Below are 54,613 nucleotides of genomic sequence, written 5' to 3'. Positions count from 1 at the left end.
ACCGCACTGATCACCGCCTACGCCCGCGCCCAGGAGACCCGCCGCCCCGATCGGCTGTTCACCGACAGCAAGGCCGCCGCATTCGTCGAGGCCGCTGCCGGTGCCGCCATCACCGGCAGCGGCCGGCTTCCCCGGCTCGGACCGGCCCGCGACGACGGCTCATCAGCGCTGTGGACCTCCTTGGGCACCTACTTCACGGTGCGGACCCCGTTCTACGACAACGCGCTGATCGCCGCCGCGGCGGCGGGATGCCGGCAAGCGGTGATCCTCGGCGCCGGAATGGACGCCCGCGCCTACCGGTTCACCCTCGGGCCGTCGATGACCATCTTCGAGATCGACACCGCACCGGTGCTGCAGTTCAAACAGGCCGTCCTCGATGCCACCGGCGACCCACCTTCGACCCGGCGGGTGGGCGTTGCTGCCGATCTGCGCGACGACTGGGCATCGGCCCTTCAAGCTTGTGGCTTCATGGCGACGGCGCCCACCGTGTGGCTCGCCGAAGGGCTGCTCATATATCTGAACGCCCAGCAGGCCGATGAGCTGCTGACCACGATCACCGCACAGTCCGCGCCCGGCAGCCGGTTCGCCGGCGAATACCTCAACCGGCCACCCCGCATGTCCGACGTCGCCCTCGACGATCCCGGCGACATCGCTGTCGCGCGGGTCTTCGTCAACGCCGCCAACACCGGCCCCGTCGACGATCCAGAACCCTGGCTGCACCGGCACGAGTGGACCGGCAAAGGCCGCAACTTCCTGACCGAGATCACCAGCCACTCTCGCCCCGTCCCGCAACTGTTCGACCCGGCCAAATCCGACCCCCTCACGCTCTGGCTCGTCTCAGCGGCACTGACCGCGAACCATGCCGCCCACGGTGCCGATTGACAGCGGCCTGAGCCGATGCGGGTAGGAACCTGACCGAAAGCTGCACAGCAGACCGGGCTGGGCGGAGTCGGCACTGCACAGTCCGATCTACTCACTTCAACCCTCGTCACCGATACGAAAGAACGTCCCGGGTTGCTCGGTAGAGAGTGCCGAATTCCGCGAGCTGTTGATGGCGAGCTGCCGTTGGTCGGCGATCGCCCGGGCAGTACTACACACCGCCGGGCCGGGCGGATGTCGGCAGACGCTCGTTGATCACTGTGAAGATCACATCTGATGACTCAGACCGTTGCCGACGCGACCGCAGCTGGGCTCGACCTGTCCCAGGTCGTCGACGCGCTGGAGGCGCAGGCCGGTATCCATGCCGGGTTCCGTCGCGCCCACGCCCGGGGCGTGCTGTAAACGGCGATCTTCGCACCGTCGGGTGCTGCTGTCCTACTGACGACCGCGGCTCATCTTTGAGGTGACCCGTTACCGGCCGTGGTCCGCTTCTCCGGCTCTGAGGGCCACCCGCGGGTGCCGGACACCAGCTGTGTAAATCGCGGCCTCACCGTCCGGTTCCGGCCGCCCGACCGCACCCACACCGACCTGATCGCCGCGAGCATGCCGGCATTCTTCGCCGCTACGCCGGCCGACTTTGTCCTCACAGCCGAGACGATGACACCGGCCCGCTGATAGGGATGATCGATCCCCCGGCTGCGCGACTACCTCACGGCGCGACCCCAAACCGCCGCCGCATTCGAGGCCGTCACACCGCTTCCGCCGGTCAGTTACGCCACCGTGCGCTACAGCGCGCCTTGCAAACCTACTTCTGGATCGACCCGTCCAGGCATCGGCACCCCGTTCGCCACCGGTGGGAACCGGCCGCCGATATCCACCAGCTGCACCAAGAGCAACTATCCGAACTGCCCGTCGGCTACCTGCGCACCGAACTCGACGAGCGCCTGACCCGCGGGCCGGCCCAGTTCGACCTGCAGGTGCAACTGGCCGACCCAGTCGATCCGATCAACGACCCGACAGTCAGCTGGCCCAGCCAACGGCTAAATCTTCACCGGCCGGCTATCTGTCTTGAGCCCCAGTGATGACGCCACGACATGGGACGCAGAGACGTTCAACCCAGGCACAGTGACAGCCAGCATCGAACTGTCCGCCGACCCCGTCCTCGCGCTCCGCGCTGCCACTTATGCCAAATCGCACGCTCGCCGCCGCAACTAACAGTGACACCGCAGCACACCTACATCGTTTGAGCCCGGCGCAGGACGCGGGTCGCCGGGCGATGGCCTGCACGGAACAGCATTCATCAACGTCCTGCCAATACCTTGTCCAGCCGCGCCTGATGTGCTTAGACCATGACTGCACCAAGCCAATCCCTGGACGCGCCCGAGCACGTCGACTACACGGCGATCTCCGACACCCTGTACCGATATGCCGCAGGACTCGACCTGGGCGACGCCGACCTGCTCACCTCCGCGTTGACTGAGGACGCCACCGTGGACCTGGGGCCGGCCATGCGGCGCATCGGCTACGACTTTCCTCCCCTGACCCCTCGCGAGTCGGTGGTGACGACACTGGTCGGCGCGGTCGGCCCGCTCGACACCAGTCACTCGATCAGCAACATCCGCACTACGGTGGACGGCGACACGGCGCAGGCCTGGGCCTACGCCCAAGCCCAGCACTACCTTCCCGGCCTCGGCTCCCAGCCGGATCAGACCCGCCACGCGCTGATGATGAACCGGTACCACGCTCAGCTGGTCCGCGACGGCAACCGGTGGCGGATCCGCAGCCTAACAATCGCCAACGCCTGGTTCGACGGGGACCCTGGAGTGCTGCTGGGTGCACCCTGACACCAGTCACCGAGATCGACCGAGCGCGGTCGGCGGCCAGATGAGCGCAATGTTGCCGTCTCCCCGTCATCCTTGTGCCGGATCCTGTCGGACTTAGCGAGCGTAGTTCCCACGCTTGCTATCAAGGCGCAGATCGAGGCAAATATTTGAACTGTTCGACCGAGCCGCCCTGGACACCGAGACTTCGGCGAGCGGCAACATAGAAACCGTCGCGGGCTTCATTCATGCGGTCCAGGCGCTCCTGCCAGGCAGGTGCATCTATGGTTTCCGCGCGCGAGAATCGCTCGAACTCTCGGACGGCGTCCCGCCACTCGCGCGCAGCCGTTACGCAGGGCTCATCGGCGAGCAAAAGGAGCGCCTCCCAATCCTTGGCCTTGCGGGCGTTGGCGGCGGCCAAGTCCTGCAGTCCGACCGTTCGCTCGATGGGAATGGAATGGGACCCGGGTCTTAGTTCTGCGGTGAGCCGGAAGCCGAGCGTGGTGATGTCTTTAAGTGTGGCGGCGAAGGTCGTGTACGCGTCGAGCCGTCGTTGATCCCAGCGTGCGGCTAGCTCCCTCCGCCAACGGAGCCTGTCGGTCAACAAGCTGGAGGTCATCGCCCCAGTGGCCCCGAGAGCTACTCCAACGAGCGCAGGCAACGACTCAGCAAATGTGGGCATCATCCCAGCGTGACTCGTCTTCGCAAACGCACATGATCATGTGCATTTCCATCGGCAGTTTCGTACGCCGCTGGTTCGGCCAATGAGGCTGACCGTAATCGCCTGTTATCGTGCCAGCTCGGCCGCGAGGCCTGGCTGCATCCGCAGACTTCGAAGTTTGCTGCACGCGACTCTGCGCTCGATGCTGTGTTCCGGCAAGAGGCCGCTGGCTGCGCGGCGGCCATGAGACACACCCTCAGCCCGTACCGAATGCGGACGCGTCCAGACGCTGGTGTCGGGCAGGATGTGCACCACGACGTTTCTTCCCACCTTATAGAGGCGGCCATGCCGATCGACCTCGCCAGCGGCGTTCTCACCCGGGCCAGCCGGTTTTGCGAGGAGCAAGCCGCCGACCTGCAAGCGCTTATGCGAAGCGTGATGGGGACGCCCGCACCCCCGGGCTCGGTAGCTGACCTAGACCATAAGGAACTGCTGGCCTCGCCGCGCACCGGCGCCCGACAGCAGTTGTGGCAGCAGATCGGTACGGCCCAGATGTGCCTGGCCGTACACGTCATCGACCATGCCCGCGCGCTCGGCACGCTGCTAGCCGACCCTCAGTCGCGGGTATCGGTCTACGCGCATGCCGGACCCGTCCGGGGTGCAGTCGAGTCGGCGGCCCTACTGCTGCATCTACTCAGCGCCGGCCGGTCCTACAGAGTGCGACTGGCCCGCGGCGTGGCGTTGCTGCTTTGGACGCCGGTGAGTCGGTAAAGGCTGCCAAGCGGGTGCCTGGCAACGCGTACATGCCCCGGCCGGGCCCAGCCGTCGAAGCGGAACGCGACCGGTTGCTCGCCACGGTCGACCGGGCGCTGATTGAGCGTGTGGCCAACCGCGCGGGAACGTTTACCAAAGGCATCCGGATCTCCGGCGGCCCTGAGGAGCCGGTCATCGTCCGGGCCCGCGACGTGGTCGAGAACTCGTTCGGCGAATTGCCCGGCATCTACAATTTGCTCTCCGGCGTGGTGCACGGGCTGCCGTGGCGGCTGGCCGACAGCACCTCGGTCGTCGGCCGTGACATGCGGCGGGAACCCGACCCTGCCGACATCGGCGGTTTGGTACTTGCCGCAGTGACCGCAGCCCACCGTGCCGGGGCCGGGTTCGCAGCCTACCGCGGCTTCCGCGGCGACCCGCGTGTCGGTGCGCTGGCCGAGCGGAGGAACAGCGCCGACAAGACCTTGGCCACGTTCAGCAGGAAGTGGGGGTCCTCGACGGCCACCGCCCGACGATCGAACGCCTGCTGCAAACTTGACCAGTCGCCGGTGAGGAAACGGGCACCATCTCCACGGAACCTGGAGATGATCAACTGATTGAAAGCTGCCGCTGCTCGGTAGGGAGCGACCACTCCGCGGCAGATCCGGATGCGCTCCTGCTACGCCGGTTCCCGTACGCCGCCCTCCTCGCCATCATCCGGCAGCGGCTCGACCGGGGCATCCAGCAGCTCATCCGGGGTATCCGGCAGCAATTCGCCGGCGTCGTCCGGCACAGGCTCGTTCGGATCGATCGGCGGATACTCATCAGGGTCCAGACCCGGCATCGACATGCCCTTCATCATCGACCACCAAGCGTTCGAGCGCCCTCGACGCACCGGCCGCCGTTTACCGATCGGGCCGCCGCGCTCCGAACAAGCGGATCGCGGCAGATCAGTGTGATCCAGAAGATGTAAGGGTGTTCAGCGGCCCGATCTCCGGTCTAGGCCGAGAAGGCAAGGGCGTATTCGTAGGTCGGTTCTAACGATCAACTTACCAAGGCATGCCTCAGCACATGTCGAAACATGCGTCCATTGAATGGCGGACAAGAGATTCAGCCGTCTATTCAGATACACTGTCGGCATGGAGACGTTTCGGGCGGGCAGCGTCGGATATTTCTCGCATTTGGGTGGACTTCCCCACGACTTTACACAAGACAGGCCGGCTCACATTAAATGGGTTGAGGAAGAGGGTCTTTTCCGCATTGAAGTACTTCTCGAAAATCGAGAGGCTGTCAGAGATTTTGAGGAGACTGCAGTACCTCACACTGTAGTGGGACGGACTTTTAGTTCCGGCGTCGTGGTCACTGGGGTGGTGCGACGGAGTGTGTCGCACAATAGCGCTAGGCAACGCGTATCCACCGCAACATATCGAGCCACAACTCTGATGCACGGACTGGATCCAGGGCGATTGACCAAACCTGGCGTGACTGAGGTTAGCGTTCGGATCCCAGGAATCACCAACTGGGCGGGGGTTTCTGCCCTGAAAGAAGGCAATACTACTGACGACGATGGTCGAAACTTATCGTATACAATCGAAGCCCGTGCGCCGGAAGACGTTGTCCTTAAGCTCAGCAAGGGTCGTCAATTGGTGCTCTCTGCACATTGGGAGGCGACCGGCTCCGACGACAAACGCGTGGTTTTCGCGCCAGTCGAGATCTCTTGCAGGTCTAAATCGCCAAGGGACTACTATGAGATGCGTGAGCCGCTGCTTAGAATCCAAGAACTAGTGGGGCTCGCCTATGATGGGATGGTATCTGCTGAGGGTGGCGTCGTAAACCTCGTGGCGGAACCGCCGTTCGGGCGTAAGGCGGAGCTATGGGACTCGCCCTTAATGTGGCAGCGACCGGGAATCATTTCGCCAAGATCCATGACTGAGTTCCCCCTATTTTCGCTGGCCCATCTGGGCGATGCGGCAGGATTCGGCAGATGGCTAAGAATTTGGAACACCTATGGACCAGCCGTGAGGCCGCTCGTGGATAGGCTTAGGGTCGGAGAATCTTCTGCCCCGGTTCGGCTCATGGACGTTGCCGCTGGGATTGAACATTGGGTGGCTCGCCATAAGCGAAATACAAAGTGGGCTAACGACGGCTTCGCGCCGGCCCACGCGCTCGCAAAGCATGTAGGCCATCATTTTAGTGATTTTGTTGGCGATGCGCATATCTGGGCTGACGCATTCTGGGAAATGTACCTGGACACCAAGCACTATAGATCAGAATCGGCTTCGTCGTACGGCGGCGACCATGCGGCTTCCCTGCTGGCAGAATCAGGAAGAATTCTTCTCATGTGCGCAATCCTCGATCGCGTTGGCAATTCGAAGCACCCGTCGAGGTCCATCCTGACGTCCCACCGCACCTATCCGATTTCTCGTCGCATACAAGAATTAGTCTCGTCGAGCACGCCACGGAAGAGGAGGCGGCGAGGACGTAGCTAGTCGCCGTACGACGGATCCAACCAAGAAAGTCGGCTTTCCTGAGCGCACACTCTCATCGGCATGACCGTGCGTCGGCGTACCAGATGTCGCATCTCTGTGCATCGGTGGCTTGCTGTTTCGCTAGGGTAGAGGCTCTTGACGAGCGATGGCCCGTTGAGGCGGATAATCGCCCGCCGTCCGAGGTGGAACGTGCTCGCTTCGGCGGCCGGCAGCATCACTCGCGTAGGTGGGTCTTGGTCAACGCGCTGAGCGTCGAATGCAGCTTGTCGGGTATCGTTCCAGCACTGAACGTTCGTTATAGTGCCAGCCGATTTCCGGAGGCGATACCTCGATGTCCAGGCAAGTTATTACGGTACTCACCGACGACTTAGACGGTGGCGATGCCGATCGCACTGTCGAGTTCGGGTTCGACGGAGTCAACTACACCATCGATCTGTCAGAAAAGAATATCGGTAAGCTCCGCAAGGCCCTCGACCCTTACCTGGCGGCCGCCTCCAGGGTGGGCCGTACCGGAGCAAGCGGGCGCATCGCGTCTCGCCCGGCCCCGCCGGCTCGCGCGAACCGTGACCAGAATCAGGCCATCCGGGAGTGGGCTGCGAACAACGGTCATGAAGTTTCGGATCGAGGGCGCATCCCCATCTCGATCGTCGAAGCCTTCCACGCGAGGCGCTGACCTGCCGGCTCGTAAATCTTTCCCTCCGGCCCCGCCGGATAGCGGCTTTGCGGCCTGCTAAGGGGTCCGGGCTATCAACCAAGCGTGCGCTGTGGATAACGCGCCTGGGACTTCGTCAGTCAGAAAGATTTACGAAACGCGACTACCTCGGGAAACACAAGATGGCGGCCTGCTGAACCATTCAGGCCGCCATTCACTATGGTCGTATCAGAGCGGGTGGATGTTCTCGGCCTGCGGGCCTTTCTGGCCCTGGGTGATGTCGAACTCCACCTTCTGGTTCTCGTTGAGGCTTCGGTAGCCGCTCGCCGAGATCGCTGAGAAATGCGCAAACACGTCGGCACCGCCGTCGTCTGGAGTGATGAAGCCGAAACCCTTGTCAGCGTTGAACCATTTCACGATGCCGGTAGCCATGTCCGCTCCTTCGCAGGCTGTCAGAGACCGCATTGTGCTGCCTCTGACGCCGCGGCGTGGTGACCCGCGCCGAAACGACAGGGGAAGAAAGCACGCCGAGGTGAACGTATCGTACCCCGCTACGAGCCAGGAGAACGTCGCGGCGGCGGGACGACTGTGGAGGAGGGCCTGGTCCCGCACAATCCGCATCACGTGAATGGATGCCGTGCCCGCTGAGCCCGGTGGCTGGGTAGCGCATGTCAACGGCGCTTACACCGGCTGCCCTGCTTGCATCGAGTACATCGAACTATCTATTCATAGAAGGTGTCGAGGTAGCTGCTCACGGAGACGCATATCGCCGACGTATGTCGAGCAGGGCCGAATGTTATGACGACGTTTATGCACAGGCCTGTCCACAGGGTGTGCATAACCGGCCGTTACACCCATTCGGTATCTCGTCGCTCCGCGGCGGCCGGGGCGCCGGTGGCTGCCTCGCCGCGACGTTTCGCGGAGCGAAGTACGGCCAGTTCCACGACACACCATCGCGCGGACGGGACTGCTCCTCATCGCGGCGTGAGACGGCGCTGCGACCCGGCCGCCGTCTAGCTGTCGAGGTACCCGCGACGAAGTAGCGACGGCGTGCCTTCATCAGCATCACATCGCGAGCCGCCGAACGAGATGTACTGGTCCGCCGCTAGGGGATGGGCCAACGAAGGCAATGAACGGACTTTCCGGACCGAGTACTGGGAATACGGCGCCAACCTGCTTGACGGGTTCGACTACGACATCGGTCGACGCTGCTGCGCACCTGCCGACGCAGCTGACGAGCTGGAGCTTTTGCGTGTTCGGCGTGGGTGGCGGCTCGACACGTACGGGTCCAGAACGCCTGGAACACCGCCACCCCTTGAAAGTTCGACTGATATCTGCCCAGATCGCCTCATGCGGATCGCAGATGAGTATGCCGCCAATGGCGGATGATCGGCGCCCGTTCGGCGTGCCCGACAACGAGGTGTCGCACCCATATCCGTGCGACGAGTACGTCGCTGCGCCCGCTGCGGTGCCCCACGGAGCTCATTCCGAACGCAGACGGCTGCTCGGGCGATTGCGATTTGCTTCCGCCGGGAAGAGGGACGTCATGAGTGACGGCAGTGAGTACGGGCGGGTCCGTCGAGGGCGTAACTGGAGCTACTGGTGGCTACAGCGTCCCTGGTGGGCGCGCGGGGTGCTCGCTGGTCTGCTCTTCGGGATGGTCATGTTCCTCTTCTGGTGGGCACGCGACGATGACAATAATCCGGCGGGCCAGATCATCGGTGCCACGGTTTCAGCAGTGCTGTTCGCGATCGGGATGGGCCTTTTCATCAGGTCTCAGGAACGACGGATTTTCCAAGCCCACGGCCAGGTCCTCACCCGGGAGGAGCGGATCACGGTCGTGCGCAGCGCTGATGCTGGACGATGGCCGCATGATCCGCGACTGCATCCCTTCGTCTCGCGGCTGGTGGAGCAGAGGCTGAGCCGCAAGCTGACGCCGGCAGTGGAGATCGCGGTGTTCGGTCTGCTGCTCGCTGTGGCGGTGCTGAACGTCTTTCTCAATGGTCCGTGGTGGTGGCTCGCCGTGGCTTTCTGGGCCATCGTGGGGCCATCGTCCATGCGGAGCACCAGGCGCAGCCGTACCGCGGCGCGGGCCCTGCGCGAAGTGGGTGAGCCGGGTCAAGTAACCGGCTGAGGTAAGGGCTGACAGGACGACCTCAGCGCTCGAGCAATGTCTTGATGTCGTGACGTCGCAGTAGTTCAGGCATAGGGTCAGCACGATCTCTGCGTCTCGGCCGCCAGATACGACCTACGTCGACGGACGAGTTGGGGCCGGGCACGTCGTAAGGACCGCCTCGGGGACAGACCTGCAGCGTACTTCCCCATATTCCGGCATCCCGCCAACCCATGCGCTCGATCTCGCTTTAGGCGTAGGAACGCCTCCAGCGTCCGCGTGCCCGGACGAGCAGCCCGAGGTCGTCGCCGAGCACGGCATTAGGCCTGCGCGCGAACGCGACGATGAGAAAGGCAGCAGCAGCGACTACCGCGAACCAAGAGACGTATCGGAAGACCACCGCGACGATGATCATCGCGATCGCGGCCGTGCCGGGTATCGCGATGGCCAGCCAGATCTAGGATTGCCCAAGAGTGTGTACATTCCCGACCGGCTCCGCAGCGTCCCGCATCAACCGTCACGACAGAGGGCGAGAGCAATGGACGGACCGGGAGGAGACCGGTTGCTTCCGCGCGACGACCGTGAGCTCAGGACCACCGCGAGCCGACACTTTGCCTACGAAGTCGTAGCAGAAGGCCGATCAGGCTGACGAAGGCGAGGGACGTGACGCCGAAGCACACGGCCAGAAACCAGTCCTGGTCGATGACGTTTCCCACCATGGCCCAGACCTGTATCGCCACCACCAAGGCGAACACCACCAGGATCCACGGCCGGCACAAGAACGGCATCGAACTCCGCAGCTCTCGAGGGCTCATGACTCGGCGTTTCGCCTGATCGGCGGATCGGTAAACGGCTGCCCGGGCTTCAACCGCCCGCTCCGACCATCGCCGCGAACGCCGACGACGCTGGGCCCCGCCATCCATGCCGCTCGGCCCAACGCCTCAAATACTCGTGTCTCGGCTAGCCCAGCTGGGAGTTCACGTAGTCCCACAGCTTCTGTTGGGTCCAGATGCGGTTGTAGTGGTACGCGAGGCGACACGGCAGGTGATTGCGGACTCACGAACGCGCACGATCGGCGGCAGATCCGGATGTCTCCCTACTACGTCGGTTCCCGCACGCCGCCCTCTTCACCATCGTCCGGCAGCGGCTCGACCGGAGCGTCCGGCAGCTCATCCGGAGTATCCGGCAGCAATTCGCCGGCGTCGTCCGGCACAGGCTCGTTCGGATCGATCGGCGGATACTCATCAGGGTCCAGACCCGGCAACGACATACCCTCCATCATCGACCACCACGCGTTCAAATGCGTCCTCGACGCACCGGCCAAGGCCGTTGGCGACCACAGGTTCCACTACCCAGACCCCGCGCACGTCCTGCGGCCATGAGCGGGTGTCCAAGGAGCGGTCGTCGACTACAGTTCGGCCGGGCCCGGTCGTACACCTCATATGATCCCGCTGTGACTTCTGCGTTCGACGACCTCTCTCCGCAACAGCAGGCACTAGTGGACCAGTGGCTTCCGTCCGCGATCGTCGAGAAGAATCACAGCTGGGGCCTGGTGTCAACCACTGTCCTCGAAGTGACCCACGCCGGGTCACGATTCATCGTCAAAGCCGGCGGCGAGGATGACCATCACCTCCAGCGGGAGCTTCACGCCCATCACCACTGGTTGGAGCCATGGACCAGCAGGGGCCGCGCACCGACTTTGGTGCATGCCAGCGCGGACGCGAAGCTCCTCGTCACCCGCTACCTGCCCGGTGACCTGGTGCTCGGCAGCGCGCACGCAGACGAACCCTCCACCTATCGGCAAGCAGGCGACCTGCTGGCCTTGCTACACGCCCAGACTGTCGTCACCGATGATGACTACGAAAGGCGTGAGAACGAGAAGTCACTGGGCTGGCTGGGCCAACCACACCGGATCGCCGCGACCACCGTGCAGCGACTACAAGCCGAGATCGCCGCATGGCCGACGCCGCCTGCGACCCTCGTACCCACCCACGGGGATTGGCAGCCGCGGAACTGGCTCAGTTGCGACGACGTCGTGAGCGTCATCGACTTCGGCCGTGCGGCGATGCGTCCCGCATTCACGGACTTTGCCCGGCTGGCCGCCCAAGACTTCCGCCGCGACCCGAAGCTCGAGGCAGCCTTTCTCGACGGGTACGGCACCGATCCCCGCGAGAAAGCCGCGTGGTACCGCAATCGAGTCCGCGAGGCGATCGGCACTACAGCGTGGGCCTACCGAGTCGGCGACGAGCCGTTCGAAGACCAGGGACATCGAATGATCGCTGAGGCGTTCTCGTCGAAATCGAGATGAGACCGCAAAGGGATCGCCGCCGCCGAGCCGTGGCTGACACCTGGCCCTGACGCACGCTCATCGGCATGTCCGCGTATATGCGCGATCCCGTCGATGAAGCGGACGTTCGTCCGCCGGCGATAAGTAATCGGTGACCAGACGAGGCCTGCCAGCCTGGGTTGCCCGGGCTGGCAGGCCTTGAGGTTCAGGTGCCGGAGGCCATGTAGGCGGCGAGGACGTAGTTGGGGTGCCGGTCGAGGTTCTTGCGGGCCCGGTCGTAGCGCATTGTGGTTTTGGGGTCGGCGTGCCGGGCGGCGATCTGCACGTCTCGGAGGCTGACTCCCGCGTCCAGCTTTGTGGTGACGAACGTATGTGCGCAGCATGTGCGGGTGCATCCGCGGCATCCGGATGCCTGCTGCCTCGGACAGGGACTGGAGCCGGCGGGTCGCGGCGTGCCGATCCATCCGCCGACCAAGCATGTTGCGCAGGATCGGCCCGTGCTCCCGGCCGTCGGTGGCATGCTCGATGGCCCGAGCGACCGCGGGAGGCAGCGGAACCAGCACCGTCTTGTCGCCCTTGCCGCGAACCTTTAGGACACGATGGCCGTGCTCCTCGCCGAGGTCGGCGATATTCGCGCCGGAGGCTTCGAATATCCGAGGCCCGAGCAGGCCGAGCATCGCGATCAACGCGTTGTCGTTGCGGTTGGCCGACAGTCGTGCGGTCGTGATCAGGGCCTCGAACTGCAGGTGGCCGAGCCCGAGCGTCGGTGAGTCGGTCGGCATCTGCGGGCGCCGGACATAGTCGGCCGGCGAGTGGGCCAAGAGCTGGTCGATGACGCACACGCGATAGAAGCCGACCACGACCGACAAGCGGCGAGACACGGTCGAGGGCTGGTATCAACGGACTTCCTGCAACCAGCGCACATACCGTTCGATCTCAGCCCGGCCCAGGCACAGCGGATCAAGATCCTGACCTGAGCACCAGGTCAGGAACACCTTGAGGTCGGAGCCGGTATGGACGCGGGACTCACCGAGGTACCGGCCCAGGTACGCGGCCACCGCCGCGCGCAGCATACGCTCGTCGATCGCGACCGCAGGGTGATCGGAAACAGAAGAAGTAGCCATAACCTACGGTGCGTCACCGTCGGCAAGACCACCAACGCCCTCGACGCGGCATGAGAGTTCGCCCCCGCGCTCCTATCGACGAGCAATAGCCTCTATTTCTCGCGTGGCCGAGCAGAGTGACAACGACAAAACGCCAGACTCCGCGGAGGCACGCATGATGATGATGTCCCCAGGCGGCAGAGGATGGCGAGGCGACTGTCCGCTCGACGTGTACGCCGCCGCTGACAAGCCGCGCGATCCAAGATCGCGACGGCCACCATTGCCGACGTTCGACCGCGGTGCCCTGCGACGAAAACAGCATGGGTAGCGCGGTCAGCGGCCATTTGAGTACGCCAGACAAGGTGCGTGAAAGTTCGTTGGTCACCACCCACGGGTCACACTTAGGATGTTTGAGGCTAGTGTGTTTGGCGGAAGTTCGAGCACGCCACCACCGGGCACCGTATTGACGCCGAATTGTGCAGCGTTCTGAGGTGTCGTTCGGATGATATAGATGCGCCGTACCGATCCTACTTTTGCAGACGACAGATCATGACCATTCTGATACACGTCACCCGGCTTGACATCACCGTAAGTGCTCTTGCGAAAAAATACGGAATGCTTCACGGGAGCCCCCACGTCAAGGAGCTCGAAGACCAAGTAGTAGCTTTCGCCTGGCGGCGGCAGGCACTGAAAAGTCACCGTGTACTCGAACCGTGGTCCTACCAGTGCGGGCGAGCTCACTGTAGCTCGCTGCGGATCTCCCGGGCAGGAGCGCTGAGGGTTGACCGTGAAGTCGATCAGGTCTCGCCCAAACGCTAGGACTCCAACTAGCGTCGCGACAATGCCGATGATGAAGGTCCAAAGAACGAGCCTGGACCCCTTTTTGGTAGGACGTGCTGCACTAGTCTGTCGATCGAGGACTTTTGGATCACCTTGCGCCATCGCTACTCCACCCTTCAGCGAAACTCTTTTATGGATCATTTAAGTTACGCACCAGAAGTGCTTGCGTCGTGTGAGCTGACACTGCTCTCCTGATGCTTAGGAGAGCCTTACCTATCTGCTTCTTCGCCATCGCGATGTTCGAGCTATCGAAGTCTGCGACAGGCAGGTCGACCGGGTTGGCCGAATATCTATAGTTTCAGCCGTTGGTGACCTGGCATGCGATGTTAGAGCGAATGAATGAGAGTGAAGGTTCTCGCCCGTCCATGCCGAGAAGGTCCGCATGATTGGCAGATATTAAACAATTAGCCGGAGCCGGCAGCGGACGCATGCTCACACACTGAGTGCACTGTTCTCGGCATGAGCGTGTGTCCGGGCGACGCAGGCTGCATCACAGCGTGTGACGGCTTCCCATCGTCCATCATGCATGCTTGGCGGCAGATCCGGATGCTCGCTCGGTGGCCAAGGACGATGGCATAGGTCCAGCGCGACGCTGTGTCAGGGACGGACGAAGACTGACATGCGTGCCGCTGGCCTAAGGCTGTTTCTGCCGTAGAAGTATGAGGCCTCGCTGTCTCGGGCGGTCAGCAGCCTCGGCCGGGATGGTGGCCGACGGCGTTACGTGCCCGCCAGTCCTTGTCGTGTCGCAGGACCAGGAGCAAGGTCGACTACTGGATTGCACTCGTCGACTACATTGGACTTATGAGTGTCTACATTAGTGCCGCGTCTTTTACTCTAAGTGCAATAGCGTTAGCCTGGAGTCGGTACCAGTGGAAGGGGTCCGCGGGGAACGCGAAGGCAACTCTTCACTACGGCGTTCTGAGGAACAAAGGTAGGTTTTTTCGCGCTCCGTGGCCACACGGACAACGCGACGGCGACGACGACTCCTTGGGCCTTCCGGTACTGATGGTTACCGTGATGAACACGGGCAGAGGAGCCCTATTCGTCGAGCATGTCGAGATCGACGATACGATTTGCGGCGCGTGTGGGCCTTACAAGCTTGAATTCCCTCAGACCGTAGAACCGAATCGACGCATTAAGATTTACTACCTTCCTGTTTCTATGGGTTTCATATTTCCCGAGCAGATGTACGGAAAGCGCATACAAGCAACGGTCTATTATGACATCGACAAGACGGCACGGAGCAATCCTCTCATCTTGGGCCAGCGCCGAAAGCATGCAGCACGCGCAATGTTGAATGACCTAGGTCCCTCACTCCCCCCATCCACAGCAAAATTTTGAGATACCGGTTAGAGTCCTACTTCTTCGATGTTCGATGCGCTGATCTCGGCAGATCAGTAAACAGGTTATACCCTCTCTTGGCTATTCTTCGGCTGCGTTCGGTGACGGAGCAGACGGACGCCTGTCGAGGCGGCAGTGCTACAGGGGAGCGGATCCGGCCGGGGTTTGTTCGCAGGGTCCGCGCCTGGGGTTTGCGGCTCCTGTTGGTCCAGGAGCCCTCATCGGCCCTGCAGGTGCCGCTTCGGGTGCTGGGAGCAGCCCTCTTGCTCCTGGCACTGTGAAGATCTATTCGGGCCGGCTGCGGCACTCGTGTGGATCGCTTGGTCAAGAGCGGGACCGGTGCGGCAGGATTTCCAGCACGATCACGACGGCCCGGACATGATCCGGCGGCAACCACTCGCCGCCGGTTCCGGCGCACGCTTTCCCGGAGAGCCCCGTGAGGCGGATGGCCCTTAAAGCCGGACGGGTTTCCCGCTGCCGGCCGCGGCCATCGACTACACCTCGGTGTCGCCGGCTGCCTCGTATCCGGATCCGCGGCGCCGGCAGTCGCCGCCGGACCCACCCGCCGCGATGGCGGCGGCACGACACGACCCCGGCATCCTCGGACGACTCGCCCGCCTACCCGCCATACCTACGCCTACCTACCGGCCTCGGCGTCAGACGTTGGCCTGGACGGCCTCGTGGCAGCCCTGATGCGGATGACGAATACCTCAAGGTCATCACGCACAGTAGTCGAGGAGGGCTGCGGGTCGGGCCGCGGTTCGAGGGGGAAAGTCCTGCTCAACATCGGAATCCACTATGGACGGACCACGTTTGCGACACGCGATCACCATCCGAACACCACGCTCCCACCAGGTGGGATTTTCAGGGCCGGAAATGGGAAAGAAAAAGGCCGTGACCCTTGTTTCCGCAGGTCACGGCCTTGATCACTTGTGCGCCCGAAGGGACTCGAACCCCTAACCTTCTGATCCGTAGTCAGATGCTCTATCCATTGAGCTACGGGCGCTCAGTGCTTTGCCAGCATACACACCGGCTCTGCACGCGGAGACTCCGGGATTCGAACCCGGGAGGGGCTATAAAACCCCAACCGCATTAGCAGTGCGGCGCCATAGACCAGACTAGGCGAAGTCTCCCCGACGGCCCGTGAAGGCCGCCGACGGTTGAGGATACCGGACCCGCTCAGCGCCGCACAAAGAGGTTGCCATCCTCGCGCGCGGCGGGTGGGTCGGAGGTGTCTCCAACAGGTGAAATGGCGCTGCTGCGGCTAGGCTGCTGCGGCATGGAGGAGATCCCGCCCACTGATCCTCGCAAGGCTCCGCGCGCCCGGCCGTCGCGGGCGTCGTTCAACGCGCCGAGTGAGACGCCGCCGGGCGGGACCCCCGAGCCGAAGGCCCCACGCCGTCCCGCGAAGGCCGCGCCGCCGGTCACCTTCCAGCCGCCAAGTGCCGAAAGTCACCCCCAAGGGGGTACGGACTCTCCGGCACCGCCGCGCAAGGCCCCACCCCGCAAGCAGCGCACCCCTGAGCCCTCACCGGCCGAGGCCGGCGACAGCACCCCGCCCGCGAAGAGGCCCACCCGACCACCCAAGAAGGCAGCGCCCGCCAAGAACACGCCGGCCTCAGCCCCGCGCAAGCCGTCCGCACCGAGACCGTCCCCAACAAAGGCCGCGCCCACACCGACCCAAGCTGCGGCCACTGTCACACCGACGGCCCACACTTCGCGGCCCGAAAACTCCCCAGCTCCGGCCGAGCGCTCATCGGATGAGCCCACCTCGACGACAGAAACCACCGACAGCACGCCGGCCGAGGCCCCCACGCAAGGCGCACCGGCAGAAGCGGCGACCCAGAGCACCCTGGCCGGCACGGCATCCGGGTCGAAAGCAGCGGCGAAGGCCGCGCCGGCGAAGAGGGCGGGTCGGGTTTCCGAGCCGTCCAGCCCCGCTCGGCCGACCAAGAAGGCGCCGGCCAGTAAGAAGGCGGCGGGGAAGCAACCGGCAGAGATCGCCGCAACGGAAGACGCGGGCTCGCTGGCCGATCGGCAGCCAGCCACGCCGACCCGGGTGACGGGGGCACAAGAAACGGCGGAAGCAAGCGCGGTCGCAACGCCCTCGGTCGCGGCTACGGCGGCTCGGCCGGAAGACAATGACAACGCCGGCTCCGGTCCCGCAGCGCCCGAGGTTGCGGAAAGCACCCAGCCGGAAGACTCCGAAAAGTCGACCGGCAGCGCCTCTACGCCGACGGTGCAAGAAGAGAACGCGACGTCATCTGCGCCGCAGGTGAAGAAGGCCGCCCCAGCGGAAGAGGCGGGACGACGGCCCGGCTCGACGGTCGCGGCCAGGGGCGAGACGGTGTCTACCTCAAGCCTTAGCTCCGCAAACAAGACGGATGCCCGACCGGCCGAAGCGAGATCGCGAGCCAACTCCGAGGCAACCGCCGACGACGCAGCCGCGCGCGCGACGGTAACTACGAGCCCGAGCTCTCCCAGCGAGTCGGTCGCGGGCGAGAAAGTGACGGCCTCGAGCCCCAACCCCGCCAGCGAGCCGGCCGCGGATGAGACCGTGGCTGCCTCGAGCCCCAGCGAGCCGGCCGCGCGCGAGACCGCGACTGCCTCGCGCCCGAACTCCCCCAGCGACTCGGCCGTGGAGGAGAGCTTGGCCCCCGTCCGCGGGGCGGAGGTGGACCGGGCGGCCGGTGACCGCTGGGCTCGGCTGATCTCGGACCCCGCGCACGCGCCGGAGCATTTGGCCTTGGCTGCGGTTGACGTCATTGGGCCGCGGGCTCGGGAGTGGGCCGCGTCCACCAGCGCGGCCTATCCGACGGCGGGGCCGGCCGCGCTGGCGCGGCTGGCGGGGCGGCAGTTCACCCGCTTCGGCGCGTTGACCAGCGTTTTCGGTGCGGTCTCAGGGTCGTACGCGGCAATCGCTCTTCTGGCCGGGCGGGCGCTCACCGACGCCGAGCTGGTCCTGCACCTGGCCGCCGCCCACGGGCTTGACCCGACGGACCCGCGGCGTGCGGTCGACCTGTTGGTGATCACCGGCGTGCACGAGACGGCCGAGGAAGCGGAAGCCGCCGTCTCAGCCGCCGCGCAGGAGACCCATGCCACGCCGAACGGTGATGCCGTGTGGCGCCTGAGCCGGCTGGTCGTTCCGCAGGCCGCCGCCTGGACGGCGCTGCGGTCGATCAACCGCGCCTACCCCGGCACGAGTCTGCTGGCCGCCCTGCTCACCAGCACCACCGCCGCTCAGGCGACCACGGCCCGGGCCACCTCTTACTACCGGCGTCAGACCCAGCTGAGCCACGACTCGGGCAGGGCGGTGTAGCCGACGAACGCGACCACATCCAGCAGCGTATGCGCCACGATCAGCGGCATCACGCGCTTGAAGCGCAGGAAGAACAGCGCGAACACCACACCCATCACGGCGTTGCCGACGAAGGCGCCGAAGCCCTGGTAGAGGTGGTACGAGCCGCGCAGCACGGCCGAGCAGGCGATGATCGCGACGGTGGACATGCCCCACTGACGCAGGCGCGTCATGAGGTAGCCGACGACGATCACCTCTTCCAGCACGGCGTTCTTCACCGCGGCCAGGATCAGCACCGGCACCGCCCACCACACCGGCTGGAGCGCGGCCGGCACGATGTCCGCATTGATGCCGAGCAGCTTGGCCACGTACACCAGAAGCAGCCCGGGAATGCCGATGCCGGCGGCCAGCAACGCGCCCCAGCCCCAGTCGAAACCTTGCCGATCGGCCGACAGGCCGAGTTCGCGCCGAGGCGAGATGTGGTCGCGGAGCAGCAGGTAAAGCACCAGAACGACGGGCATCAGGTCGAACGCGATGCCCAGCAGTTGGTAGGTGAGGTCGAGGTACGGGCGCGCCGAGCGGGACGCATTGAGCACCGCGGCCTGCTGCGAGAGCGGCTGGTCGGCGGTCAGCTTCGCGATGATCGAGACGATCGAATAGATCGCGCTCTGACCGAGCGACAGCAACAGCACGATGATGATCTCGGCGGTGAGGATCGGCCGGGTGGCCTGCTGGCGCTCAAGGGTCACCCGACAACTCTAGGAGCAGGTCACCCGAAGGTGAATTGAGATGAGTCGCACGAGCCGTGCGTCGCTTATCCGACTCTTCTGACCACCCTGAGTGCATGGGAGACCTCGGACGCTTGCTCAAAGAGAGCTGGAGCCTCGTCGAGGAGCATCAGGACAAGGTCGCCGGATACTTCTACGCGCGTCTGTTCCTGTCGTACCCCGACCTGCGGGATCTCTTCCCGGTACACATGGACGTGCAGCGTTCGCGGTTGCTGAACGCGATCGTCACCGCGGTGCAGTCGATCGACGACGCTGACAAGTTCACCGACTACCTGCGGGCGCTCGGACGGGATCATCGCAAGTTCCACGTGGAACCAGAACACTACGAGGTGGTCGGCGGCGCGCTGATCGAGGCGATGCGGGTGCACGCCGGCGAGCAGTGGAGCGTCGAGTACGACGAGGCGTGGGCCGAGGCGTACGCGAAGATCGCTTCGGTCATGCTGCAGGGCGCGGAGACCGATACCAACCCCCCTTTCTGGTACGCCGAGGTAGTGGCACATGAGCGCCGGGCCACCGACGTCTCGGTCTTCACCGTCCTGCCGATGCAGCCCTTCGAGTTTCGGGCCGGCCAGTACGTCAGCATCGAGTGCCCGCGAATACAACCGCGGCTGTGGCGCCCGTACTCGATAGCGAACGCGCCCCGCCGGGACAACACCCTCGAGTTCCATGTCCGTGCGGTCGGCGCCGGCTGGGTTTCCAGTGCCCTCGTACGCCGTCTCGAGGTCGGCGACATGATCCGGCTGGCCGCCCCGATGGGCACCATGAACCTGGATCGGCGCTCGACCCGCGACACCGTCTTCGTGGCCGGCGGCACCGGCCTGGCCCCGGTGAAATCGCTGCTGGAGGAGCTGACCCGGTACAACCGCACGCGCTGGGTGCACGTCTTCTTCGGGGCGAGAAACCGCGAGGACCTGTACGACCTGGCCGAACTCAATCGGCTGGCCGCCCGCTATCCGTGGCTGTCAGTCGTGACGGCCTGCAGCGACGACCCCACGTACCCCGGCGAGCAGGGCAACATCTCGGACGTGGTGGCCCGCTACGGCCCGTGGAGCGAGCACGACTTCTTCGTCTCGGGTTCGGGGCCCATGGTCAAGGCCACCCTGAAGACGCTGGCCGAGCTGCAGGTGCCATCGATCCGCGTGAAGTACGACAGCTTCACCGACCTCTGAGAACGAGCTCTAGTAGACCCAGGGCCGCCCGCTCTGGTGGTAGTCCGGCACCAGGCTCGACTCGGCGTTCATGCGGTCGACGTAGAGCCGCCCCTCCAGGTGGTCGATCTCGTGGGCGACCAGCCGGGCCATCGCGCGCTCGAACCGCGTGACGACGCGCGTGCCGTCGGGCCGGGCGTGCTCGACGTCGAGCCGCAGCGGGCGCTTGACCAGGCCGCGGTAGTCGAAGAACGACAGGCACCCCTCGTACTGCTCGTCCCGGTCGGCCGACTCGCCGACCACCCGCGGATTGATCAGCACCTGGGGCTCGTCGTCGGGGTCGGCCGAGCGCACCACGGCCACGGCGACCGACCGGCCGATCTGCGGCGCCGACAGCCCGACGCCCTTGGTGAAATCGTGCACCTGCTCGAGCCGGGCCAGCGCCTCACGCAGGGCCGCCACCACCTCGCGGGCCTCGTCCTCCTCGCGCGGCAGCTGGAAGTGCCGGGCGCGCTGCCGCAGCAGCTCGGAGCCGCGCTGCACTATCCCGATGCCGCGCATCTGCCCCGAGGCGCGGGGCTGGCCGTTGCCGTTGGCCGCCGGCGCCAGCGACGGGAAGGGCGGCGCCCCGGCCCCACGGAAGCGCCACTCCAGGCGGTACCGGGCGTTGAGCTGGGGCGTGTCGGTCGACCACTCGAAGACCGCGCGGTCGCCGTCGTCGTGCCTCTCCATGGGCGTACGCACGGGAACCTCAGCCGCCAGCGACGTCTCCACTCCCCACACCTGCGGGTCGAACGAGGCCGGGAAGTCGAGCCGCACGGTGAGCCGGCGGGTCGGGAGCCGGACGGCGCGCTGGAACCATTGGCCCCACTTCTCCACGCCGACCGTGTATTCGTACTGAATAGTGGTTCTCTCGCCGGGATAGAGCGCGAACTGGCCGCCCTCGTTGGCGAACAGCAGCCACACCTCTTTCGAGGCGTCCCGATCGAGCTTGATCCGCCAGTCCATCGCCTCGACCGCGTCGCCCTCGCCCGCGCACGCGTTGAACGCCATCTCGTCGAAGCTCAGCGGGTGCTCGCGGTGGTGACGGTTGGAGCCGGTGGGGTCGTTCGGGTAGCGGTCGACCGCGATCTTCACGAGGTAGCGGGTCACCGGTTCGGAACCAGCGTTGTAGAGCGCCCGCCGCACCCGGCAGCGGTAGGTGCCGTCGGTGTAGCGGAGCTCGGCCACCTCACGTTCCACGATCAGCCCGGTTCCCGGCGGCAACCATTGAACCGGTACGGGGGGATCGCGGTGCAGGGCCGTGCCGCGCGCATGGCGCAGTTCGTCGTACTCCTGGAAGCGCTGCCAGATCACCCCGCCCGCGCCCAGCACGGCTTCCGCCCGGCGGGCGAAGTCTTCGGTGGGCTTGTGCCGACGCCCCTCGACGTGGCTGACGTAGGAAGGGTCGAAACCCATGCGAGCGGCAAGCTGCTTCTTGCTCATGCCGCGTTCGACCCGCCAGTGCGCCAGCGCCGTCACAAACTGATCAGCGGCCCGCTCGACGGGCGAGGTGGTCATCATCGATGTCCCCTTCGCGACGAGAATTTCAGTGTCGCCGCCGCTGGTGTCCGGATGGCGCTATTAGCGAGTACACGACAGATACCTTGACGAAGCAGGCAACGTACGCGCCGTCGGTTAGGTAACCCTGGCGGAGGGTATTCGTCCGAAAGTTCTGCTTGGTTAGGCTAGCCTAAGAGGTGTACGGTGGGTCGTCGTCACGGAGGCGTTTCGGCCACCGTGCTTTCTACTCATTCGGCGAGGTGAATGCGGTGCTCCAGGTTACGCAAGCGCCGCAGGGCGGGCACGTTCAGTGACCACTGCTCTCGACCGCGCCACACGCACCGTCACCGCCCCCGATCCCTTGGGCCCGGTCACGGCGACCCTGCGAGCGATGTTCGGCACCAGCACCGAACTGCCCGGCGTCGCCCCCGACCTGCTCGTCCACGACACCGCCGGCTGGCTCCCGGCCAGCACCTTGACCGGCGACAGCCTGGACGATCTGCTCGAGTCGGCCGGCCGCCGCTGGAACGCCCAGCCCCACGCCGCGGCCGCCCTGGCCTGGAAGGCCTACACGTACTGGCTGGCCCTGCCGGCCGTGCTCGGCTGGGCGTCGGCCCGCCGGGTGCCCCTGCTCACCGCCGACGACGTGCTCGTGCACTTCGCCGACCCGCGCCCCCTGGTCACCCTGGGCCTGCGGGCCGGCATCCCGGTCGCGGTGCTGCCCGGCGACCCGATCGCCCTGGCCGGCCTGCCCCAGGTGCGGGTGGTCGCCGACGAGGCCGAGCTGCTGGCCGAGCTGCGCCGCTCCCTGCTCGATGAGCACCTGACGCCCCTGCTCGACGCGATCCACGACAGGGTCCGTCTCGGCAAGCGCACGCTGATGGGCTCGCTCTCGTCCGGTGTGGCCTACGGCGTCCTCCGCTCGGCCGACGTCCTGCCCGGCCGCTCGGCCGAGGCGATCGCCCAGCTGCACCGCGCCCTCGGCGTCGAAGACCTGATCGAGCTGGTGCCGGACGCCAACGGCAAGCTCGACGTCCAGCGCAAGACCTGCTGCCTGGCCTTCACGCTGCCCCAACCCAAGGTCTGCAAGGGCTGCTGCATCAAGTCCTAAGGGCCACGTTCTACAGTGCCTGCGTGAAACCGTTCCCATTCGTGGGCGGCGCCGGTCCCCTCGTCGTCGCCTACCCGGCCGACGTCCTGCGGCCGGCCAAGATCGACGAAATCTCCACCGGCATCCTGCTAGCCGGCCTGGCCGGCCGCAGCGTCGTCAGCGTGCACCTGGGCGCCCGGGTCCACGAGATCCAGCCCGCACCGCACGGCATCTTCATGGGCTCGGTCCTCTACGAGAAGGACAGCTCCGCCGGCCCCGACTTCGCCGCCCTGACCGAACTGGGCTCCCTGTCGGCGTCGGTCCGCTACCTGCAGGCCCTGGGCCACGACACCGACGAAAACCTGGACTGGCTGACCGGCAACCACAAGAACGCCTTGGAAAAGTCCCTGGTCGACGCCACCAAGTCCCGAGCCGACCTGCTCGTGGAAGCCGACCGCATCGTCCAGCAACACTGGCCGAGAATCCTCCGCCTGATGCAAGACCTGGCCAACGCCTCCGGCTCCCACGGCCCGATCGAGGTTCTGCCCTAGACCACACGATCAGCGAACGAGGCTCTCCTCGCACGCGCGACTCAGGTGTGAATCAGGCATCGGTCGTTCCATCCTTGGAGTCAACACCGTCTCGTCGTCGACCCGGATGCACCTCAAGTGGTCGTCCGTCAGCCCGTAGGTCGGCCGCAGGTCGACGCCAGCGAAGTTAGCGCCGACCAACCACGTGTCGTTCAGATCAGCAAACTCGAGGTCAGCACCACCAAGATCTGCGCCGCCCAAGATTGCTTCACTGAGGTCCGCGTACTGCAAGTACGCGTTCCGCATGTCTGCTCCGATCAGGGCGGCACCCGACAGGTCCGTTCCACCGAGATTCGCCTCGACGAGGTAGGCGTCGACAAGGATGACGCCCGTCAGATCCAGACCGGACAAGTCAAGACCGCGAATCCCGGACGAGCCGTTGAAGTGGTGGCCCAAGACGTCCAACGCGGCCTGTACGTCCGAGGCAACTTTGCTCCGAGAAGCAAGCGTCCTGCTTTGTGAAGTGCGGTCGGCCGGCTCGTCAGGCGTGAGCCCCGAGGACGGCAGGGCGTGTTCACGGACAAAAGTCAATAAGACCTTGATCAGTCGAGTGCCATCGTCTGGAGAGTCCCGCATGAGTCGTTCCAGCGCGTAGATACCTCCGATCCGCACATCCAGTTTGTCGGAGCCGATTTGATCGATCGCCCGAGTGAAGCGATCAGTCACCTGCCCCCGCTCGGTCAGCATTAGTTGATCTCGGTTGGCGGCGTTGGTGTAGAGAAGGCCGGCCGCAACCAGGAGGACCGAGAGGACAGACGCCAACGTGGCGGCAGTTTGCCGCCAATCGCCAGGCTGCGCGTGTCGATCACGTTGCTGCGCCAAGCCGGTTCGTCGAGGCCACACAGCAGGGTTCGGACCGGCGCCCCTTGATGGCCCCCGATGCGTCAGTTCCGTGCGCCGACGCGGCTTGGACACCACTCAAGTCGACAGCACAACCAGCCGCCGCGCTATCCGCTAGAGGACACGGCTGAGGTCAGGCGTCGTGGAATGGGGCGGGCTCGGCGGGGATCTGCTTGGACATCAGGCAGAACTCGTTGCCCTCGGGGTCTTCGAGGACGATCCAGGAGCCGCTCGCGGTGATTGCTGAGTGGGTGGCGCCCAAGGCCAGCAAGCGGTCCAGCTCTTCGGCCTGCGTGCGGTCGGTGGGGCAGATGTCGAAGTGCAGGCGGTTCTTGGCCGGCTTAGGCTCGGGCACCCGGATGAACAAGATGTCGGGGCTGGTGGTCGCTCCGCGGATGGCTACGCCGGTTCCGTCGCGGGCGAAGATCCGGTAGTTCAGCGCCTCGCTCCAGAAGGCGGCCATCCGTTCCGGGTCGGCACAGTCGATCACCATGTCTCCGATGCGGCTCGCCATTCCCGGCAGCCTAGTCAACTGGCTGCGAGGGCTCGGGCCGGCAAAGGTGACACGCCCCGGTCAAGGACGGCCCGAAGGCCGCCCTTGTTCAACGGATCCGGTCAGCCGATGTCGGGGCCGGTGAGGACCGCGTCGGGGTTGTCGACCAGGGGGCGGACGTCCCAGACCCAGGCGCCGCCGGTCCAGGTGGGCTGGAAGCCGAGCAGGCCGGTCATCGCGCGCAGCATTTCGATGTCGCGGACCTGCGGGGTCAGCACCACGGCGCCGGCCTTCCAGTAGCGGAGGTCGGCCAGGGTCATCTCGCGGCGGGTGTCGTTGATCTCGGGGATCGGGTTGCCCTGGCGGATCGAAGCCATCAGACCGCTGGTGGGCCGCCACGGCGGCGAGAACAGCGCCGTACGGTCGGCCGGGTTCAGCGGGTTCTGGTTGGGCAGCAGGGCGTACGCGCCGGCGATGCGCATGTCCTGGCCGGTCGTCGCCGTCCACCGCAGCGGGTCGGGGTAGCTCGAGTCCGGCAGCGGCAGGGTGACCACCGTGTGGTTGTCGTCGACGTACTGCTTCCACGCGCCGGACGTCACGAACTCGGGGACCGGGGCCATCGGGGCCGTCTTGAGCTGGACCGGCACGAGCGGCACCAGCGCCATCGCGACCGCGGTGATCATCGCGACCCGGACCGGGCCGCGGGCGGCCGGCTGGGCGCGGGTGAGGTCGATGGCCCGCTGCACGCCCAGGGCCAGCAGGATGCCGACGACCGGGGCGATGGCCATGGCCCAGCGGGTGGGCACGGCCGAGTTCAGCACCGGAACGCTGTGCAGAACGGCCCAGATGCCGGGGATGCCAGTGTTGATCCCGTTCAGGAAAATTCGCGGTCCGAGTGACATCGCCGCGAAGAGAAGCGCGATGCCGCCCAGCGCGAGAACCGCCACCGAGCGGCGCATCCAGACCAGCAGGCCGACGAAGAGAATGACCAGGCCCCAGCCGAAGAACGCATTCTCTTCGGCCGGGTTCTGCGCGAGCCGTTCCGCGATTACCGAATTCCCGGCGACCGAGTGGCTCGAATAAGCGGTGAACGAGGCGAGGTCGGCGCCGAAGTTGCGGACGAACTGCGGCAGCCCGTGGTAGCTCTGCGGGCCGAAGAACTGGACCGACAGCGGGTACGCCAGCACGGCCAGCGTCACTGTGCCGGCGACGGCCAGGCCGGGCAGGAACCGGCGGATCTCACCCCGGTGCGTCTTCCGCCGCGCAATGGCCATGATCAGGCAGAACACGCCCAGGCCGACGGCGGTCATGAAGAGGATCTCGAGGTTGATGAAGGCCTGCCAGATCAGCAGCGCGGCCATGATCAGTCCGTTGCGGACGACCCGGCCGGGCTGCCGTAGGCGCAGCGTCCGCCAGATGATCAGCGGGACCAGGAATTGCGAGACGATGTTCGGGTGACCGCCGGCATGCGAAACCATGCTGGGCGCGAACGTGCAGAACAGTGCGCCGACCCAAGCCGCGAGTCGCGAAGACACGAACACGCGGGAGAGCACGAAATACCACGAGATACCGGTGAGCGCCAACGCCAGAGTTAGAAATAAGTTGAACGACACATGGGGGCCGAACAACAAAGTCACCGGAGTCATCGGCAGCGATATGGCCAACACCGAGGTGTTGGCCATCATGTTCACCCCATCGGGGTAATTCATGCGATCGGAGAAGAACGGATATGCGCCATCGGTGAGCACGCGGGCACCATGCGCCAGCATCCACTCAAAGAAAGCCTGATCCTGCGGATCGTCGCGCAGCTGATGATCGAGATTGAGCCACAACGGGGCTGTGAGATAGAACGCGACAACGACGAACGTCGCTGCCGCCAGCACGTCACGCCAGTCGGGTCGCCGTCGCCACCACCGTTTTGCAGGCTTCCCGGCCTGCTCAGGGGCGGCCTCGACATCGGGCCGGGCGGACGCCGGCGCCGTCGTCGCGGCGTCGGTCTCGAGCGCGATCAGCTCGGCTTCGAGGTCGTCGGCTTCGGTCACTTGACGGGGCGGCAGCACGTTCCCGCCAGCCGGCTGGCCTGTCGAGTCAATACCCGTAATCGTCATAGCGTGGGCGAGCCTAACCGAGGTTGGTAACGTTGCTGTGACGAGCTGCCCATGCGTGATCGAGCCGATATGAACGTCGTATTAGGCGCCGAACCGGTGGTAGTACCCAGCTTCGCATGTCTCAATCAGGCAAATAATGAGCGCCTGCCCCGGCCTCAACTTTCGGATACGCGCGTCGGATGGTTAACTCGTCCGGTCCCGCTGTCAGCTCAGATCGGCAAGACGAGGGAACCTTACATATGGCAGACATCACTGGAGACCAGCGGATCCAGTCCGAAGTGCTCGAAGGCCTCGCCACGGCCGTCAACCACCGCCGGTGGTTCGTCGAGCTCGCTCTTCCGTACCTCGGGGACAACCCGATCGAGATCGGCAGCGGTCTCGGGGACTACGCGATCGAGTGGGCCGAGCACCTTCCGCGGTTCACGGCGACCGAAGCCGACCCGGACAGGCTCGTGCTGCTCAAGGAGCGCATGGCCGACTACCCGAACATCGACGTGCGTCAGATGCTGCTCCCGTCGGCCGACGCCAACGGTGAGTACAGCGCCGCCGTCTCGTACAACGTGCTCGAGCACATCGAGGATCACGTCGGCGCGCTGCGCAGCATGGCCGACCTGGTGCGCCCGGGCGGCCGGGTCATCATCATCGTGCCGGCCTTCATGTTCGCCATGAGCCAGGTCGACATCGCGACCGGCCACATCCGCCGCTACACCAAGAAGACGATGCGCGCCGCCATGGAAGACGCCGGCCTGCAGATCGAGAAGCTGCACTACGCGAACGCGCTCGGCCTGATCGGCTACTACGGCGCGACCAGCATCTTCAAGCTGGCGCCGAAGGAAGGCCCGATGGTCAAGGTGTACGACTCGCTGGTGCTGCCGGTGACCAAGGCCGCCGAAAGCGTCATGAAGCCGCCGTTCGGCCAGTCCGTCTTCGTCGTGGCGCGCACCCCCGCCTGACACTGATCCAAACGCGAAGGCCGCCGGCTCGTAAGCCGGCGGTCTTCATGCTTTGAGCTGGAACGTCGGCCGGATCGTGGCCCGGGCCAACGTGTGGAAGGCCAGGTTGAAGCCGACGTAGGCCGGCGTCGCCTCGGCCGGGACCTCGAGCTTGTCGACGTCGATGGCGTGCACCGCGAACACGTAGCGGTGCGGACGGTCGCCGGGCGGCGGGGCGGCCCCACCGTAGTTGTTGTCGCCGTAGTCGTTGCGCACACAGAAGGCCTCACCCGGCAGCGGGTCGGCGCCCCGCTCCAGTTCGGTCGCGCTGAGCGGCAGGTTGACCAGCACCCAGTGCCAGAAGCCGCTGCCGGTGGGCGCGTCCGGGTCGAAGCAGGTGACCACGAAGCCGCGGGTCTCGGACGGGAAGCCGGACCACGCGAGCTGGGGCGACAGGTTCTTGCCGCCCACGCTGGTGTGCGCGAACAGCTCGTCCAGCGGGCGCCCGTCGGCCACGTCGTTGCTGGTCACCGTGAACGACGGGACCGGGGGCAAAAGATCGTACGGATCCGGGGCGACGGCGCGTTCGAGACTCATCGTGGTGTCCTCCGGCGGGATACGGACCTTCTACGCATGGAGACTAGTCCGGTTACGTATCGCCCGCCTTTCACTCGCGTGGCGGCGCGCTGTCACTCATTCGGGCGGACGCACAGCCGGTGCGTACGTCAACGCGAGGGCCGGGTGATGCTTCTGTCTGACATCCGACCGGGTGTGTGCGGCCGAGATCCCCGCGCCCGGTGGAGATAGCAAGTCGGCACCCGCCCTGGAGGCGGGTGCCGACTGCTGTCAGGGGTCCGTTGCGCCGTAGCGGTCCGACGAATCCGGCCATATCGGGTGGCCGGGGTGAGACGATCGGTTGATGAGGGCGCCACTGCCTCCCGATGAGCCGGCCCGGCTCGCGGCACTGCACGACGCCCAGGTGCTCGACACCCCGCCGGAAGAGGACTTCGACGACATCGCGCTCCTGGCCTCGCAGATCTGCGGGACCCCGGTGGGGCTGGTCAGCCTGGTCGACCGCGACCGGCAGTGGCTCAAGGCGAAGGTCGGCACCGAACTCGACGGCTTCCCGCGCGATCTGTCCTTCTGCGCCCACACCATCACCTCGCACGACCTGCTCGAGGTGCCCGACGCCGAGGACGACAACCGGTTCGCCGACAACCCGGGGGTCGACGCGCTCGGCATCCGGTTCTACGCCGGCGCACCGGTGGTGCTCGATGGCACGTACGCGGTGGGAACGGTCTGTGTTCTCGACCGCGAGCCCCGGGTGCTCACCTCCGCCCAGCGCCGCGCCCTGCGAAGCCTGGCCCGGCACGCGTCGGTGCAGCTCGAGTTGCGCCGCTACGCGCGGCACGCGGGTGAGATCGCCGACCGGATGCGCCAGGTCGACCGGATGAAGGACTCGTTCCTGGCCACGGTCAGCCACGAGCTGCGGACGCCGCTGTCGACGATTCGCGGCTACCTCGAGATGCTGCTGGAGGACGACTTCGACGCCGAGACGTCGCGCCGGTTCCTCTCGGTGATGTCGCGCAACTCCGACCGGCTGCTGCGGCTCATCGACGAGCTGCTGATGGTGGCCAAGATGACCGACAACCGGGTGCAGCTTGACCTGGCCGAGGTTGACCTGGCCGAACTCGCGCATCAGGCGGTCGCCGCCTGCCGGGGGCTGGCCGAGCACCGCGGGGTCAAGCTGCGCGACCGCACCGAGACGCCGGTGCCGGCCCGCGGGGACGCCAAGCGGCTGGCCCAGGTGCTCAACCACCTGCTGGTCAACGCGATCAAGTTCACCCACGCGGACGGCGAGATCACTGTCGACTCGATCTCCGAGGGCGAGCCGGAGCTGCTGATCACCGACACCGGGGTGGGTATCGCGGCCGACGAGCTGCCGCACGTCTTCGACCGGTTCTACCGGTGCGCGGCGGCCGAGGTGATGGCCACGCAGGGCCCGGGCCTGGGGCTGGCCATCGTGAAGTCGATCGTCGACGCCCACCACGGCAGCGTGCACCTGGAGAGCGAGCCCGGGACGGGCACGACCGTACGGCTCACCCTGCCGCGCTGAGGCGTCGAGCGACAGCGCGGCCGGGTGGATGAGCCTTCAGGAGATGCGGGCGACCCGCAGTCCGCCGTACACCTTGCGGTAGACCACGCCCGTCCGGTGGTTGCCGGCGTCGATCATCATGCCGCGGCCCATGTAGATGCCCACGTGCCCGGGCCCGACGACCAGGTCGCCGGGGCGGGCCTGCGAGCGCGAGACGGACCGCGACCGGGCCGCCTGGGCTCCGGACGAGTGCGGGAGCCTGATGCCGGCCAGCGCGTACGCCCGCTTGGTGAAGCCGGAGCAGTCGAACCCGTTCGGGCCCAGGCCCCCGCTCACGTAGCGCTTACCCACCTGCGAACGGGCGAAGGCGATGACCGCGGTCATCCCGTTGCCCATCCGCATGACCCGCTGGCCGGCCTGCTTGGCCGGCGCGTACCGGGTCACGACCGAGCGCAGCTGGCGCGACGACGACCGGTTATAGGCCCGCGAGCTGCGGTACGTGTACCGGCCGAACGTCCGCGGGGCCTCGCTCGCGACGCCGTCATACGAGCGAGAGCTCGCAACGCCGTCATAGGCGCGGGGGCTCTCGGCCGCGATCGCCGCGACCCGCTGAGCCTCCCGAAGCGCCCGCAGCTGCGCACGCTCCTGCTGGACCCGGCGAGCGGCCAGCGTACGAGCGGTCCGGTCCGCCTCCGCGAGCAGCGCGCCCGTGTCGGCCGGCACCTCGCCGTCCGAGTCGACGTCGGCCGGAGCACCCCGCAGGTGCTCCCGGACCTCGACCGCAGCCAGGGTCTCGGCAGTGCGCAACGCCTCCCGCTCGTCGACGACAGCCAGCTCCACGGCGGTCCGCAGGGCCGCGCCGCCGTCGGGGCGGGCGAACGGGTTGACCTGTGCCCGGGCCGTCTGGGCGGCGCTGCGGGCGAGAGAGAAACGCCGGGGGGCGGCGCGTGAAGCACGCTCAGTGGTCTTGGTGCGCTCCTCGATCCGGATGGTGTCCGAGCCGTCGGAATCGGCCGGGCGGACGGGTGGCACAGCCTCGGCGGCGTGCTCGACTGGGTCTAGAGCCGGTGAGATCACGGCCAGCGCGATAGCGCCGGCGGTGAAGGCCCGGCTCGGGGACGGACAGTGCAGTGTTGCCTCCGACATCGGTCCGGGGCACTCGCGCGAATCCCGTCGGCTCGGCTTTACCGTGCGCCGCGCCGATGCCACCCACGAGGGGCGGCAATGGGAACCCGGACTACTCGTTAATTCCGTCGACCATGCCAACACACAACAGGAATGTTTCGGGGCCGAAATCGCACAATCACCCTCGCCCATCGACGAAAAGAATGCGAGTTACGCACTCGATCGGCGGCGGTGGATTGTCGAAATATGCCTGTGATCAGGACAACGGCACCCGTACGCCCGTACTGTGCGGTGACTTGTGCAGCTGAAAAGCTGCGAGCCGGACCCCCTTCGGCACGTCGAACGGGACCACGCCGTGCCGGGTCGCGCCCGGCGGGATCTCGTCGAGCAGCGACGGATCCTGATCGTTGACGAATACCGCGGCCTCGACGGCCACACTATGGGAGCGGCCGTGCTCGTCGACCGCGCGCTGGGCGCGCGGATCGAGCAGGCGAGGCTCCTTCCCGGTGTTCCGCACGGCCATGGTGACCAGGCAGAACTCACCCTCGGCGGCCAACGGGAGGTCGGCCGGGCCCACTGTCGCGACGCCGCATTCGGTGTTGCTGACCGAAATGGCGAGCGTGCCTTCGGAAGCGGTTATGGCGGGCCGTACGGGGGCAGCGGCAACCGTCGCCACGGCGGTGTCGCCGGCCGTGGCGGTGGGCGTCACCGGGGCGACTTCATCGCTTGTCCCGTACGCGAAATATGTCCCTACCCCGGCCATCAGCAGCGCAAACACCCCGGTCGCGATCCACGGCGCCTTGGAGCGCCGGGGATCGCGGGGAGCCGGCACAGAGGCCGTCCTCCGCGCTGGGCGCAGCGGCGTATTGGTCACGAGACCTCCCGGTGTCGCTCGGCCGATCACTCGGCCGGAGTTCCACCATGCTGGGCAGATCGGTGACTCAAACCACTTCACCACGCCGCAAAAAAACGGACAAAGAGTCGAAACCCTGCTGATTAATCACTCAAAGGTGTGAGTTTGACTCACGGAGTCAGCAAAATCTTGCCGACATGGTCGCTCGCTTCCATCAGCCGGTGCGCCTCGGCCGCCTCGGCCAGCGGCATGGTCGTGTCGATGATCGGCCGGATCGCGCCCGCCTCGACCAGGGGCCACACCACCCGCACGACGCCGGCGACGATGCGCGCCTTGTCGGCCGCCGGGCGGGCCCGCAGGCTCGTCGACGAGACGGAACCGCGCTTGGCCATGAGGGCGCCCAGATCGAGTTCGGCCTTGCGACCGCCCTGCATGCCGATCACGGTGAGCCGCCCGTTCGGAGCCAGCGCCTCGATGTTGCGGCTCAGGTACTTCGCGCCCACGATGTCGAGAATCACGTCGGCGCCACGACCGTTGAACTCGCGGGTGGCCGCCACGAAATCGTCGGTCGTGTAGTCGATCACCAGGTCGGCCCCGAGATCGCGCAGGAAGTCGTGCTTGCTCGCCCGGGCCGTGGTGACGACCGAGGCGCCGAGGGCCTTGCCCAGCTGGATCGCGAACGTGCCGATGCCGCTGCCGCCGCCGTGCACCAGCAGCGTCTCGCCCTTGCGCAGCCGGTCGCGGTCGCTCACGTTCGACCACACCGTGCAGCTGACCTCGGGCAACGCGGCCGACTCGGTCAACGAGAGGCCGGTCGGCACGGGCAGCAGCTGACCGGCCGGAACGGCGACCTTTTCCGCGTACCCACCGCCGGACAGCAGCGCGGCGACCCGCTCGCCGACGTGATGCCCGGTCACCCCGGGCCCGACGGCGCTGATCACCCCGGCGCACTCGAGACCGGGGTAGGGCGAGGCGCCGGGCGGCGGCGGATAAAAGCCCTGGCGCTGCGACACGTCGGCCCGGTTGACGCCGGCGGCGGTGACGTCGATGACGACCTCACCGTCGCCGGCCTCAGGATCTTCCACCTCGCGCCGGACCAGCTGCTTGTCCTCGATCACGATCGCTTGCATGGGTTCAGCTTGCCCGACGGGTACGACGAAAAACGGTGGATCAGGGGGTCGTCCACTTCTGGTTGGCGGCGCCGGTGCAGGCCCACTGCTGCAGCTTGGCCCCGTTGGCAGTGTTGTTGCCGGTGACGTCGAGGCACTTGCCGGTGGCGCTGTTGACGATGTCCCGGCCGGCCGTGACCGTCCACTTCTGACTGGCCACCGAGTCGATGCAGTCCCACTGGTGGACCACCGCGCCGTCGGCCGTCGAGTTGTTGGCCACGTCCAGGCACTTGCCCAGCCCGCGGATCGTGCCGTCGGCGCCGATCGTCCACTGCTGGTTCGGGTTGCCCGACCCGCAGTCCCACAGTTGCGGCTGGTTGCCGTTGGCCGTGGACCCGCCGGTCACGTCGAGGCACTTGCCGCCGAGCCCGGTGATCGTGCCGGTGCGTCCACCGCCGCCGCCACCACCGCCGCCGGACTGGCTGCCGTTCCAGGTGAAGGTGGCCGACGTACGGGCGGGAAGGTTGTAGACAAAGGACTGACCGCCCCAATTGACCTTCACACTCTGGGCGCTTCCGCTGGTGTTGTACGCGATGAGGGCCTTGGAGCCGTCGGTGTTCCGGAACGCCACGTTCGGCACCGTGCCGTTCGCGCTCGAGTCGATGCGGACGGCGCCGGGCCGGACGAACTTGGTCAGGTGCCCCATCGTGTAGTACTCGACGGTGTAGTCGACCTGCCCGTTCCGGCTGCCGCCGCGCTGCACGGTGACCAGGCCGGTGCAGGTGCCGCAGCCGCCGTTGTGCGGGCCCATGTTCTGGTCGACGGCCAGCGACCACTTCGTCCAGGCGCGGCCCCAGTTGCGGAAGTACTCGATGAGGTCGCCCATGTCCTCGGCGTGCTGGTTGGTCACCCACGTGCCGCCGGAGTGCTCAGTCATGTACATGTTCACGTTCGGGTACTGGTTGCGCACCGTGCTCGCGGTCGACGGGTTGCCGCCGTAGTCGTGCCAGGCGATGCCGCCGAAGTTCGGGTGGTTGCGGATGGCGGCGTCACCGACGAGCGGCGCCACCCATTGGTCGTACGTGTCGAAGTTCCAGTCGCCGATCAGGAGCTTGGTGTTCAGGCCGGCCGCCTGCAGAGCGGGCATGAGGTCGTTCTTGGCGAACGACTGCAGACCCGAGACCGGCCATTGCATCGACGGATAACCGGGGCAGCAACCCGGCTCGTTCTGCGAGGTGACATACCGGATCGGCACGCCCTGCGACTGGTAGCCCTGGATATAGCGGACGAAGTATTGCGCGTACGTCTTGTAGTACTGCGCCTGCAGATAACCCTGGCTGTAGGCGTTGTTGTCCTTCATCCAGGGCGGCGCCGACCACGGTGAGGCCATCACGAATCCGGCCGGATTGAGGCCGACCGCCTGCTTGGTCAGCGCCATCACGTCGGCATCACGAGACAGCGAGAAATCGTTCAGGTCGCAGCACGTGGTGTCGTACGAGAAATTGTTCTGGGCCAGGTCGGACGAGCCGATGACGTTGCGGATGGCGCTCACCCCGATGCCGGCGGTGGGGCTGAACAGCTTCGTCATGACGTCGTTCTGGGTGGCCGCCGAGAGCGCGCCACTGCCGCGGATGTTGAAGGCGGCGGTGTCGGTGATCGAGGCGCCGGCCCCCTCGAACTGCTGGTACGTGGTGTTCTCGTTGACCGTGATGGTCTGGTTGGCCGAGCCGCTGCTGCTCGCGAACGCGACCGGGGACTGCTGCTGCAGACCGCGCGTGACCGTGCGGCCGCCGCTGTCGCTGGTGGTGGTGAGGTAGACGTTCACCGACTCGTTGGCGGCGAACGCGGCGGGTGCGATGAGGACGGTCGCCGAGACGACCGCGGCCGCCGACGCGACCCACCCGATCTTCCTGGGGATGGACATACGGGGAACTCCCTTGCCTGAGGTGGGGGCCTTGGCCGGGATGGAAGGCTCTGAACCATAACCACGCCCATCGATACTGTGTCAACGCCTGTAAATGTTCCAGATCATATGTTTCACCAGCTCAAGGGCATGTTAAGAGTCTTAAACAAAGTTTCCGTACGGCTCCCCGCCGCCACCCGAGGCCGGTCTGGCACACTGGGACAGCAACAAATGGGAGGGCTCGCCTAGTGGCCGATGGCGCCGGTCTTGAAAACCGGTAAGGGGAAACTCTTCGTGGGTTCGAATCCCACGCCCTCCGCCCAATTCCGCCCAGGTCAGCCGCGTTGCCGACCTGGGCTTGGGGGGCTCATGGGGGGACTTACCTCACCCGACGTGGTTTAGCGGGGAAGTTGAGGAGCTCGCCGGTCTCCTCACCGGTGCCGCCGGGCGGCTGCACGGCTTTGGTCACCTCGAGCAGATTCGCCAGGCGTTGAGTACGCGCGGCGACCATCTCCGTGTGCTCGTCGATGTGAGCCAGCTCGGAGCGGAGATCGGCCAGGTCCCCCTTGACCCCGAGCAGCTCGGCGGTGAGTAGAGCGACTTGATCGCGGCTGCGCCGTGCGTCGCGGGCGATTAACGCAGCCGAGGCGATCGCGACGACCTGGGCGAGCAGCAGCGCCGCAAGCAGCGGCGAGTCGTCCAGGTGGGTGATGCCGGCGCCGGTGAAGGCGGCGCACGCGGCACCAAGTCCTATGTACGCCAGTGACCGGCGGGACGATTCCATATGTGGGGTGGCTCCGTTCACGGGTGTGGGCGGAGGAGGCGGGCTGGCGGACACCTCCCGAACGGGTTACTCGGGATGCGACTCAGCGGGCGCGGTGAACCGCCGTGCTGAGCCACGTTCGATGCGCATCCTGCTCCCCCCTTCGAACACATGTTCGAAGAGACTAGTACTTCTATCAAGTCCCCCCAGACCTGACGTGAAGGTTAGTTCGCGGATACCGAACGTGAGAATCGCTCTTCGGGCGGTGAAGATCGTGTTCGGATGACATCGTCTGACCGTTTTACTGAGGCAGCCTGTCGACTACGAAGGTGCCGCGGCCCTGACTGGAAATGATCAATCCGCGTTCGTCGACGCGATCTAGGGCTCGCTGGATCGTCGAGACTGACACCGAGTAGAGGCCAGCCATCTCGCGGAGGGTGGGCAGCTTCGAGCCCAGCGGGTACTCGCCGCTGCGTATGCGCGCGGTGAGGTCATCCGCTATCTCTCGTGACGAGGGCGGAACGGGCACGGTGCGTTATGTCTCCCTGGCTGGCTCGCCAATTCGATCACGTGCCGTGAACCCGCTTCAAGCGCACAGTGGCCTTAGGTCACAGTGTGACCTATGCTCTGACCAGGGCGGTCTCCCTGGCTGGCGCTTGCGGGGACCGCCTCCCCCAGACTGCTCTTGCCCATCCTGTACGGGACCAGATACGACAGCAGCCCCCGACCCAACACGGGCCGGGGGCTGATCCGTTTTGATCACGCCTGCGGCGGCTCGCCACGATGAGTCTGCTCTGCCTGCTCGAGCAGCCGGCGCACGTCGGCGGGGTTCGCGGTCCGCTGCTTCCCGCCGACCTTGTACTTCCACTCGATGTCACCGGAGCCGAGCAGGCGGTGCGCGGTCGAGGGCGAGACGCCGAGAACGACTGCGAGCTCGCCGACGCGCAGCCACTCGCCGTCGGCGAGGGCTTGGCGCAGCTCCTCACGGGACCTGTGTGGCATCAGCACTCCTGTCGCAGGTGCGCTGATCGTAGCGAGCAGTCCGTGCACAGGCGATCACCCCTCTCTGTCGCGTTCCATCAACTCTGTCATCTACTGCAACTCTGTCATGTGTGTCATGATGGCGCCATGCCCGAATTCCTGACGCCCTTGCAGACGCTGCTCGTCTTCGTCGGTCCGCTGCTGGTCCTCGGCGCTCTGCTGGCCGTCGCCGTGCCGCAGGCCCCCGAGCTGATCCGGCCCCGGCTCCCCCGCCGGCCGCAGCCGACCGCCTGGGCCTACGCCCAGCCCGTGCGGCGCCCGGCACCTCGCCGAGCGGATCGCCGACACGGCGGATGGGCGGTGGCCTAATGCTCCAGGTGTCCATCGAGCTGCCGCGAGTCGGCCGCCGCCGCGGGATCCTCGCTCTCGTCCTGGCCGGCATCGCCGCCGCCCTCTGGATCTACGGCGCCGCGCAGCTGTCTGCCGCCCGCGCTATGTACCTGCACATTCTCGTCGGCCTGGCGGTCCCGTTCGGTGTGGCCTACGTGAGCCTGCTGCTCATCGAATGGCGCATCCGGGAGTGGGGCTCCCGCGCCGACCGAGTCGAGCCCAAAGCCAAGGCCAAGACCGCACTGAAGGAGAAGGTGGCCGCCCGATGAACGCAGACGACAAGGTCCGCCGGCTGAACATGATCCGCTGGGGTGTCCGCGGTGTCCTGCTGCTAGGCGTGGCCGCCTCTGTGACGGCCAACGTGCTGCACGCGATGGACAACCCGATCAGCCAGTCGATCGCGGCCTGGCCGCCGCTCGCGCTGCTGCTCACCGTCGAGCTGATCTCGCGGGTACCGGTGCACAACTGGAAGCTGGCGATCGCCCGGATCGCCGCGACGACGGTGATCGCAGGGATCGCGGCGTGGGTGTCGTACTGGCACATGGTCGGGGTCGCCTTGCGGTACGGCGAGACCGCCTCGGCGGCGCACATGATCCCGTTTTCGGTCGACGGCTTGATCGTGGTGGCCTCCATCTGCCTGGTCGACCTGTCCGGGCGCATCCAAGCCGCCGCGAAGGCCGACGAGCTGGAGCACCAAGACGAGCCCGCCTGGGTCGTCGACGAACGCGACACGGTCGAGAAGATCGCGCCGTGGATCGAGCCATATCGAGTGGCCGCTCAAGTCGAGTCTGGATCACCGCAGGCTGATGAACCAGCTGCTCAGCCAGCGCGCCAGGACCCGCGCACGGCTCAGGAGATTGAGACCGCGGTCCGCGCCATCTGGCAGGCGAACCCGGGTCTGTCGCAGCGGAAGATCGCGGCGGCCGCAGGGACCTCGCCAACTAACGCTGGGCGCATCATCCGCGAGGCGAAGGCGGCCGCAGCAGCCCAGGCCACTCGGCCCAACAGCGAGCCGGAAGACGCTCCGCCGGTTGACGCGACGGTGCCCGAAGACGACCGCGAGCCGGAGCTGGCCGCGGCGCAGTAAAAGCCGGCGGCCCGGTTGCAGCCGAGCCGCCGGTTCCCAACCAATCCCTGGCCGGAGCACACCGGCCGAGAGCAGTGAAGGAGCACCAAGTATGTCCGCACGACGGTTCTTCGTCTTCAAGAAGGATGGCGACACCGGCCGGGTCTCCCAGGTCGGCACCGGCAGCAAGACGTTCGCCAAGGCCCAGAAGCACCGGGCGCAAATGCGGGCCGTGGACGCCCAGCGGCACGGATCGAACTCGTACACCTTCAGCGAGGGTCGCAAGTCGAAGAAGTAGCTGGTCAGGGCGCGACCGGGCCTAACCGGTCGCGCCCTGCCGTTCCATCCCCGCAAGGAAAGGCCCAGCATGACGGACGGCAACACCAGCATCTGGGGGCTGCTCTACCGCTACGCCTCAGGACAGCCCCTCAACGGCAGCGGCGGGTACCGGTACCTGTCGCCCGGAGCCGGCCGCTGGCCCGGGTGGAAGCGGCAGGCCTACCGCCTGGGTCTTCCTGCGTTGACGCTGTTAACGGCCGTGCGGCCACGTGACGGCCTTGCTCTGTTAGCCCTCGCGGTGATCCTGATCGGCTGGCGCGGTCGGCGCACAATGGCCCAGCGCCGCTTCCATCGGGAGTACATCGCCCCGACCCTGGAAGCGATTCGTACGCCACTCGGACTGGCCTTGGGCGTGAAGCTGCACGTAGACCCGTCGTTGGGCAACCTGACCCCGCGCCTGGCCAAGCCGCTGTCCCCGGCCGAGGTCGCCACCCGGCGGTGGTACGGCGAGCACGTCGAACCGGTCCTGAGGTGGACACCCGAACGAGCTCAGCGGGGCCTATGGGCGGTGCAGCTGTGGGTCCGGCCGGCCACGTCGAAGCTTGAGGTGTTCCGCCGCCCAGGTGAGCAGGTCGGACCGCGCATCGAGCTGAACATCAAGACTCCGTACCTGACCTCTGAACAGCGGCTACTCATCTCCTCGATCATCAACAGCAAGATCCCTGTCGCCGATCTGGTGGAGTCCTGGAACCAGGTCGGTGTGGAAGTGATGGCCCGGTGGATCGTGCGGAAACGGCCACCAGCCAGCTGCGGCTACGCCCAGGTCCTCGAGCACATCGACCGGCTGAAGGAGTGGGAGTTCTACCTCGGCCAAGGCGTCGGCGACAAGCCGATCATCCTGTCGCTGCAGGACGACTCCCCGCACATCGCGATCAGCGCGGGCACCGGCGCCGGAAAGAGCGTCCTCGCCCAGCTGCTCGCTGCGCAGGTCCTTCGTCGCGGCGGCCGGGTGATCATCCTGGACCGCAAGGGCTCACACCGGTGGGCGCTCGGAATGCCGGGCGTCGACTACTGCACAAAGCCCCACCAGATGCACGACGCCCTCGTCAAGCACGCTGGCGTTGCTGACCAGCGCAACGACGACGCCCTGCACGAAGAGGAAGGCTGGGATCCGGGCCCGCGGGTGCTGGTGATCTGCGAGGAGCTCAACGCCACCATCGGCCAGCTTGTGAACTACTGGGCCGAGGTCCGGGAGAAGAGCGACCCGAAGAAGTCGCCGGCCGTCGCCGCCCTGGCCGACCTCCTTTTCATGGGCCGGTCGGCGAAGTACAACGTCATCGCGATCGCGCAGATGCTGACCGCCCGCGCGATCGGCGGGCCGGAGGCGCGCGAGAACTTCGGTGTCCGGCTCCTCGCCCGGTACACGACCAACGCGTGGAAGATGCTCGTGCCTGAGGCCGCGATGCCGCGCTCCTCGAGGACACGTGGCCGGTGGCAGCTCGTCGTCGGCGGCGTGGCTACAGAGGTCCAGGTTGCCTTCCTGACCGCTGCCGAAGTTCGGGCCCTCGCCCAGCCCGCGGAAAGCCCTGATAGCGCGCTGAGCAGCGATGTTACGAGTAACGGTAACAAAATGACCTTGCGGCAGGCCTCAGACAACGGCGTGATCCCGTGGGGCTACGACGCGGCGAAGATGCGGCTGCACCGCAAAGACGAGGCAGCGCCGAAGCCCTGCGGTAAAGACGGCAAAGCGTTCTTGTACGACCGCGCCGAGCTCGAGCGGTGGGCGTCGAGCGGGAAGAGATAGCCTTGATTCACTGGGGCGGCCGGTTGTAGCGGCCAGCCGCCCCGCCCTGACCGCTACCAGGGGAGCATGACCATGGCCGCCACCGTCGGCGAGAACCTATTCATCGGGGCCCAAGTCGCCTACTGGCGCAAGCGCCGCGGCAAGAGCCAGCGCGTCCTCGCAGACCTCGCCGGCATGTCGCAGCCCTACCTCAGCCAAATCGAGACCGGCACCCGTCCGGTCGAGCGCCGCGCCACCCTCGTCGCCCTCGCCCACGCCCTGGACGTGTCCATCAAGGACCTCACTGGCAAGCTCGGCGACGTCACCGACCCGGCCCGGGCCGCCGCCTCCGCTCACGTGCCCGCCATCCGCGACGCGCTCATCCGCCGCGAGGTGGGCGAGCTGACCGTCCCCCACCACGACGTCCGCGAGCTGATGCTGGCCGGCGGCAACTACGACTTCGCTGCCGTCGCGCCGCAGCTACCCAACCTCCTCGGCGGCCTGCGTGGCGGCGATCTCGTCCAGGTTGCCCACGTCGCCACGTACACGCTGAAGCACCTGGGCTACCCGGACTTGGCCAGGGAGGCTGCCCGCTTGGCCGTCACCGAGGCCCGGGAGCTGGGCGACCCGGCATGGATTGGCATCGCCGAGTTCATCCGCATCTTGGCCATGCCGCCAGAAATGCCCGGCGCCCCGACCCGGCTGGCCCAGCGGGTCGCGGACGAGATCCAGCCGGCCATCGGCGACGACCAGGCCCGGCAGGCGTACGGGATGCTGCACCTGCACGCGGCGCTGCGGGCGGCGGTCGACCGGCGGGCCGACGTCGCCCGCGATCACTTGCGGGAGGCGACCGAGGCGGCCGCGTCGATGGGCGAGCCAGACGACCTGGGCCTGGGCCGGTTCGCGTTCGGCCCCACCAATGTCGGTTTCTGGACGGTGTCCGTGGAGATGGAGCTGGGCGAGCCGCAGCATGCCCTTGAGACGGCCCACCTGGTTGCGCCCGGCCGGATACCGCTGGCGAACCGTCAGGCCCCGTACTACGCCGACGTGGCGACCGCGTTGGCCGAGGTGGGCCGAGACGACGAGGCGATCGCCTCGTTCCTGCGTGCCGAATCTGTCGGCCCTCAATGGTTCCGGTTGCGGCCGACCGTACGGGACACGATCGGCGCGATACTGCGCCGGACCAGCAGGAACTCGATCAGTAAGCAGATGCGTCACGCCGCGGTCGCGGCGAATTTGCGCGAGCTGATTAAGGACTGATTGCACCGAGCAATCAACACTCCCCGTGCCGCCTCGATGATCGGTCGTGACGGCGGCGGGGATTGTCCCGGCCCCCCAGACCGGCACCCCGCCGCCGTCCCCGACTGACGGACGAGGCGGAGGCAGACCAGCATGGGAAGGCACGGAGGCCCACACCAGCACATTCCCCGACGGTCATGGTGGCGGCCGTGGCGGCGGCGATGCGACTGCAGAAATGAGCTGCCGTGCCCGGTCCGCTCGACGCTTGATCGGCAGCAGTATTTCGTCCGGCCGGCCGCTCCAGACTGGGCTACCGAGCGGACCGCCCACAAACCGCTCGTCCGCGTCAAAGGGGCGCCACTGCTGACCCCGGGTCAGGCCGAACGCAGCAGCCAGGGCGGCCGGTGGTGATGTGGGACGACGAGATGCCGATCCGTAACCGCCGTGTGCTGGCCGAGCGGCTGCGCTGGCCGGCCGGCGCCCTCGAGGAGTGCCTGCGGGTCGAGAAGGACCGGCCCGGCTACAACGTGTCCTGGTTCCGCGAATGGACCGTGCCGGGCTTCGAGCGAGCCGAAGGCTTCTACGCCTGGCGTACCGAGGACAAAGATCCGCTGTACCACGGCAAGCGCCGCCACGAGTGGTACGGCAAGACCACGGAGCAGCTGTGTCGGGTCCTGCCGTGACCGGCGTCCAGGCGCGCGGCCCGCCCCCAGCTAGACTCTCCCGCGACTCTGAACAGGCGAAACGATCGGAGCACAGCATGCAGCTCGTCCAGGTCCTCGACGTCATCGAGCGGCTGCTCGTGGCCAGCGAGCACCCCGACATCGTGTCGGTTGAGCGCTACGGCACCGCCACCGAGCCTTGGGGGCCGGACGTGGCACGCAACCGCGCCCAAGGGTCGATTGCCGGGGTGAAGGTGACGCATGCCTCGACGTCCAGTGCGCTGCTTAACGGGCGGATCGCGCCCAATGCTGTACCGGTCATTGCGCCGTCCGAGGTGCCGCCACCCTCGCTTCGCGCACCCCGCCTGGTCATGTTTGTGTCGCAGCTTCTCGACGTCGCGCGTCCGCGGGAGTTTGCGTCGTGGCAGCTCGTCAGCCAGCCGGACGGCCCCAGTGACCTGCCGTACGGCATCGGCATCGCGTGCGCGGACGGAACCAACATGCTCCTCATGTGCCAGTCGACCGGCGCCATGGTCGGCTCGGAGCCGTCGGAGGAGCCGTTCCCGGATTACGTGATCCCCGAAGGAGTCAAAACATGCCTCCAGGAAGTCAGTGCTCATCGTGCGGCGCCCGCGTAGGCGTCCCGCCGGGTAGCTCCTGCCCGCCCCACCAGGCTGCTGGCACCCGCCAGACCTGCCCCGGCAGCGGCCAGGCAACATCCCCCATCTAGAACGCAAAAAGCCGCCCCGAGACCGGCATGGTCTCGGGGCGGCTTCGTGTCTGCATCAGGGACGGCTAGAAGATCCCGCCGGTCAGGAAGTGGACGACCAGCCAGGCCAGCCCGGCGAGGAGCAGAAACCGGCGTAGCCGGGTCCAGCCTGACGGCTTGCGCAGCTGCTGCGCGCCCTGTCCCGTGGCGGCGTAACCGAGCCAGGCCCAGGCATGCTCGGACAGGGTGTCCCCCGGCCTGGAGTTAAACAGGGCCATTCCCTCGACGATCGCGAAGTAGACGCCCCAGCCAACCCAAGCCCAGGTCCAGAGGCTCACGGGCGCGTCTGGCGGATGATGCCGCCGGAGGCAAGCGGCTGCTTGGCGTTCGGGGCCCGCCAGGTGGCCCAGCCGACCGTGGCGGCTGCGGTGATGCCGACGCCAATCGCTTGCGACACGTTCTCGCGGCTCATGTTCCCGGCGACGACCAAGGCACCGACGCCTGTGGTGATGCCAGCGCCGAGCCCGGCGACGACGGCCTTGCGGATGCGTGCGAGCACAGTCCCTCCCAGGGATGTTCGAACAGTTGTACGGTCTGGGGATGGTGCGTCTGATCCCGGTGGAGCAGAAGGGCCAGACCGTATGGATTGAGGACGCGCCAAAGCAGTGCGCCGAAGGGCACGATCAGCTGACGCCGTCGCACGGCGCGTGCCCGGTCTGCGAGGAGCCGGTTAGGCTGTGGCGCTGCCAAGCCGAAGGTTGCCCAGCGTCGACGCAGTACGACGACGAGCACCGGCACTACGGCCGCAGAAACCTGCAGCCGTGATCAGGTAATCAAGCCCGCGGGGTATGGCGGCGGGGGTGGTGGATTTCCGTCGGCGATGTGGCGACGCAGCTGGCCGATGTAGTCGCCCTGGATGCGCACGTGCCGCTCGAGCGCGGTAATCCGGCTGCGGTCCTCGGCACGCCCGGCCCGCAGTTCCTTGATGTCTTCCTGGTGCTGGTCGATCAGTTGGTTGCTTGAGCTGGTCGATACCTGCCGGTTCGACACTCGGCTGGTGAGGTACGCAGACGCGATGACCCCCAAGGCGGTGATGGCCGCGACGATCATCGGGTCCATGCGCGCCACCTCCGTGCCGGCCGCGGGCCGGTGACGGGGATGCCACCGGCAATGAGGAAGACGAACGCGGCGAAGGCCAGCCAGATGATCGCCGACACGTAGCCGCGCGAGACGCCGCCGACTGCCCATCCGAAAAGCGACAACAGGCCCCAGCCGACTTTGAGCGCCACGGCGGCCATGAAGGCCGGGGTGTCATAGGAGCGGAACGCGTACCACAGGCAGGTCAGGCCGACCGCAGCCCAGCACGCGGCCCACAGGCCGAGCGGCATCACCTCGTTCATCCAGCCGTAGAACGGCGCCAGCGGTCGGGGCGCGGTGAGCAACCCGATCGCGTAGATGACATCGAGCACGACGAAGAACATCAGCGCGGCGCCACGGCGACCGATGCGCGAGGTGACTGGCACGCCGCTTACTTACCCTTGTTGGCCGCGAAACGCTCGACCGCGACGCCGGCGACGACGGCTTCAGTGATCTCGGCGCTGATCAGGTTTCGGCCGGTGTCGCTCATGCCGGTGGTCGGGCTGCTGCGGAACGCGCGCAGCGCCGCGGCGCCGTTCTGGTCGGCCGTGGGAACGGCGGCGATGGAGGCGGCAAGGTCGGCGACCTGAGCCTTGACCTGCTTGGTGATCTCGGCGGAGAGCCACTTCTTGTCGTCTTCGGTGAATGCCACGGGAATGTCCTCCAGGTGCCAGGAGGCCGTCGAGGCCTCAAGGTGCGATTCGTACGAGGCCGAGAAGTGGCCGTGGTGGTCGTGCGCGTTGGGGCCGGTGTACGGCTTCTGCCGCCAGCCGTTGCTGGCCTGCCAGATGCGCCGGTTGTAGATGATGTAGCGCAGCCGCTTCTCGGCGCCCGAGCGGCACCGGGTCAGCAGGAACTGCACCACGTTCTCCATCGACAGCCCGGGCACGCGCAGGTCGACGTCGACGTCGATCGCGTGGACCTCGTTGACCTTGTCGGGGTCGCGGATCGGCACGTTCCCGGTCTCGTCCGGGTTGTGATCGGACTGGCTGTTCTGGTGGGCCAGGTCGCCGACGCTGCCGTCGCTCGACCTGTCGCGGTTCGGCGCGATAGCGTTGAAGTCCGAGCGCAGCTTGACGAGGCAGGGAACAAGAATCCAGCTGGCCATGAGGCCTCCTAGTCGGGGAGCCGGACCAGCCGGCACCAGAGCATCGAGACTTGGGAGCCGGCCACGAGCAGGTTCCTGGCCGCGCCGGAGACCTGTTCGCCCAGCAGTTCGAAGTAGTCCGTGCTGCCGTTCATGTAGACCCACCGGGCCTGAGCAGATGCCGACCGGGCGCCGGTCGCCGTCGACTCGCCACGTCGATCACCCCGGCCTGCCACGGGCTGCCCGTTCTTCGCGATCGCCGCGGCGATGATCGTGTAGGAGGCGTTCGACTCGAGGTGCACTATGCCGCCGGCGTCGTAGTAACCCTCGACATTCGGGGTGAGCCGGGTCGGTGTGGCGGTGTTGAAGAAGTCATCCGGGTCGTAGTCGTCGGGGTGCGTAGCGACGCCAAAGTTGATAGCAGTCGGCGCGTTGTTGGGCAGCTGCAGAGCGACCGCCTGGTGCACCTTCGCCCCAGGCGGGTAGAGCATGGAGTTGACATCGTTCGTGCGTGTGCGGGTGCCACCGAGCGGCATAAGTCCTCCTACAGGCCCCAGCGGCCCGACGTCAGCAGTTGGAACGGTGTGAGATCGGCGTGCGCCTTCGCCCAAGAGCCGCGGGTCACGGTGAGCGTCTGCGGCCAGCCGTCAGGAACAGGGGAGGTGGCCGGGGCGGTGACCGCGGTGACGAGCACGGGTTCACCGCCGACGACGATCCAGAACGGCACAGCGGCCGGATCCCACTGATCGTGTTTCCGGCCGGCGACGACGTTCCACAGCGTCTCGTTCGGGTCGATGTCCTCGGAGAGCCGGGCGCTGGACGAGTCCCACAGGCTGGTGGGGTCGTCGTCCCAGGTGCCGACGTCGAACGGCTTCGCGGGGCTGCAGTCGAAGTCGATCGGCCGTGTCTTCACGCCGAGCGTTTCGGAGTAGCCCTCGACCAGCTGGTCGATGTCGCCGGGCGGCATCCACGACGGCAGGTCGGTGAGGACCAAGCGGTCACCGATGTCGAGCCGGGCCGCAGCGTCGACCAGCACGGTCTTCCCGAAGCGGGCGAGCTTGTGCAGCCGCACGCTGATCCGCGGGTAGCGCTCCTCGTCCCAGGTTCCCATGTGCAGCCGCCAGGACGCCTGGTCCGGCAGCTGGGCGTCCGAGTAGACGTTGACCTGGTACTCCTGCTCCTTTCGGCCCACGCCGCCCTGGCCGGGCGGCAGGACCGACAGCGGGCCTTCCTCGAGCACGGCCCGGGCGCTCGATCCGCCCAGGTTGGAGACGGTGACGTCGTTGACGACGTCCAGGGCGTCCGGGTCCGGGTCGAGGTGAGGGCTTTCGCCGCCCTCGTCGTAGGTGAGGGTTAGGCCGGCCCGCTGTTTGTAGAGGCTGCCGAGGGTGCGGAAGGTCAGCGCGAGCTCGTCGCGGGTCTCGAAGAGGATGCCCTGGTCGATGTCGGCGGCGTCGCGCAGTAGCTGCATCGGTCGGCCAGCACGTTGCGGCCCGGCCAGCGTGGTCTCGTCGAGGTTGCCGATGGTGCGCAGCGTGATGCCCAGCTCGCGGGCCAGACGCTCGACACGGCGGCCGGACCGTTCTTTGGCGTTGCCGACGAGGGCTGTGGTGAGTCCGTCGGCGGTGTTCGGGTCTTTGCCGACCATGATGTGGCCGACAGCGGCGTCGGGCATGCCTCCGCCTGGGGCGACAAAAGCGCGGGTGGCCCGGCCGACCGCGTAGCCAATCCAGGTGCCGTCGGCGCCGACCTCGGTCACGCTCAGGTCACCGTTGATCTTCCGGAAGAAGATCTGGTAGTAGACGTTGCTCGTGCCGGACTTGGTGATGTTGAAGCCGATCATGCCGACCGCGCCGTTGATGTTGAAGCCCAGCGGACCCGAGTCGAGGGCGAGCAGGTCGTTGGTGTCGTAGCCGCCCAGAGCGAGGCCTCCGCCGGTGGTGTAGCGCAGCACCCAGCGGCGGATGTCGTAGCCCGCTGTGGTCTGGTGCACCTCGAGCAGCCGGGCGTTGTTGGTGAAGCCGGCCGGTGGGATGACCACGGTGGCGCGCATCGCGATCGACGGTGTGGCGGCAACGGTGTACCGCGGGATGTAGCCCTCGAGCACGGTGCCTTGGGAGAGCTCGGGCAGGGGCTGGCTGCCGAGGATTGCGGTGTTGGTGGCCAGGCTGATGCTGCCGCGGATCTTCATCGCGCTACGGCCGATGCCGGAGGCCAGCGTGCGGGCTTCGGAGCCGTCCTCACCCGGCCAGTAGCCGACCATGCGCGCCTTGTTGGTGGCGGCGGTGGCCTCGCGGTAGATCGGGCTCCTGACGGGGGCGTCGATGCCTTCGAGGCTGGCGATCAGGCCGGACGCCATGACTTCGGTCCAGCGCTGCAGGCCGCTGGTGTTCCAGCGGTTGGGCATCTTCTGCAGGAGGCCGCAGAAGCGGATGTCGCCCGTGTCGAAGCGCGCGGCTCCAGCCGGGGTCCAGACGCGGCCGGCGCTGTCGGTCACGGTGGCCGTGCCTGGCAGGACGGCCGCCAGGTCGAGGTTCGCGATGACGGTGCCGTTGATGCCGTTCCGCATCTGGAAGGCGTGGATCTTGCGGCGGGTCCGGCCGAGGGTGATGCCGGTGGCTTCGCCGAGGACCAGCGGTGCGGTGCTCGAGTAGACGGAGGTTACGCCGGACCCGGTGACCGGCGCCCCCAGCTGGGTCCACGGGCCGGCCATGCTGGGGGCGGTGTAGAAGGTGACGGTCCAGCCGCTCGCGCCGTTGTTCACGTCCAGGGTGAAGCGGAGCCTGGTGCGGCGGGCGGGTTGGGGCAGGGCCGCCGTGGAGGTGGCGTCCAGGAAGGTGGTGCCGTTCGCTGACCAGCGGATTGCTGGCTGGCCGGTGGACAGCATCATGAACAGCCAGCTGCGCTGGTTGCCCGACGTGACGTACTTCCCGGCCAGGGCCAGGCCGGAGGGCACCCCGTACTCCATGTCGGCGTCCAGGCGGACGTCGACGTCGCCGGTGACGTCGAGGCTGGCGTGGTCGGGAGTGGACACGTTGTCGCCGGCCTGGCCGGTGAACTTGGCGTAGCCGTCGGAGACCTTCTCGATCCGGACCGGGGTGTTCGGGCCGATCTGCCCGTAGTACGGGCCGAGCGGGTTGCGCCAGTTGAAGCGGCCGTCGTCCCGCAGAGTCAGCCGGGCGTCGCCGGACTCGACCTGGTCGGCGTGCGAGCGGCGGCCACGCTTGATGGTGATCGGGTCGTCCGTTTTGGTGTCTCCGGTGACGTCGACCCACTGGCCGCCGAGCTGCATGCGTACGCGGGTGCTGCTGGCCAACGCCTATCCCCTTCCGGTGCCGAGGGCCACCTGGACGTTGCCGCCGCGGTTCTTGATCGCGATGCGCAGGATTTCCAGGAGCAGGTCGTCGATGCGGCTGCCGGAGGAGCGCAGCTCGAGCACGCTGCGAGCGCGAGCCGCCATCAGCCCGCGGAGTTTTGACAGCGGCAGGACGGCTTCGTCTTCGCGGCCCTCACCGATGACTGCGAGCCGGCCGCCCGGGGTGGCCTGCACGATGCCGCCCTTGGCCAGGTACGGGATGTTCGGCGTGGACACGGTGACGCTGGGCAGGCTGACCCCGGCGAACGATCCGCCGCCGACGGTGAAGGACAGGTTGTTCCAGCCCGCGATGATTCGGTTGACGACGGTCTTGAATCCGGACCACAGGCCGGAGAAGACGTTGCGGAGGGCGCCGCCGATCCGGCCGGGCAGACCGCGGAACCAGTTCACCAGCGACACGCCCTTGCTGATGATCTTCCCCATGGCCTCGTTCGACCGCTGGTACCAGCTGACGAAGAAGCCCTTGATCATGTTGATCCCATTCATCAGCTGGGCTTTGGCCCGGCTGAGGCTGGACGTGATCTTGTTCCAGAGGGTGACGAAGAAGCCGGCGAACGGCCCGGCGAACCAGGCGCCCACGCCCTTCATGAAGCCCCACACCGCGGCCCAGATGTTCTGGAACCAGCGCGTCTTGGTGGCAATGAGGACGATCACCGCGATCAGGGCCAGGATGCCGAGGATGATCCACGTCGTGGGGCTGGCCATCTGCACGATGTTCAGCGCGGTCTGCACGGCAGTCCACACCTTCATCACGCCGATGATCGTCATGACGACTCCGGCGAAGATGCCGAGGCCGACGGCCAGCGGGCCGATGATGGCGCTGTGCTGCTGCAGGAACCCGACGACCTGCTGGATGTAGGGCACGGCCGCGGCCATCTTCTCGACCAGCGCGGCCTGGGCCTGGCGCTTGAATGCCTCCAGCTGCTGGGATGCGCTCTGGCCGAGGCTGTTGGTCATCTTGTCGGCCGCGCCTTTGACGTCGCCCATGCTCTGGGCGGCGGTGTCCAGGTCGAGCGAGAACAGCGCGGAGCCGAGGTCTTCGGCCTTCGTGCCGAACAGGCCGACCGCGGCCGCGCTCTGGGCAGCCGGGTCCTTCATGCCGCGGAGCCGGTCGAGGATCAGCTGCAGGCCGGCGCTGGCCTCCGGGCCGCCCTTGGCCATCTGAGCGGTCATTTTCTTGGCGTCGAGCCCGAGCGCCTCGTAGGCCTGGCTCGAGGCCTTACTGCCGTCGATGGCCCGGATGGACAGCTCCTTGAGCGCGTCGGCGACGGTGTCCGCGTCGCGGGCGCCCGCCTTCAGCCCTTGGTTGAGCAGGCCGGTGGCGGTGGTGCCGTCGATGCCCAGCTTGCGGAACTGAGTGCTGTACTCGCTGAAGGTGTCGAGCAGGTCTCCGGCGTGGTCGCCGCTCTGCTGGAAGCCGCGGGTAAGGATGTCGAAGGCCTCGTCGGCGCTGCCGGCCAGGCCGGTGCGGACCATCTGGCCGGCCGCCCGGGCCGACGCGACAACGTCCTGGCCAAAGACGTCGGACAGGGCCTGAGCCTTGACGGTGATCCGCTCGATGTCGGCGTCCGCCGCGTCTTCCGGCAGCAGCCCAGCGGAGAGGACTGCGCGAAGGCTGTCGCCGACCGCCTCCGCGCTCTCGCCGAAGCCTTGGGCGTACACGCGGCCGGCGATGTCACCCATCGCCTTGGCGTATTGGGCGTCCCCGCCCAGCTGGGCGGCCAACTTCGCTTTCGCCTTGTCGACAGACAGCGCCGAGGTGAGCCCGGCGGCCAGGGCGATGCCGGCGGCGGCGCCGACAGCCGGGCCCGCCGCGGCGATGCCGGAACCGAACCGCTTGAAGTCGTCCTTCGACTTGGCCAGGCCCTTCCGGAAGGCTCCGTCGTCGGCCTTGAGGTAGGCGGTGAGCTCGCCCAGCTTCAGTGCCACTCCTGGTCACCTGCCCCGTTCTGATCTGGTGGTGCGAGTGCGCGGGACAGCCGCGACTTGGTCGCGAGCAGGCCGGCCACGCGGGTGCGGAACCAGCGCCACGAGCGGGCCTGCATCAGGCCCGGCTCGTCGACGTCGATGCCGTACTTCTCGTGCAGGTCGGCTTCTAGGAGGTCCCAGTGGGTCAGGATCTGGTCCCACGAGACGCCGTCGCCTTCGTGCTCTTGGACGACGCGCTCCGGGATTTCGTAGTCCTCGAAGAGGCCGCTTTCCGGGTCCCGCTCGCCGATGCCGTACTGGTCCGCCCAGCCGCCCGGCGCTCCTGACGGTTCGCCGGGCCTGGTGCTTCCCCCTGGCCACCGGACTTCCAGAACCGCTCGGCCGGCTCCTCGCCACCGACGATCCACGCGTACGCGGTGTGCCCGCAGAACTGGATGTGGTGGTGAGAGACGCCGTCGGCGGCCATCTCGTCGTACGCCGTGCCGAGGACCCGTTTGGTCATCGCCCAGTTCTCGACCGACAGCTCTGGAACCTCTTCTTCGATGCGGGCGATGATCTCCTGCATCTCTTCGACGGTGCTGGTCGAGTGGATGCGGCCTGCGGCGTCGGCCATCATCTGGCACCAAAGGCCCAGCTCGGCCGAGGGCAGCGGGACCGTGTACTCGCGCTCGACACCGTCCCGGCCTGGCACCCCACCGAGATCCAGGCCGGGGTTGAAGTACTCGGTGAGGCCGGAGAGCTTGGCCACGTCAGTTGACCACGAAGTCGTTCGCTGTGCCGCCGGTCGGCGAGGTGCCCTCGGGCGTCGTGACCGTGACGTCCTTCGACCCAGCGGTCAGCGCGGGCTTCGTGGCGACGATCAGCTGGTCGCTGATGACCGTGAAGTTGGTGGCCGCCGTGCCGCCGAAGGAGACGGCTGTGGCCCCGGTGAAGTGCGTGCCGTAGATCTGCACGATGCCGCCGGCGCCGGTGCCGCCGGCCGCCGGGTTGAGGCCGCTGACGACCGGGTCCATGTCGGCGTTCGGGTTGACGATCGACAGCAGCGGGCCCTGGCCCTGGATGACCAGGGAGACGACGTCCTGGCTGCCGGGGCTGCCGCCGTCCGGCGGAAACGCCTTCACGTACGCGCGGCCCTCTTTGCTGTTGCCGTCGTCCAGGCCGTTCTTGTCGTACCAGCGGATCGGAAACTCGGCGGCCGCCATGTCACCGGTTTTGGCCAGTTCGAAAGAGTTCCGCAGGAACTTGTGGACAGTGTTGACGGCCGACCCGGCGACGTTGGTCGAGAACAAGATCTTGCCCTCGACGCGCCAGTTGTAGCCGGTCACCTGCTCGCGAGCTGCGCCGTCGTCCTCATAGGTTTCGTCGTCCTCGGTGCGCAGCTCCTCGACCAGCGTGAGCTCCTGCTTGCCGATCAGCGGCTGGTAGCTGACCGCCGGGAACACGCCCAGGTCGATGTCGACGCGCATCCGCCGGGCGAGGGCGGTACGGCGGGTGGTGGGTGCTGGCGCCATGGCGGCTCTCCTCAGTCCGTGCGGTTGCTCGTCGGGCGCATCGCCTCGACGTAGTAGTTGTGCGAGATCTCCCACCGGCCGCGTTCGTCCTTGCCGAGGGCGGTGTAGGACTGCCGGTAGACCTGAACTACGGCGATGCCGCCCCAGTTGAGGCCTTCAGCGCTGTCTAGGACGTCGAAGATGGCGTCGCCCAGGTCTCCGGCGACTCGCGGGTCTTGTGTGCCGCGTACGCGGATCTGGAGGCCTTCGATGACGTCGGCTAGGCCGGGCGTGGAAGACACGGGGTACGACGCGATGGTGATGACCCGGTCGGGGCTGGGCGGCACGTCGCGGACGTACCAGCCGATCTCACTGGGCTGGTAGATGCCGGTCGGCCGCCACACGCCGACGCCCGCGGCGGCGACGTACTGGGCGGCGCCCTCGACCAGGCTGGTGGTGAAGCCGGACATCGTCAGCCTCCGAGAGATCCGCTGGCCTTCCGCGCGATCAGGGCGAGCATGATGTCGGCCTCGTCGTGCATCGGGTCTTCCAGGTACTTGGCCTTCTTGCCGGCGTCGTGCCGCAAGGTCATGTCCTCGTGCTGGCGGACGGCGTACGGCCGGTCGAAGGAGACGGCGACGACGCCGACGCCCTTGTCGGCGGTGACCGCTCCGGAGCGGGCCAGGTCGCCTTCCTCGAGCGGGGCCAGCTCGGTGGACACCTGCAGGAGGTGCTCGGCCGCGAGCTCGAGGCCTTCGAAGGCGGCCCCGGACAGTTCGGCGGCGACGTCGTCGTTCCAGGCGATCGAGAACTCTTCGGCCACGGCTACTCCAGGTCGAGTTCGACGTGCTCGGGCAGGCCCAGGCCGTGGTCGTCGAGGTCGGACCGGGCGATCACCTTGGCGACCCGGCCGTTCGGCAGTGTGACCAGCGATCCGACCGGCGCGGCCGTGCCCTTGGGGCAGAACACCGTCGTCGACGACACGGCGGTCGAGCCTTCGGTGTCCTGGGTCTGCACGGGCACGACGCGGTTGGTGTCGTCGACGACGCACAGGGCCACGTCGACGGGGTCGGCGTACACGTCGCCGTACGCGCCGGAGCCGGTGAGTGCCTGCACCTGGATGGTGCGGGGCTGCGGGATGGCGGAGGCGATGAACTGTTCCCACGTCACCCGATCACCGCCGGTCCGTGGCCGGTGAGGCCGGCCGCCTGGAGGATGGCGTACGCCTGATCGACCAGGCCGCCGGTCGTCGGCACGCTGCTCGCCGAGCTGCCGCGCTGCACGCTGAGCTTTCCGATCGTGAAGGACTGCGGCGCCGACGCGACCCCGAGACCGGTCAGGTCGCCACTCTCCCGCGTGCCCGCGATGTGCTCGAGCACGGCGTCGCGCAGCGCCACCTTGACCGCCACCGAGGTGGGGTCGTAGACGGCGGTGAGCAGGGCCCGGTCGACCGCGCGGGACGCCCGAATGAGCAGCTGGCGTGCGTTGGCCGGCGTGCTGCCGAGGTAGCCGTTCAGATCGCCGATCGTCGCGTATGCGCCGGGCACCACATCGGACTCGTTGGTCGTCGACGCGGTGATGGTGGCCAGCGTCGACTGGTTGTCGGCGGCGTCCTTTGCCCGGACACCGAGCGTGTAGCTGGTCCCCGCGGTCAGTCCGGTGAAGGTGTACGTGGTGGCCGTGATGCCCGTGGCGACGAGAGTGCCGTTGCGGTACAGGTTGTAGCCGGTCACGCCGACGTTGTCGGTTGACGCCGTCCACGCCAGCGCGATCTGCGTCTGCCCTGGTGTGGCCTGCAGGCCCGACGGCGCGTTCGGCGGTGTGGTCTCGGGGAAGCCGTACGTCGACAAGCTGACCGGCGACGGCAGCACCAGCGTGTCCGGGAACGGGTGCTCGGGTGGCACCTGGCCGAGGTCGGCGATGACGTTGCAGACGGCCTGTTGCAGGGCCGGGGAGACGAGCGATCCGCCGGGGTGCCGGTCGTGGGTGTCGTCGAGGGCCCAGGCCAGCTGGACGGTGCCGAAGTGCACGACGGCGCCGCCCGCTGACGGGAAGGCGGTGATCGCGTGCGTGTAGCTGCCGGAGCCGGTGTAGACCGCGCCGTTGTCGTCGGCCAGCAGGCCGGCCACGTTGTGCGTGATCTGCGACAGGCGCAGCAGCCCGGCCGGGTGCTCGGCCGGGTTCGTGTCGGCTGGCTCATCGGCTTCGAAGCCGACCAGCCAGCCGGGCGACGTCCAGGTCTGCGACCCGGTCAGCGCGGCGACCGCGGTGTTACGCCAGATCGGCATGCCGGCGTGAGCGGCGTTAGCGCCCAAGGCGTACGACGGTGGGATGCCGTTGAGCCGGAACCGCTGCCCATTCAGCAGCGCGGCCGGGCGCCGGTCCGGGTTGAAGCCGCGGGTGTCCTGCCAGGTGCCGCCGTACACGCCGGTGCTGTTCAGGGCGCCGTCGTGGGAGTCCTTCCAACAGTTGAACGACCGGAGCCCGTTGGCCCAGTTGATCCGCCAGAAGACTTCGTTGCCGGACAGCCACAGCCACGACGCCGGCGTGCTGCCGTGATCGCGTGACGCCTGGGCGGCCGTCACCATGCCCGGCGACCAGTACTCGTCGTGGCCGGCGGAGACGACCAGGTCGCGGCCGAGCAGCAAGCTCGGATCGTTCTCGACGTCGCCGCAGGTCACATAGTCGACGTCGTAGCCCAGCCGCTCGAGGAAGCGGTGCAGCGGGTACTCGGCGTTGAAGTACCAGGTCTGCGGGATGAACTGGCGGGTGACGAAGGGCCGGTCGTAGGAGACGGCCTTGGCCCGGGCGCCGATGTTGAACGTGAACTCCGACGCGGTACCGATGCCGTAGAGATTGCGGCCGGCCAGCAC

The 54,613-nt window shown here is 67.0% G+C and carries 61 protein-coding genes, 3 tRNA genes and 1 pseudogene (2 of these 65 cut by a window edge); 28 read left to right on the top strand and 37 right to left on the bottom strand.

From position 1 onward, the window contains the following. The 5 genes from OWR29_RS25870 to OWR29_RS25850 all read left to right on the top strand — a co-directional run. On the top strand, window positions 1-882 hold the 3' portion of the coding sequence (locus OWR29_RS25870; RefSeq protein ID WP_267565822.1) for an SAM-dependent methyltransferase. It extends 36 nt beyond the left edge of the window; only the last 882 of its 918 coding nucleotides appear in the window; the start codon falls outside the window, past its left edge; the stop codon is at window positions 880-882. A 273-nt stretch (window positions 883-1,155) separates the two neighbouring features. Further along, the gene (locus OWR29_RS25865; protein ID WP_267565821.1) at window positions 1,156-1,281 is read left to right on the top strand and encodes a hypothetical protein; all 126 of its coding nucleotides are present in this window, start codon (window positions 1,156-1,158) and stop codon (window positions 1,279-1,281) included. Window positions 1,282-1,359: 78 nt separating this feature from the next. After that, window positions 1,360-1,554: a hypothetical protein gene (locus OWR29_RS25860; protein WP_267565820.1), complete on the top strand. Its 195-nt coding sequence runs from the start codon at window positions 1,360-1,362 to the stop codon at window positions 1,552-1,554. Between the two features lie 5 nt (window positions 1,555-1,559). Further along, window positions 1,560-1,961 carry a catalase family protein gene (locus OWR29_RS25855; protein WP_267565819.1) on the top strand — a complete coding sequence of 134 codons (402 nt, stop codon included), beginning with the start codon at window positions 1,560-1,562 and terminating at the stop codon, window positions 1,959-1,961. 267 nt (window positions 1,962-2,228) lie between these two features. After that, complete coding sequence (locus OWR29_RS25850) at window positions 2,229-2,723, top strand: nuclear transport factor 2 family protein (RefSeq protein ID WP_267565818.1); 495 nt, start codon at window positions 2,229-2,231, stop codon at window positions 2,721-2,723. Window positions 2,724-2,844: 121 nt separating this feature from the next. Here the strand turns inward: OWR29_RS25850 and OWR29_RS25845 are convergent, their stop codons facing one another. Then, window positions 2,845-3,318, bottom strand: a complete 474-nt coding sequence (locus OWR29_RS25845) for a hypothetical protein (protein ID WP_267565817.1) — start codon at window positions 3,316-3,318, stop codon at window positions 2,845-2,847. Window positions 3,319-3,705: 387 nt separating this feature from the next. Between OWR29_RS25845 and OWR29_RS25840 the strand changes: the two genes are divergently transcribed. Together OWR29_RS25840 and OWR29_RS25835 are read left to right on the top strand one after the other, a co-directional pair. Then, on the top strand, window positions 3,706-4,131 hold the full coding sequence (locus OWR29_RS25840) for a hypothetical protein (protein WP_267565816.1): 426 nt from the start codon (window positions 3,706-3,708) through the stop codon (window positions 4,129-4,131). Continuing rightward, window positions 4,110-4,727, top strand: coding sequence for a hypothetical protein (locus OWR29_RS25835; RefSeq protein ID WP_267565815.1), 618 nt, complete (start codon window positions 4,110-4,112; stop codon window positions 4,725-4,727). The genes OWR29_RS25840 and OWR29_RS25835 overlap by 22 nt, the downstream gene beginning before the upstream one ends. 62 nt (window positions 4,728-4,789) lie before the next feature. Here the strand turns inward: OWR29_RS25835 and OWR29_RS25830 are convergent, their stop codons facing one another. Further along, a complete protein-coding gene (locus tag OWR29_RS25830; RefSeq protein ID WP_267565814.1) occupies window positions 4,790-4,972 on the bottom strand; it encodes a hypothetical protein in 183 nt (60 codons plus the stop codon). A 232-nt stretch (window positions 4,973-5,204) separates the two neighbouring features. Here OWR29_RS25830 and OWR29_RS48150 point away from each other — a divergent pair, with 232 nt between their 5' ends. After that, window positions 5,205-6,599 (top strand): ApeA N-terminal domain 1-containing protein, encoded by a 1,395-nt coding sequence (locus tag OWR29_RS48150; RefSeq protein WP_369077356.1) that lies wholly within the window; start codon window positions 5,205-5,207, stop codon window positions 6,597-6,599. A 331-nt stretch (window positions 6,600-6,930) separates the two neighbouring features. Further along, window positions 6,931-7,272: a histone-like nucleoid-structuring protein Lsr2 gene (locus tag OWR29_RS25825; RefSeq protein ID WP_267565813.1), complete on the top strand. Its 342-nt coding sequence runs from the start codon at window positions 6,931-6,933 to the stop codon at window positions 7,270-7,272. Window positions 7,273-7,479: 207 nt separating this feature from the next. Here the strand turns inward: OWR29_RS25825 and cspE are convergent, their stop codons facing one another. After that, on the bottom strand, window positions 7,480-7,683 hold the full coding sequence (gene cspE, locus OWR29_RS25820) for a transcription antiterminator/RNA stability regulator CspE (protein ID WP_267565812.1): 204 nt from the start codon (window positions 7,681-7,683) through the stop codon (window positions 7,480-7,482). A 1,114-nt stretch (window positions 7,684-8,797) separates the two neighbouring features. On the opposite strand from cspE, the gene OWR29_RS25815 reads away from it, so the two are divergent. After that, window positions 8,798-9,385, top strand: coding sequence for a hypothetical protein (locus OWR29_RS25815; protein WP_267565811.1), 588 nt, complete (start codon window positions 8,798-8,800; stop codon window positions 9,383-9,385). Between the two features lie 566 nt (window positions 9,386-9,951). Here the strand turns inward: OWR29_RS25815 and OWR29_RS25810 are convergent. Continuing rightward, window positions 9,952-10,152 carry a hypothetical protein gene (locus tag OWR29_RS25810; RefSeq protein ID WP_267565810.1) on the bottom strand — a complete coding sequence of 67 codons (201 nt, stop codon included), beginning with the start codon at window positions 10,150-10,152 and terminating at the stop codon, window positions 9,952-9,954. 311 nt (window positions 10,153-10,463) lie between these two features. Beyond that, window positions 10,464-10,664: a hypothetical protein gene (locus OWR29_RS25805; RefSeq protein WP_267565809.1), complete on the bottom strand. Its 201-nt coding sequence runs from the start codon at window positions 10,662-10,664 to the stop codon at window positions 10,464-10,466. A gap of 153 nt (window positions 10,665-10,817) precedes the next feature. On the opposite strand from OWR29_RS25805, the gene OWR29_RS25800 reads away from it, so the two are divergent. Further along, window positions 10,818-11,672, top strand: coding sequence for a phosphotransferase family protein (locus tag OWR29_RS25800; protein WP_267565808.1), 855 nt, complete (start codon window positions 10,818-10,820; stop codon window positions 11,670-11,672). Between the two features lie 404 nt (window positions 11,673-12,076). Here OWR29_RS25800 and OWR29_RS48145 read toward each other — a convergent pair. Beyond that, window positions 12,077-12,334 (bottom strand): annotated as a pseudogene (locus tag OWR29_RS48145) (site-specific integrase); the annotation flags it as partial. On the opposite strand from OWR29_RS48145, the gene OWR29_RS25795 reads away from it, so the two are divergent. Further along, the gene (locus tag OWR29_RS25795; protein WP_267565807.1) at window positions 12,251-12,421 is read left to right on the top strand and encodes a hypothetical protein; all 171 of its coding nucleotides are present in this window, start codon (window positions 12,251-12,253) and stop codon (window positions 12,419-12,421) included. The pseudogene OWR29_RS48145 and the gene OWR29_RS25795 overlap by 84 nt on opposite strands. Before the next feature lie 126 nt (window positions 12,422-12,547). Here the strand turns inward: OWR29_RS25795 and OWR29_RS25790 are convergent, their stop codons facing one another. The 4 genes from OWR29_RS25790 to OWR29_RS25775 all read right to left on the bottom strand — a co-directional run bounded on the left by OWR29_RS25790 (window position 12,548) and on the right by OWR29_RS25775 (window position 17,461). Beyond that, window positions 12,548-12,775 (bottom strand): hypothetical protein, encoded by a 228-nt coding sequence (locus OWR29_RS25790; protein WP_267565806.1) that lies wholly within the window; start codon window positions 12,773-12,775, stop codon window positions 12,548-12,550. Window positions 12,776-15,868: 3,093 nt separating this feature from the next. Continuing rightward, window positions 15,869-15,941: transfer RNA gene (locus tag OWR29_RS25785), tRNA-Arg, on the bottom strand. Window positions 15,942-15,977: 36 nt separating this feature from the next. Then, window positions 15,978-16,068, bottom strand: a tRNA-Ser gene (locus OWR29_RS25780). 319 nt (window positions 16,069-16,387) lie between these two features. Then, the gene (locus OWR29_RS25775) at window positions 16,388-17,461 is read right to left on the bottom strand and encodes a hypothetical protein (RefSeq protein WP_267565805.1); all 1,074 of its coding nucleotides are present in this window, start codon (window positions 17,459-17,461) and stop codon (window positions 16,388-16,390) included. A 31-nt stretch (window positions 17,462-17,492) separates the two neighbouring features. Here OWR29_RS25775 and OWR29_RS25770 point away from each other — a divergent pair, with 31 nt between their 5' ends. Beyond that, window positions 17,493-18,254 carry a hypothetical protein gene (locus OWR29_RS25770; RefSeq protein ID WP_267565804.1) on the top strand — a complete coding sequence of 254 codons (762 nt, stop codon included), beginning with the start codon at window positions 17,493-17,495 and terminating at the stop codon, window positions 18,252-18,254. Here OWR29_RS25770 and OWR29_RS25765 read toward each other — a convergent pair. Next, a complete protein-coding gene (locus OWR29_RS25765; RefSeq protein ID WP_267565803.1) occupies window positions 18,215-18,982 on the bottom strand; it encodes a CPBP family intramembrane glutamic endopeptidase in 768 nt (255 codons plus the stop codon). The genes OWR29_RS25770 and OWR29_RS25765 overlap by 40 nt on opposite strands. Window positions 18,983-19,077: 95 nt before the next feature. Here OWR29_RS25765 and OWR29_RS25760 point away from each other — a divergent pair, with 95 nt between their 5' ends. Continuing rightward, on the top strand, window positions 19,078-20,190 hold the full coding sequence (locus OWR29_RS25760) for a globin domain-containing protein (protein WP_267565802.1): 1,113 nt from the start codon (window positions 19,078-19,080) through the stop codon (window positions 20,188-20,190). 9 nt (window positions 20,191-20,199) lie between these two features. On the opposite strand, the gene OWR29_RS25755 is transcribed toward OWR29_RS25760, so the two are convergent. After that, window positions 20,200-21,729, bottom strand: coding sequence for a peptide deformylase (locus OWR29_RS25755; RefSeq protein WP_267566069.1), 1,530 nt, complete (start codon window positions 21,727-21,729; stop codon window positions 20,200-20,202). Window positions 21,730-22,102: 373 nt separating this feature from the next. On the opposite strand from OWR29_RS25755, the gene OWR29_RS25750 reads away from it, so the two are divergent. Both OWR29_RS25750 and OWR29_RS25745 read left to right on the top strand, forming a co-directional pair. Beyond that, window positions 22,103-22,822 (top strand): IucA/IucC family C-terminal-domain containing protein, encoded by a 720-nt coding sequence (locus OWR29_RS25750; protein WP_267566068.1) that lies wholly within the window; start codon window positions 22,103-22,105, stop codon window positions 22,820-22,822. A gap of 23 nt (window positions 22,823-22,845) precedes the next feature. Further along, window positions 22,846-23,352, top strand: a complete 507-nt coding sequence (locus OWR29_RS25745) for a hypothetical protein (protein WP_267565801.1) — start codon at window positions 22,846-22,848, stop codon at window positions 23,350-23,352. A gap of 9 nt (window positions 23,353-23,361) precedes the next feature. Here the strand turns inward: OWR29_RS25745 and OWR29_RS25740 are convergent, their stop codons facing one another. From OWR29_RS25740 to OWR29_RS25730, 3 genes are all read right to left on the bottom strand, one after another. After that, complete coding sequence (locus OWR29_RS25740) at window positions 23,362-24,213, bottom strand: pentapeptide repeat-containing protein (protein ID WP_267565800.1); 852 nt, start codon at window positions 24,211-24,213, stop codon at window positions 23,362-23,364. Between the two features lie 151 nt (window positions 24,214-24,364). After that, the gene (locus OWR29_RS25735) at window positions 24,365-24,745 is read right to left on the bottom strand and encodes a VOC family protein (RefSeq protein ID WP_267565799.1); all 381 of its coding nucleotides are present in this window, start codon (window positions 24,743-24,745) and stop codon (window positions 24,365-24,367) included. Between the two features lie 101 nt (window positions 24,746-24,846). Further along, complete coding sequence (locus OWR29_RS25730; RefSeq protein ID WP_438872655.1) at window positions 24,847-26,832, bottom strand: DUF6311 domain-containing protein; 1,986 nt, start codon at window positions 26,830-26,832, stop codon at window positions 24,847-24,849. A 239-nt stretch (window positions 26,833-27,071) separates the two neighbouring features. On the opposite strand from OWR29_RS25730, the gene OWR29_RS25720 reads away from it, so the two are divergent. Next, window positions 27,072-27,785: a class I SAM-dependent methyltransferase gene (locus OWR29_RS25720; RefSeq protein WP_267565796.1), complete on the top strand. Its 714-nt coding sequence runs from the start codon at window positions 27,072-27,074 to the stop codon at window positions 27,783-27,785. Between the two features lie 45 nt (window positions 27,786-27,830). Here the strand turns inward: OWR29_RS25720 and OWR29_RS25715 are convergent, their stop codons facing one another. Then, window positions 27,831-28,361 (bottom strand): YbhB/YbcL family Raf kinase inhibitor-like protein, encoded by a 531-nt coding sequence (locus tag OWR29_RS25715; protein WP_267565795.1) that lies wholly within the window; start codon window positions 28,359-28,361, stop codon window positions 27,831-27,833. Window positions 28,362-28,683: 322 nt separating this feature from the next. Here OWR29_RS25715 and OWR29_RS25710 point away from each other — a divergent pair, with 322 nt between their 5' ends. Further along, complete coding sequence (locus tag OWR29_RS25710) at window positions 28,684-29,880, top strand: ATP-binding protein (protein WP_267565794.1); 1,197 nt, start codon at window positions 28,684-28,686, stop codon at window positions 29,878-29,880. Window positions 29,881-29,916: 36 nt separating this feature from the next. Here OWR29_RS25710 and OWR29_RS25705 read toward each other — a convergent pair whose 3' ends face one another. From OWR29_RS25705 to OWR29_RS25690, 4 genes are all read right to left on the bottom strand, one after another. Next, window positions 29,917-31,005, bottom strand: coding sequence for a C40 family peptidase (locus OWR29_RS25705; protein ID WP_267565793.1), 1,089 nt, complete (start codon window positions 31,003-31,005; stop codon window positions 29,917-29,919). Window positions 31,006-31,240: 235 nt separating this feature from the next. Beyond that, window positions 31,241-31,816, bottom strand: coding sequence for a DUF4352 domain-containing protein (locus tag OWR29_RS25700; protein WP_267565792.1), 576 nt, complete (start codon window positions 31,814-31,816; stop codon window positions 31,241-31,243). 191 nt (window positions 31,817-32,007) lie between these two features. Further along, window positions 32,008-32,967, bottom strand: a complete 960-nt coding sequence (locus tag OWR29_RS25695) for an NAD(P)H-quinone oxidoreductase (RefSeq protein ID WP_267565791.1) — start codon at window positions 32,965-32,967, stop codon at window positions 32,008-32,010. 40 nt (window positions 32,968-33,007) lie between these two features. Continuing rightward, window positions 33,008-34,870 carry a ricin-type beta-trefoil lectin domain protein gene (locus OWR29_RS25690; RefSeq protein WP_267565790.1) on the bottom strand — a complete coding sequence of 621 codons (1,863 nt, stop codon included), beginning with the start codon at window positions 34,868-34,870 and terminating at the stop codon, window positions 33,008-33,010. A 213-nt stretch (window positions 34,871-35,083) separates the two neighbouring features. Here OWR29_RS25690 and OWR29_RS25685 point away from each other — a divergent pair. After that, window positions 35,084-35,168 (top strand) — tRNA-Ser (locus OWR29_RS25685). Between the two features lie 60 nt (window positions 35,169-35,228). On the opposite strand, the gene OWR29_RS25680 is transcribed toward OWR29_RS25685, so the two are convergent. The 3 genes from OWR29_RS25680 to OWR29_RS25670 form a co-directional block, all read right to left on the bottom strand. Then, entirely contained in the window at window positions 35,229-35,633 is a 405-nt protein-coding gene (locus tag OWR29_RS25680; protein WP_267565789.1) for a hypothetical protein, read from the bottom strand. Window positions 35,634-35,913: 280 nt separating this feature from the next. Further along, the gene (locus OWR29_RS25675) at window positions 35,914-36,141 is read right to left on the bottom strand and encodes a winged helix-turn-helix domain-containing protein (protein WP_267565788.1); all 228 of its coding nucleotides are present in this window, start codon (window positions 36,139-36,141) and stop codon (window positions 35,914-35,916) included. Between the two features lie 230 nt (window positions 36,142-36,371). After that, on the bottom strand, window positions 36,372-36,614 hold the full coding sequence (locus OWR29_RS25670; RefSeq protein ID WP_267565787.1) for a helix-turn-helix domain-containing protein: 243 nt from the start codon (window positions 36,612-36,614) through the stop codon (window positions 36,372-36,374). Window positions 36,615-36,740: 126 nt separating this feature from the next. Between OWR29_RS25670 and OWR29_RS25665 the strand changes: the two genes are divergently transcribed. The 8 genes from OWR29_RS25665 (at window position 36,741) to OWR29_RS25630 (ending at window position 42,650) form a co-directional block, all read left to right on the top strand. Beyond that, window positions 36,741-36,962: a hypothetical protein gene (locus tag OWR29_RS25665; protein WP_267565786.1), complete on the top strand. Its 222-nt coding sequence runs from the start codon at window positions 36,741-36,743 to the stop codon at window positions 36,960-36,962. Continuing rightward, window positions 36,962-37,252, top strand: coding sequence for a hypothetical protein (locus tag OWR29_RS25660; RefSeq protein WP_267565785.1), 291 nt, complete (start codon window positions 36,962-36,964; stop codon window positions 37,250-37,252). Before OWR29_RS25665 ends, OWR29_RS25660 begins: the two co-directional genes overlap by 1 nt. A gap of 80 nt (window positions 37,253-37,332) precedes the next feature. Continuing rightward, on the top strand, window positions 37,333-38,070 hold the full coding sequence (locus OWR29_RS25655) for a DUF2637 domain-containing protein (protein WP_267565784.1): 738 nt from the start codon (window positions 37,333-37,335) through the stop codon (window positions 38,068-38,070). 91 nt (window positions 38,071-38,161) lie between these two features. Beyond that, window positions 38,162-38,347, top strand: a complete 186-nt coding sequence (locus OWR29_RS25650) for a hypothetical protein (protein WP_267565783.1) — start codon at window positions 38,162-38,164, stop codon at window positions 38,345-38,347. 69 nt (window positions 38,348-38,416) lie between these two features. Next, window positions 38,417-40,132, top strand: a complete 1,716-nt coding sequence (locus OWR29_RS25645; RefSeq protein ID WP_267565782.1) for a type IV secretory system conjugative DNA transfer family protein — start codon at window positions 38,417-38,419, stop codon at window positions 40,130-40,132. 72 nt (window positions 40,133-40,204) lie between these two features. Then, entirely contained in the window at window positions 40,205-41,371 is a 1,167-nt protein-coding gene (locus OWR29_RS25640; protein WP_267565781.1) for a helix-turn-helix domain-containing protein, read from the top strand. Between the two features lie 404 nt (window positions 41,372-41,775). Beyond that, complete coding sequence (locus tag OWR29_RS25635) at window positions 41,776-42,033, top strand: hypothetical protein (protein WP_267565780.1); 258 nt, start codon at window positions 41,776-41,778, stop codon at window positions 42,031-42,033. Window positions 42,034-42,110: 77 nt separating this feature from the next. Next, the gene (locus OWR29_RS25630) at window positions 42,111-42,650 is read left to right on the top strand and encodes a hypothetical protein (protein ID WP_267565779.1); all 540 of its coding nucleotides are present in this window, start codon (window positions 42,111-42,113) and stop codon (window positions 42,648-42,650) included. 157 nt (window positions 42,651-42,807) lie between these two features. Here the strand turns inward: OWR29_RS25630 and OWR29_RS25625 are convergent, their stop codons facing one another. Then, window positions 42,808-43,059: a hypothetical protein gene (locus OWR29_RS25625; protein WP_267565778.1), complete on the bottom strand. Its 252-nt coding sequence runs from the start codon at window positions 43,057-43,059 to the stop codon at window positions 42,808-42,810. Continuing rightward, entirely contained in the window at window positions 43,056-43,280 is a 225-nt protein-coding gene (locus tag OWR29_RS25620; protein ID WP_267565777.1) for a hypothetical protein, read from the bottom strand. The genes OWR29_RS25625 and OWR29_RS25620 overlap by 4 nt, the downstream gene beginning before the upstream one ends. 41 nt (window positions 43,281-43,321) lie before the next feature. Between OWR29_RS25620 and OWR29_RS25615 the strand changes: the two genes are divergently transcribed. Continuing rightward, on the top strand, window positions 43,322-43,546 hold the full coding sequence (locus tag OWR29_RS25615) for a hypothetical protein (protein ID WP_267565776.1): 225 nt from the start codon (window positions 43,322-43,324) through the stop codon (window positions 43,544-43,546). Here OWR29_RS25615 and OWR29_RS25610 read toward each other — a convergent pair whose 3' ends face one another. The 12 genes from OWR29_RS25610 to OWR29_RS25550 form a co-directional block, all read right to left on the bottom strand. Then, window positions 43,547-43,840, bottom strand: a complete 294-nt coding sequence (locus tag OWR29_RS25610; protein WP_267565775.1) for a hypothetical protein — start codon at window positions 43,838-43,840, stop codon at window positions 43,547-43,549. It abuts the gene before it with no gap. Further along, window positions 43,828-44,202 carry a hypothetical protein gene (locus OWR29_RS25605; RefSeq protein WP_267565774.1) on the bottom strand — a complete coding sequence of 125 codons (375 nt, stop codon included), beginning with the start codon at window positions 44,200-44,202 and terminating at the stop codon, window positions 43,828-43,830. Before OWR29_RS25605 ends, OWR29_RS25610 begins: the two co-directional genes overlap by 13 nt. A 47-nt stretch (window positions 44,203-44,249) precedes the next feature. After that, window positions 44,250-44,966, bottom strand: a complete 717-nt coding sequence (locus tag OWR29_RS25600; protein ID WP_267565773.1) for a hypothetical protein — start codon at window positions 44,964-44,966, stop codon at window positions 44,250-44,252. Between the two features lie 8 nt (window positions 44,967-44,974). Then, on the bottom strand, window positions 44,975-45,436 hold the full coding sequence (locus OWR29_RS25595; protein ID WP_267565772.1) for a hypothetical protein: 462 nt from the start codon (window positions 45,434-45,436) through the stop codon (window positions 44,975-44,977). Between the two features lie 53 nt (window positions 45,437-45,489). Next, window positions 45,490-48,261: a hypothetical protein gene (locus tag OWR29_RS25590; RefSeq protein WP_267565771.1), complete on the bottom strand. Its 2,772-nt coding sequence runs from the start codon at window positions 48,259-48,261 to the stop codon at window positions 45,490-45,492. 3 nt (window positions 48,262-48,264) lie between these two features. Further along, on the bottom strand, window positions 48,265-50,250 hold the full coding sequence (locus OWR29_RS25585; protein WP_267565770.1) for a phage tail tape measure protein: 1,986 nt from the start codon (window positions 50,248-50,250) through the stop codon (window positions 48,265-48,267). Between the two features lie 184 nt (window positions 50,251-50,434). Continuing rightward, window positions 50,435-50,941 carry a DUF7426 family protein gene (locus OWR29_RS48315; protein ID WP_438872660.1) on the bottom strand — a complete coding sequence of 169 codons (507 nt, stop codon included), beginning with the start codon at window positions 50,939-50,941 and terminating at the stop codon, window positions 50,435-50,437. A 58-nt stretch (window positions 50,942-50,999) separates the two neighbouring features. Next, a complete protein-coding gene (locus tag OWR29_RS25570; RefSeq protein WP_267565768.1) occupies window positions 51,000-51,761 on the bottom strand; it encodes a phage tail tube protein in 762 nt (253 codons plus the stop codon). Between the two features lie 11 nt (window positions 51,762-51,772). Beyond that, window positions 51,773-52,210 (bottom strand): minor capsid protein, encoded by a 438-nt coding sequence (locus OWR29_RS25565; RefSeq protein ID WP_267565767.1) that lies wholly within the window; start codon window positions 52,208-52,210, stop codon window positions 51,773-51,775. Between the two features lie 2 nt (window positions 52,211-52,212). Further along, window positions 52,213-52,563, bottom strand: a complete 351-nt coding sequence (locus OWR29_RS25560; protein WP_267565766.1) for a hypothetical protein — start codon at window positions 52,561-52,563, stop codon at window positions 52,213-52,215. Between the two features lie 2 nt (window positions 52,564-52,565). Further along, window positions 52,566-52,910 carry a hypothetical protein gene (locus tag OWR29_RS25555; protein ID WP_267565765.1) on the bottom strand — a complete coding sequence of 115 codons (345 nt, stop codon included), beginning with the start codon at window positions 52,908-52,910 and terminating at the stop codon, window positions 52,566-52,568. Continuing rightward, window positions 52,907-54,613 carry the 3' portion of a fibronectin type III domain-containing protein gene (locus OWR29_RS25550; RefSeq protein WP_267565764.1) on the bottom strand. It continues 1,155 nt past the right edge of the window, so only the last 1,707 of its 2,862 coding nucleotides appear in the window; its start codon lies off the right edge, out of view — the gene reads right to left on this strand; its stop codon occupies window positions 52,907-52,909. The genes OWR29_RS25555 and OWR29_RS25550 overlap by 4 nt, the downstream gene beginning before the upstream one ends.

Origin of the sequence: Paractinoplanes pyxinae (genome assembly GCF_026626335.1) — a bacterium.
GTDB lineage: Bacteria > Actinomycetota > Actinomycetes > Mycobacteriales > Micromonosporaceae > Actinoplanes > Actinoplanes pyxinae.
This window is presented reverse-complemented; position numbering and strand designations above follow the sequence as displayed.

What these genes read in the sequence shown, in the direction of transcription:
- OWR29_RS25850 (WP_267565818.1), top strand. Translation starts at nt 2,229, where the DNA reads ATGACTGCACCAAGCCAATCCCTGGACGCGCCCGAGCACGTCGACTAC.
- OWR29_RS25650 (WP_267565783.1), top strand. Translation starts at nt 38,162, where the DNA reads ATGTCCGCACGACGGTTCTTCGTCTTCAAGAAGGATGGCGACACCGGC.
- OWR29_RS25865 (WP_267565821.1), top strand. Translation starts at nt 1,156, where the DNA reads ATGACTCAGACCGTTGCCGACGCGACCGCAGCTGGGCTCGACCTGTCC.
- OWR29_RS25830 (WP_267565814.1), bottom strand. Translation starts at nt 4,972, where the DNA reads ATGATGAAGGGCATGTCGATGCCGGGTCTGGACCCTGATGAGTATCCG.
- OWR29_RS25710 (WP_267565794.1), top strand. Translation starts at nt 28,684, where the DNA reads ATGAGGGCGCCACTGCCTCCCGATGAGCCGGCCCGGCTCGCGGCACTG.
- OWR29_RS25600 (WP_267565773.1), bottom strand. Translation starts at nt 44,966, where the DNA reads ATGGCCAGCTGGATTCTTGTTCCCTGCCTCGTCAAGCTGCGCTCGGAC.
- OWR29_RS25795 (WP_267565807.1), top strand. Translation starts at nt 12,251, where the DNA reads ATGGCCGTGCTCCTCGCCGAGGTCGGCGATATTCGCGCCGGAGGCTTC.
- OWR29_RS25735 (WP_267565799.1), bottom strand. Translation starts at nt 24,745, where the DNA reads ATGGCGAGCCGCATCGGAGACATGGTGATCGACTGTGCCGACCCGGAA.
- OWR29_RS25690 (WP_267565790.1), bottom strand. Translation starts at nt 34,870, where the DNA reads ATGTCCATCCCCAGGAAGATCGGGTGGGTCGCGTCGGCGGCCGCGGTC.
- OWR29_RS25595 (WP_267565772.1), bottom strand. Translation starts at nt 45,436, where the DNA reads ATGCTCTACCCGCCTGGGGCGAAGGTGCACCAGGCGGTCGCTCTGCAG.
- OWR29_RS25705 (WP_267565793.1), bottom strand. Translation starts at nt 31,005, where the DNA reads ATGTCGGAGGCAACACTGCACTGTCCGTCCCCGAGCCGGGCCTTCACC.
- OWR29_RS25615 (WP_267565776.1), top strand. Translation starts at nt 43,322, where the DNA reads ATGGTGCGTCTGATCCCGGTGGAGCAGAAGGGCCAGACCGTATGGATT.
- OWR29_RS25640 (WP_267565781.1), top strand. Translation starts at nt 40,205, where the DNA reads ATGGCCGCCACCGTCGGCGAGAACCTATTCATCGGGGCCCAAGTCGCC.
- OWR29_RS25660 (WP_267565785.1), top strand. Translation starts at nt 36,962, where the DNA reads ATGCTCCAGGTGTCCATCGAGCTGCCGCGAGTCGGCCGCCGCCGCGGG.
- OWR29_RS25610 (WP_267565775.1), bottom strand. Translation starts at nt 43,840, where the DNA reads ATGGACCCGATGATCGTCGCGGCCATCACCGCCTTGGGGGTCATCGCG.
- OWR29_RS25680 (WP_267565789.1), bottom strand. Translation starts at nt 35,633, where the DNA reads ATGGAATCGTCCCGCCGGTCACTGGCGTACATAGGACTTGGTGCCGCG.
- OWR29_RS25635 (WP_267565780.1), top strand. Translation starts at nt 41,776, where the DNA reads ATGCCGATCCGTAACCGCCGTGTGCTGGCCGAGCGGCTGCGCTGGCCG.
- OWR29_RS25760 (WP_267565802.1), top strand. Translation starts at nt 19,078, where the DNA reads ATGGGAGACCTCGGACGCTTGCTCAAAGAGAGCTGGAGCCTCGTCGAG.
- OWR29_RS48150 (WP_369077356.1), top strand. Translation starts at nt 5,205, where the DNA reads ATGGCGGACAAGAGATTCAGCCGTCTATTCAGATACACTGTCGGCATG.
- OWR29_RS25815 (WP_267565811.1), top strand. Translation starts at nt 8,798, where the DNA reads ATGAGTGACGGCAGTGAGTACGGGCGGGTCCGTCGAGGGCGTAACTGG.
- OWR29_RS25695 (WP_267565791.1), bottom strand. Translation starts at nt 32,967, where the DNA reads ATGCAAGCGATCGTGATCGAGGACAAGCAGCTGGTCCGGCGCGAGGTG.
- OWR29_RS25570 (WP_267565768.1), bottom strand. Translation starts at nt 51,761, where the DNA reads ATGGCGCCAGCACCCACCACCCGCCGTACCGCCCTCGCCCGGCGGATG.
- OWR29_RS25810 (WP_267565810.1), bottom strand. Translation starts at nt 10,152, where the DNA reads ATGCCGTTCTTGTGCCGGCCGTGGATCCTGGTGGTGTTCGCCTTGGTG.
- cspE (WP_267565812.1), bottom strand. Translation starts at nt 7,683, where the DNA reads ATGGCTACCGGCATCGTGAAATGGTTCAACGCTGACAAGGGTTTCGGC.
- OWR29_RS25720 (WP_267565796.1), top strand. Translation starts at nt 27,072, where the DNA reads ATGGCAGACATCACTGGAGACCAGCGGATCCAGTCCGAAGTGCTCGAA.
- OWR29_RS25755 (WP_267566069.1), bottom strand. Translation starts at nt 21,729, where the DNA reads ATGACCACCTCGCCCGTCGAGCGGGCCGCTGATCAGTTTGTGACGGCG.
- OWR29_RS25840 (WP_267565816.1), top strand. Translation starts at nt 3,706, where the DNA reads ATGCCGATCGACCTCGCCAGCGGCGTTCTCACCCGGGCCAGCCGGTTT.
- OWR29_RS25715 (WP_267565795.1), bottom strand. Translation starts at nt 28,361, where the DNA reads ATGAGTCTCGAACGCGCCGTCGCCCCGGATCCGTACGATCTTTTGCCC.
- OWR29_RS25855 (WP_267565819.1), top strand. Translation starts at nt 1,560, where the DNA reads ATGATCGATCCCCCGGCTGCGCGACTACCTCACGGCGCGACCCCAAAC.
- OWR29_RS25845 (WP_267565817.1), bottom strand. Translation starts at nt 3,318, where the DNA reads ATGACCTCCAGCTTGTTGACCGACAGGCTCCGTTGGCGGAGGGAGCTA.
- OWR29_RS25750 (WP_267566068.1), top strand. Translation starts at nt 22,103, where the DNA reads ATGTTCGGCACCAGCACCGAACTGCCCGGCGTCGCCCCCGACCTGCTC.
- OWR29_RS25605 (WP_267565774.1), bottom strand. Translation starts at nt 44,202, where the DNA reads ATGTTCTTCGTCGTGCTCGATGTCATCTACGCGATCGGGTTGCTCACC.
- OWR29_RS25670 (WP_267565787.1), bottom strand. Translation starts at nt 36,614, where the DNA reads ATGCCACACAGGTCCCGTGAGGAGCTGCGCCAAGCCCTCGCCGACGGC.
- OWR29_RS25645 (WP_267565782.1), top strand. Translation starts at nt 38,417, where the DNA reads ATGACGGACGGCAACACCAGCATCTGGGGGCTGCTCTACCGCTACGCC.
- OWR29_RS25665 (WP_267565786.1), top strand. Translation starts at nt 36,741, where the DNA reads ATGCCCGAATTCCTGACGCCCTTGCAGACGCTGCTCGTCTTCGTCGGT.
- OWR29_RS25790 (WP_267565806.1), bottom strand. Translation starts at nt 12,775, where the DNA reads ATGGCTACTTCTTCTGTTTCCGATCACCCTGCGGTCGCGATCGACGAG.
- OWR29_RS25730 (WP_438872655.1), bottom strand. Translation starts at nt 26,832, where the DNA reads ATGACGATTACGGGTATTGACTCGACAGGCCAGCCGGCTGGCGGGAAC.
- OWR29_RS25565 (WP_267565767.1), bottom strand. Translation starts at nt 52,210, where the DNA reads ATGTCCGGCTTCACCACCAGCCTGGTCGAGGGCGCCGCCCAGTACGTC.
- OWR29_RS25630 (WP_267565779.1), top strand. Translation starts at nt 42,111, where the DNA reads ATGCAGCTCGTCCAGGTCCTCGACGTCATCGAGCGGCTGCTCGTGGCC.
- OWR29_RS25825 (WP_267565813.1), top strand. Translation starts at nt 6,931, where the DNA reads ATGTCCAGGCAAGTTATTACGGTACTCACCGACGACTTAGACGGTGGC.